The following is a 55,142-nucleotide window of genomic DNA, read 5'->3' on the forward strand; positions in this document are numbered from 1 at the left end:
CCGACTCTATCAGACCGTTTCCGGTTCCGATTTCCTCGGTGCTTTCCAGGTTTCCGCTCTCGCGGTTTCCTTTCCGGCGGTTCCGACTTTATCAGTAATTCCCCGGCTCCCTGACCACCGTCCTGCGCACATGCAGAACAGAACCCCGAGATAGGATCTGATGAGTTGGATGCTGCTGGGCGAGGGTGCGTGATCGCGCCGCTCAGCCGCAGGCAGGTCTTTGACTGTACATGGGTCCCGGGAGCGGGCGCAAATCGTTTCCGCTCTGCCCTACGGCGTGCAACCGGTCCTTCTCGCACGGAACCGGCAGGTCATATGACATACGCTGCTCAACAGTGCGCCGTCCGGGAACAGGTAGTGACGGCCCGTATGAATCTCCACCCCTGGGAGGCTTCCCATGTCCACAGTGACGTCCCCTCTCGCTGGGCGCGCCATCGCGCTCACCGCAGTGCCGGACCCCGTCTTCTCCGGAGCCATGGTCGGCCCCGGCATGGCGGTCGACCCCGCGCGTGAGTCCTCGGAGGCCGTGGCCCCCGTGGACGGCGTGGTCGTCTCGCTCCACCCGCACGCCTTCGTCGTCGTCGACGACGAGGGGCACGGCGTGCTCACGCACCTCGGGATCGACACCGTGCAGCTCAACGGCGAGGGCTTCGAGCTACTCGTGAACAAGGGCGACACCGTGACCCGCGGTCAGGCCGTGGTCCGCTGGAACCCGGCCGCCGTGGAGGCCGCCGGCAAGTCTCCGATCTGCCCCGTCGTGGCGCTGGAGGCCACGGCCGAGTCCCTCTCGTCCGTGCGTGAGGACGGCGACGTGAAGGCCGGCGACAGCCTTTTCGGCTGGCAGTGACGGCAGGTCCGTCCTGGACGGCCAGTAGGACAACCACCGCGGCGGCGGGACGCCCCGCACTACCGGAGACGGGTGAGATGGAGACAACGCTGCGAGGCGTCGGCGTGAGCCACGGTGTGGCGATCGGCGAGGTTCGGCACATGGGAACGGCGGTTCTCGAACCGCCTGCCAAGCAGATTCCCGCGGAGGAGGCGGAGCGCGAACAGGGGCGCGCCCGCAAGGCCGTGGAAGCTGTGGCGGCCGATCTGATGGCGCGCGGCAATCTGGCGGGGGGCGAGGCCCAGGCCGTGCTCGAGGCGCAGGCCATGATGGCCGAGGACCCCGAGCTGATGACGGACGTGGAGCGGCGGATCGCCGTCGGCAGCACCGCTGAGCGTGCCGTCTACGACGCGTTCGCAGCGTACCGTGCGCTCCTCGCGGGTGCCGGTGAGTATCTCGCGGGGCGGGTGGCGGACCTCGACGACGTGCGGAACCGCATTGTCGCGCGGCTGCTAGGGGTGCCCATGCCGGGTGTGCCGGACAGCGACGAGCCGTACGTGCTGATCGCCCGGGATCTGGCGCCGGCCGACACGGCGCTGCTCGACCCGGCGCTGGTGCTCGGCTTCGTCACCGAGGAGGGCGGGCCGACCAGCCACAGCGCGATCCTGGCGCGGGCGCTCGGTGTGCCCGCCGTGGTGGCGCTGCCCGGTGCGGGTGAGCTGGCCGAGGGCACGGTGATCGCCGTGGACGGCAGCACCGGCGAGATCTTCGTGGCACCCGGCGCCGAGAAGAGGGCGCAGCTCGAAGCGGCGGCTGCCGAGCGCAAGGCCGCGCTGTCCGCCTCCTCGGGTCCCGGTGCGACGTCCGACGGTCACAAGGTGCCGCTGCTGGCGAACATCGGCGGGCCCGCCGATGTGCAGGCGGCCGTCGAGGCCGGCGCGGAGGGCGTGGGTCTGTTCCGCACCGAGTTCCTCTTCCTGGACGACAGCAAGAACGCGCCGTCCGAGGAGAAGCAGGTGGAGTCCTACCGGCAGGTGCTGGAGGCCTTCCCGGAGAGCCGCGTGGTCGTGCGGGTGCTCGACGCCGGTGCGGACAAACCGCTGGACTTCCTGACTCCGGCGGACGAGCCCAACCCTGCGCTGGGTGTGCGGGGCCTGCGCTCGCTGCTCGATCACCCGGACGTGCTGCGTACGCAGCTCACGGCGCTGGCGAAGGCCGCCGAGGGGCTGCCGGTCTATCTCGAGGTCATGGCGCCGATGGTCGCCGACCGTACCGACGCGAAGGCGTTCGCCGACGCGTGCCGGGAGGCCGGGCTGCGGGCCAAGTTCGGTGCGATGGTCGAGATTCCGTCGGCCGCGCTGCGTGCGCGGTCGATCTTGCAGGAGGTCGAGTTCCTGTCGCTGGGCACCAATGACCTCGCGCAATACACCTTCGCCGCCGACCGCCAGGTGGGCGCGGTCTCGCGGCTGCAGGACCCGTGGCAGCCGGCGCTGCTGGACCTGGTGGCGCTGTCCGCGGAGGCCGCGCGGGCGGAGGGCAAGAGCTGCGGTGTGTGCGGTGAGGCGGCGTCGGACCCGCTGCTCGCCTGTGTGCTGACCGGTCTGGGCGTCACCTCTCTCTCCATGGGTGCGGCGTCGATTCCGTACGTGCGGTCGACGCTGGCTAAGTACACGCTGGCGCAGTGCGAGCGTGCCGCGGCTGCCGCGCGGGCCACGGACAGCGCCGAGGAGGCGCGGAACGCGGCTCAGGCGGTGCTGTCCGGCGAGTAGCCGACGGCCGGTGGCCGGTACGCGTGGCCGGCCATTGCTCTGCTTGCCGCCAGGGGCGCCCCATCCTCGGGTGGGGCGCCCCTGGCGCGTTCAGTGGGTGTGTCCGCTCGTCCGGTCCTCGTCCCCGAGGTCCGGGGGTGTGCAGTAGTCGACGCCGGATTCCGGGGAGACCAGGTCGCCGGATTCGATGTCGGTGCAGTAGGCGTCGAAGACCTCTCCCGCGGTGAGCGGTTCCAGGTCGCCGCCGCGCAGGCGCCAGCCGTAGACGCGGTCGGTGGTGCCGGGTGCGGTGGTGCGCATGACGAGGCCGCCGCGGGCGCTGGTGGCGATGCCGAGGGCCAGGACCGTGGTGAGTTCCAGGGCCGCGGTCTCGTCGAGGTGTGTGCTGTCCTCTGTGCTGGTCGAGTGGAGGACGGCGACCAGGCTCTCGGGGGCCGCCGAGACGCTGCACACGATGTGGCGTTCGCCGGGGTCGGCGGTCTCGAGGATGCGCGTGACGAGGTGCGCGGCGCGCTCGAATCCGGCTCGTCCGATGTCCTCGCCGCAGGAGGCGCAGTCGCCGATCCGGGCGAGGGCCGTGGTCGCGTACTCCCAGGTGGCCCGGCGGACGGCTTCGTCGACGAGGTCCGGGACCAGGGTGGTGAGGGGCTGGCCCTCGTACGTGACGGTCGGGCCCGTGGCGGCCAGGCGGGCGGTGAAGCGGGTGCGGCTGGCCGGGGTGTCCGGGTCCAGGCCGGCTTCGGCGCAGTAGTCGGCGTACTCCTCGGGGTCGAAGAGGGCCACCGCGGTGTGGCTGCCCTGGGCGGCGAGTGTCCTGAGGAGGGCTTCCACCTGTTTCAGGTAGGTGGTGTGGTCGTCGAAGGCGAAGGTGCGGTAGCGGCGCATGGCCGTGAAGTCGTGCTCGTCGGTGAGCAGGCCGATGGTGCCGGCGACTTCGCGGCGTAGTGCGCGTCGCGTGATCCGGTGCTTGGTGGCCGCCATGTTTCCCCCTGTGCTGTGCGCAGTCCGATCAATGCTCACTCAGAGTAGTCGCGGGCACTGACATCGCGGTGCGGGTGAGCCTGCTGCGGATCAGGCGGTGCTGAACGGTGCAGGTCAGCGCGATGGTCGAGCCGAAGAGGGCCCAGCCGGCGGGGCCGGTGGCGATGGCCGCGGTGACCGCCAGCGGTCCGAGACTGCGCTGGGCGGACTGCGCGAGGCCGTGGACTCCGAGGTAGGCGCCCTGTGCGGTGTCGGGGGCGAGGGCGAGGGAAAGTTCCCAGGAGACGGTGGCGTGCAGCATCTCGGCGACGGTGAACGCGATGGCCGCGGTGGTGAGGAACAGTGTCGCGGCGACGGGGCCGCCGGTCGCGGAGAGCGCCATAGCGGCGCCGCCCGCGGCGAAGACCGCGGAGAGCGGGAGCAGCAGGGCCCGGGCCGCCGCGGTGGTGGCGCCGAGCCGGGCCAGGGGGACCTGGCCCGCCACGACCATCACGTTGTTGAGCACCATGAGGAGCGGTGCGAGGCCGTGGGGTGCGGTGCTCTGGTGGGCGATCCACAGCGGCAGGCCCACTTTGAAGACGGCGTCGTCGAGGAAGAGGACCGTTTCGGTGGCGACGTAGGCGAGGTAGGTGCGGTCGCGCCAGGGGCTGGTCTGCCGGGTCTTCGGCAGGGGGTGTTCCGCGGACGCCACGGTGCGGGAGGGGGACGGTGGTTCACCGCAGCGGACGGTCACGAGGGCGGCGGCGACGAAGGAGAGGCCGTCGCCCATGAGCAGCCACCGGTAGGCGGCCGTGCTGCCGATACCGAGGGCGAGCGCCGCGACGAGGCCGCCCAGGGCCCAGCCGGCGTTGGCCACGGTTCTGTTGACGGCCTGGTAACGGACGCGTTCGGGGCCGGCGACGCGTGCCGCGTACAGCTTGGTGAGGACGTTGGCGGCCCGGTCGCCGAGGCTGCCGACGGCCGAGACGGCGAGCAGCAGGGCGTACTCGTCCGTGGTGAGCAGGGCGAGGGAGGCGGCGGCGCGCAGGAGTTGCAGGACGATCAGGACACGGGTGAGGGGCAGGCGGTCGGCGATGCGGCCGCCGAGTGGTGCGCCGGCGATGCCGATGGCCGCGGAGACGGCGACGAGCGTGCCGACCTCGGCGACGGAGAGCTCAGTGACGTAGGTGAAGTACAGGACGGAGACTGAGGCCCACAGGCCGCTGCCGGTCCGGTCGACCAGGGCGATCCAGAGCATTCTGCGGCCGTCGCGGCCTCCTGGTACGCGTGTCCACCGTGCCCGCCATGCGGTGGCGCGACGTGTGCTGCTCACGGCTCCCCCTTGCCTTCAGTTATGTACTGATACATAATTAGCAACGTGGCAACACAATATGCGATCAGTGGGACGACGGCCAAGGGGATTGCCGCGTCGGTGGAACAGGGCGTGGCCGACGGGGTGTTGGGGCCCGGCTTCACGCTGCCCCCGGTGCGCCGGCTCGCGGACGATCTGGGGGTGAGCCCGGGAACGGTCGCGACCGCCTACAAAGAGCTGCGGCGACGCGGGATCGTGGTGACGCGCGGGCGCGCCGGGACGGTGGTGGCCGCCAGGCCCGCGGTCGCCTCCCGCCGGCCGCCCAAGGTCCCCGCCGGGCTGCGGGATCTGGCGGGCGGGCACCCCGCCCCGGAACTGCTCCCCCACCTGGTGCCTCCCACCCGCCTCTCCCCGGGCGCGCGCTCGCACCGGAGCACGCCCCGGGTGGCACATCTCGAGGAGGCGGTGCGCGACTGGCTGGCGCCCGACGGTGTACCCACCGGCCATGTGACCTTCGCCCACGGTGCGCTGGACCTCATCGGGCGGCTGCTCTCCGTGGAGCTGCGTCCCGGGGACGCGGTGGCCATGGAGGACCCCGGTTACCACCATGTGCTCGATCTGGTCACGGCGCTGGGCCTGCGTACCGTGCCGGTCGCGGTGGACGACGCGGGTCTGCGCCCGGACGCGCTGCGCGTCGCACTGCGGGCAGGGGTGCGGGCCGTGGTGTGCAGCCCGCGCGCGCAGAACCCGTACGGCGGGTTCTTCACGGCGGAGCGCCGTGACGCGCTGGTGGAGGTGCTGCGCGAGGCGCCCGAGGTGCTCGTCGTGGAGAACGACCACGCGTCCGCCGTCGCGGGCGTCCCGCTGCACACCCTGACCTCGGGCGGTCCGGCGCGCTGGGTGCACGTCCGGACGGTGAGCAAGTTCCTGGGGACCGACCTGCGGTGGGCCGCGGCGGCGTGCGACGGGACGACCCTGGCCCGGCACGACGGCCGGCTGCTGCTGACCTCCGGCTGGGTCAGCCATCTGCTCCAGGAGACGGTGTACGCGCTGCTGGCGGACGGGAGCACGCGCGCGTTGACCACGCGCGCGCGGGACGTCTACGCACTGCGGCGGACGGCGCTCATGAACGAGCTCAGCGCGCGCGGGATCGAGGCCCGTGGGGTGAGCGGGATGAACCTGTGGGTGCCCGTGCGGGACGAGTCGGCCGTGGTGAACGGGTTGCGGACGCACGGCTGGTGGGTCGCGGCGGGGGCCCGCTTCCGGATCGCGTCCACACCGGGCGTACGGATCTCGGTCGCGGATCTGGAACCGGCCGACGCGGCGCGGCTGGCCTCGGACTTCGCCGCCGTCCTGGGCGAGGCCGAGGCCACCTACGGAGGCTGATCAGGCGCGCTCGCGGGCCAGCTCCTCGTAGAAGCGGAGCAGTTCCACGTTGTCCACGGAGCCGATATTGACGGCCTTCTCCAGGGAGGCGCCCTGGAGGAGGCGTTTGACGGGGACCTCGATGCGCTTGCCGGTGAGGGTGTGCGGGACTCCGGGGACCTCGATGACCTCGTCGGGTACGTGCCGCGGCGAGAGCTGCTCGCGGATGGTGCGCTTGATGCGGTCCAGGAGGGCGTCGTCGAGGACGGCTCCCGGGGCGAGGTGCACGAAGAGCGGCATCCAGTAGCCGCCGTCGGGCTGTTCGACCCCGATGACGAGCGATTCCCTGATCTCCGGCAGCCGCTCGACGGCTTCGTAGATGTCCGCGGATCCCATCCGCACGCCCTGCCGGTTGAGCGTGGAGTCGGAGCGGCCGTGGATGACGACGGAGCCGCGGGAGGTGACGGTGATCCAGTCCCCGTGGCGCCAGACGCCGGGATAGGTGTCGAAGTAGCTGTCGTGGTAGCGGCTGCCGTCCGGGTCGTTCCAGAAGCGGATCGGCATGGACGGCATGGGGTTCGTGACCACCAGTTCGCCGACCTCTTCGGTGAGGGGCTTTCCGCCGGGGTCCCAGGACTGGAGGTCGGTGCCGAGGCTCGGGGCCTGGAGCTCGCCGATGTGCACCGGGAGGGTGGGCACGGCTCCGGCGAAGCAGGAGCACACGTCCGTGCCGCCGCTGACCGAGGCGATCCACAGGTCGGCCCCGCTCGCGGCGAACTCGTCGTGCAGCCAGCGGAAGCCGTCGGGCGGCAGCGGCGAGCCGGTGGTCGCGACGCACTGGACCCGCGAGAGGTCGTGGTCCCGGGCGGGGTGGACGCCCGCCTTGCGGCACGCCATGACGTAGGCCGCCGAGGTGCCGTACAGGGTGGCTCCGGTGCGTTCGGCGACGCGCCACTGGGCGCCGGTGTCGGGGAAGCCGGGGCTGCCGTCGTACAGGACGATCGTGGTGCCCGTGAGCAGGCCGGAGACGAGGAAGTTCCACATCATCCAGCCGGTGGACGTGTACCAGAAGAAGCGGTCCCCGGGACCCAGGTCGCAGTGCAGGCCGAGCTGCTTGAGGTGTTCGACGAGGATGCCTCCCTGGGACTGCACGATCGCCTTGGGGAGGCCGGTCGTGCCCGAGGAGTAGAGCACCCACAGGGGGTGGTCGAAGGGCACCTGCTCGAAGACGGGCTCGGTGTCGGCGGACGTCAGGGCCGACCACTCCAGGGCGCCCTCCGGCGCGTCGGTGCCCAGCAGCGGGATGTGGACCACGGCGCGCAGGCTCGGCAGTTCACCGCGGAGCTGCGCCACGGTGTCGCGGCGGTCGTGCTTCTTGCCGCCGTAGCGGTAGCCGTCGACGGTGAACAGGACGACGGGTTCCACCTGCTGGAAGCGGTCCAGGACGCTGCGGGCGCCGAAGTCGGGGGCGCAGGACGTCCAGACGCCGCCGACGGCGGCCGTGGCGAGGAGGGCGACGACGGCCTGCGGCACGTTCGGGAGGTAGCCGCTGACGCGGTCCCCGGGGCGGACGCCGAGGGCGCGGAGCTCGCCGGCCAGGGAGCCGACCTGGCGGCGCAGCTCCGACCAGCTCACCGGGGCCGGCTCGTGGGTCTCGTCCACGTACAGCAGCGCGGGTTCGTCCGGGCGGAAGGCGGCGGCGCGCAAGGCGTGTTCGGCGTAGTTGAGGGTCGCCCCGGGGAACCACTCGGCGCCCGGCATGGAGCGGTCGCCGAGCACGCGCGCGTAGGGGGTGGAGAAGCGGACGTCGAAGAACTCGGTGACGGCTTTCCAGAAGGTGTCGAGTTCGTCGACGGACCAGCGGTGGAGTGCGGCGTAGCCGCCGTCCGCCGGGGCTCCGTGGTGCTCCGCCGCCCAGGCCTGGAACCTCGTGACCTGTGCCTGCGCGATGCGTTCCGGATCGGGCTGCCAGAGCGGCGACGGGTTCGCTGGGGACGAGGACATGGGGCGGCTCCCGGACTGTGCGCGTCGTGTGCGTCGGACGCGCACGGGCAGGGGTGTGCGCGTCACGCGGCTGACACGGACGATGCCATGTGATCGACTTCTGCACTAGGGCGTGCCCCACATAGTCCTCCACGTGAAGATGTGCGGGCGCCATGGGTGAACGGTAGTTGAACGGCTCGCACTTGCGGCGCCGTCAGTGGCAGGGTGAGCAGCATGGACGGTCGTGACCTGGTGCGTTCGGTGAAAGCGGTCGGTTCGGGGGGTGCCGCGCAGGGGTTGCGCACGGTGCGGGCCGCGTGGCGCAGGAGGCGCGCCGACGCCACCGGGTTGCCCGAGCGGGGCGGCGAGCGGGCACGGGTGCCCGGATCGGTGCTGGACGTGGAGCCCGGGCCCGGCGGCGGAGTCGTCCGGTTCACCCGTTCCGAGCTGCGGATCACCGTCGCGGCGAACGGGGCCGTCTTCTGGGGCTGGGACGGGGCCGCGCCCGAGCCGTCGTACGCGCTCGCGGGGCGCGGTCCCGAGGCCGATCCCCGGGCCGCCCTGGAGCCGGACAAGGACGGCGGCTGGCGGATCGTGGCCGAGCGGGTCACGGTCGCCGTCTCGCGCCACGGTGCGGTGGAGGTGCGTACGCCCGGCGGGGTGACCCTGCGCCGCGATCTGCCGCCCCGGTGGTGGGAGCCCGCCGACGGTGGCCCCGGGCGCTGGATGCAGCGCTCGGAAGTCGCCGCGGACGCCCGGTTCTTCGGGCTCGGCGGGCGTGCCTCGGGTCCGCGGCTGCGCGACGGCACGTACCGGCTGTGGAACACGGACCCCGGCCATGCGTTCGGGCCCGGTGACGACCCGCTGTACCTCACCATGCCGGTGCAGATGGTCGTGGCCGACGCCGCCACCCATCTGGCGTTCCACGACACCTCCTGGGACGGCACGGTGACGCTGCGGGAGGGCGAGGAGGGGGCCGGGTCCGGGCACGACCGGGCCGGGACCAGCGAGCTGCGCATGGACGGCGGCCCGCTGCGCTGCTGGGTGATGGTGGGCACCCCCGCGCGCGTGCTGCACACCTGGGCGGCGCTCACCGGAGCGCCCGCCCTGCCGCCGTCCTGGGCGCTCGGGCACCAGCACGCCCGGTGGGGCTTCGGCAGCGAGCAGGAGGTGCGGCGGATCGTCCGGGGCTACCGGGAGCGCGGGCTGCCGCTCGGCGCGGTCCACCTGGACATCGACCACTACGACGGGCACCGGGTGTTCACCGTCGACCGGGAGAACTTCCCGAAGCTGCCGGCGCTCGCCGAGGAGCTGCGGCGCGACGGGATCCGGCTGGTGTCGATCATCGACCCGGCGGTCGAGGCCGAGCCGGGCAACACCGTCCACGACAGCGGTGTCGCGGAGGACACCTTCGTACGGGACGCGGCGGGACGGCTCGTGGAGGGGGTCGTGTGGCCCGGGGAGTCGCTGCATCCGGACTTCACCGACGCGCGCGTGCGCAAGTGGTGGGGCGGGCTCTACGCGGAGCGGCTCGCGCAGGGCTTCGCGGGTTTCTGGCACGACATGAACGAGCCGACGTCGTTCACGGCCTTCGGGGAGAACACGCTGCCGCGGTCGGCGCGGCACGCCCTGGAGGGCCGTGGCGGGGACCATCGCGAGGCGCACAACGTGTACGCGCTGTGCATGGCCCGGGCCGCCTACGAGGGGCTGCGGGAACTGGCCCCCCATGAGCGGCCGTTCCTCTTCTCCCGCTCCGGGTGGGCCGGTCTGCAGCGCTACGGGGGCACCTGGTCCGGCGACGTGGCGACCGGCTGGCCGGGACTGCGGGCGTCGCTGTCGCTGGTCGTGGGTCTCGGCCTGTGCGGGGTGCCGTACTCGGGGCCCGACGTGGGCGGCTTCGACGGGAGCCCTTCTCCTGAGCTGTATCTGCGGTGGTTCCAGCTGGGCGCGTACCTGCCGCTGTTCCGTACGCACGCCAGTCTGCGCGCGGGGCGGCGGGAGCCCTGGGAGTTCGGGGAGGACGTACTGGGGCACGCGCGCGTGGCGCTCGTCGAACGGCGGCGTCTGCTGCCGTACTTCGTGACCCTGGCGCATCTCGCGCGGCGCACGGGCGCGCCCTATGTGCGGCCCGTCTGGTGGGGCGCGCCGGAGGACCGGGCGCTGCGCGACTGCGAGGACGCGTTCCTGCTGGGCGACTGTCTGCTGGTGGCGCCGGTGCTGGACCCGGGGAGGGAGCGCAGGACCGTGCAGCTCCCGCGCGGGCGCTGGTACGACACGGCGACCGAGGAGGTCTTCGAGGGGCCCGCCCAGATCGTGGTCGACGCCCCCTTGTCGCGCGTTCCGGTGCTCGTGCGCGCGGGGGCCGTGCTGCCCGTGCGGGGCGACGGCGGCGGCCTGGAGCTGGAGGTGTGGGCTCCGGAGCCCGGCCGTACCGGGTTCGGGGTGGTGGTGCCGGACGCGGGCGACGGCTGGAACGAGCCGGACATCGAACGCTTCACCGCCCACTGGGACGAGCAGCGGGTCGTCGTCGAACGGGAGGGCCGGGACGGCGGCGAGGGGCCGGACGAGTCCCCGTACCCGGTGCGGATACGGGGACTGTCGGCACACTGAGCGGGCCGTCAGACGTAGCGGCCCTCGAAGAACGCGCGCGCGGCCGCCGTGTGCAGCGAGAAGGCGAGTCCGGCCGGCCGGCGCAGCAAGTGCCAGCCCGCCGTCTCGTCCGTGGCGGCGGACGGCGGCAGGTCGGCGGCCGGGCGTTCGGGCAGCAGCCCGAACAGCAGCAGATGGCCGTCGGGAGAGCTCATCGCGTCGGCGAGGCGGATGTCCCGGCTCGCGGCGTCGATGCCCGTCTCCTCCTTCAGCTCGCGCGCGACGGCGTGGCGCCAGTCCTCGCGGTCGTCGATGAACCCTCCGGGCAGGGCGACGCCCCCGCGCGCGGGGGAGATCGTCCGGGTGATGACCACCAGGGCGGTGCCTTGGGTGTCATACACGGGCTGTAGAGCCACCGCGACGGGCAGCGGGTTGCGGTAGGCGACCGCGCCGCACGCGGCGCAGGTACGGGGCCAGCCGGAGACACCTGCTCCGTAGGGCGCTCCGCAGCTCGAGCAGTGCGAGCCGGGTGCGTGGCCGGCGGTCTGATCATGGGTCACGGACACGCCGCGGACTGTATCCGATCACGCGGAAGGCGTCGCCAGGGGTGGCCCTTCGAGCCGTCGGCGCGACGGAATCTCGGCTCCAAGGGCCCCTGGGCGGCGGTTATCGGCGTGCCGGGGCCAGCGACTTCCGGGACACGGGGAAGTCGAAATAGGTGTCCGGGTACGGCTCGGGCTTGTACGTGTAGTGCCACCACTCCTCGGCGAGGTTCACGAAGCCGAGGTCTTCGAGGGTGCTCTTCAGCAGCAGGCGGTGGGCGCGCTGTTCACCCTGGACGCGCGGGTCGAGCGTGTGCGCCAGGGTGTCGAAGCAGTCGAAACCGGTGCCCATGTCGACGGAGTTGTCGGGGAAACGCTCGTCCCGGGGCGCGTAACAGGGGACGAGGGGCTCCCCGGGGCGGTAGGGCCGGGTGGGCCGCGCCGGGAGCCGCACGATGGTCAGGTCGGCCGTGGACCCGCGGCTGTGCCCGGACTTCTCGGCGATGTAGCCGTCCTCGAACAGCCGGCTCTTGTCGACCTGCGGGTAGAACTCCGCCTTCATCGCCTCGTCGTCGAGGTCCTCGGCCCAGCGCACGAAGTGGTCCACGGCGCGCTGCGGGCGATAGCAGTCGTACACCTTGAGGCTGTAGCCCTGGCGCAGCAGTGTGCGCTGGGCCCGGTGCAGGGCCTCGGCGGCGGGCCGGGTGAGGATGCACATCGGCTGCCGGTAGCCGTCGATGTGCGCGCCCACGAAGTTGTGCGGTGTGAAGTACCGGATCTCCTGGAGGATGGTCGGGTCGACGGATCTCAGGGCCACGAAGTCCGCGGGGGCCTTGGGGGCGGTCTCCGCCCGGGCGGTGGCGGAGACGGAGGTCACGGCGAGGAGCGCCGCGAGCGTGGTCATCAGTCCCCGTACTGCGGTGGAGAGTCGTGTCATGTCCCCTGCGTCTATCAGGCCCGGGTTCCGCCTGGGAAGGCCGCGCAGGGCCCTGCCCGGCGAGCGCGCCCCGTGCCACACTTCTGACGTACCGTCAGACGACGTCGCACTGGAGGGACCGTGCCGCGCACACGTACACCCTTAGTGACCGGATGGTTCACCGGCGACGGGGACGGTTTCCGGCTGCTCGGCACGCGCTGTTCCGCCTGCGCGGCCGTTTTCTTCCCCCGCGAGGACCTGAGCTGCCGGAATCCGGACTGCGCGGGCGGTGATCTGGAGGAGGTGCCGCTGTCCCGGCGCGGGCGCGTCTGGTCCTACACCGACAGCCGCTACCGGCCGCCGTCACCCTACGTGTCCGATCCGGAACTTCCGTGGGAGCCGTACACGTTGATCGCAGTGGAGCTGGCCGCCGAGTGCATCGTGGTGCTGGGACAGGCGGTTCCCGGGGTCACCGTCGCCGACCTGGCGGTGGGCATGGAGGTGGAGGCCGTCCCCGGCGTGCTGAGCGAGGACGCGGAGACGGTCTGGACGACATGGCACTGGCGGCCGACGGGGGGTGGCGCGGTGAGGGACGACCGGCACAAGGGGGTGGAGGCATGAGGGGGGACGTCGCCGTGCTCGGCACGGGCATGCACCCGTGGGGCAAGTGGGGACGCGGCTTCGTGGCGTACGGGACGGCGGCCGCGCGGGCGGCGCTGGCCGACGCGGGGCTCGACTGGCGCGCTGTCGGCTCCGTCGTGGGGGCCGCCACGGTACGCGGCGGATATCCGGGTCACGTGGCGGGGGCGACGTTCGCCAGAGCGCTGGGGTGGCAGGGCGCCCGGGTGACGAGCGTGTACGCGGCCTGCGCCTCGGGGGCGCAGGCGATCGCCACCGCGCGGGCACAGATCCTCGCGGGGCTGGCGGACGTGGTGCTGGTGGTGGGCGCGGACGCGGCGCCCAAGGGGTTCTTCCGCCCGGCGGGCGGCGACCGGCCCGACGACCCGGACTGGCTGCGGTTCCGGCTCCTCGGCGCGACGAATCCGGCGTACTTCGGGCTCTACGCGCGCCGGCGGATGGCCGTGCACGGCGACACACTGGAAGACTTCGCGCAGGTCAAGGTGAAGAACGCCGCCTCGGGGGCGCTCAATCCGCTCGCCCGTTACCGCAAGCGCGTCACCGCCGAGGAGGTCGCCGCCTCCGCGGTCGTGGCGGACCCGCTGCGGCTGCTCGACATCTGCGCCACCTCGGACGGCGGCGCGGCCGTGGTGCTGTCGAGCATGGAGTTCGCGCGACGGCACGGGGCGGCGGACCCGGTGCGCATACGCGCGGTGTCCACGGTGACTCCGCGGTATCCCAGGACCCAGCTCGACCTGCCGGACATCGCGACCGACTCCGCGGTGACGGTGGCGGACCCGGGGGCCGCGTGCGCCTTCCGCGCCTCGATCGCCCGCGCGGCGTACGAGGAGGCGGCCCTGGGACCGGAGGACCTGTCGCTCGCCGAGGTCTACGACCTGTCCACGGCGCTGGAGTTGCAGTGGTACGAGGATCTGGGGCTGTGCGGCGAGGGCGAGGCGGCGAAGCTGCTGAGATCCGGGGCAACGGCGCCGGGCGGCCGCATACCCGTGAACGTCAGCGGCGGGCTCGCCTCCTTCGGGGAGGCGGTTCCGGCACAGGCCATAGCCCAGGTCTGCGAGCTGACGCGGCAGTTGCGGGGGGACGCCGGGGCGCGTCAGGTCGAGGGCGCCCGGGTGGGCATCACGGCCAATCAGGGGCTTTTCGGACACGGGTCGTCCGTGATCGCCGTCGCGTGAGCGCTGCCGGTTGAGCGCCGTCAAGTGAGTGTGGCACGGGCTGCGCGGCGGCTGCCCCCGTTCGTACACCATCCCGAGCCGCCTGCGCATCACCCTTGAGCCGCCCGCGTGCCGCCCCCGGACAGGCCCACGGCAGGCTCGGAACGCGCCCGAGGCGGGCCCCACGCAGCCCCCGAAGACGCGCCCGAGGCAGGTCCCCGCCCCCTCCCCAACCGTTGCGGTCGGCGACCTTGACGCCCCCAGGGCGCCGGTGAACACTTCCCGGTGTCAGTCGGCATCGCCGCATCCGGGCGCCTTCGAGCGCTGCGCCGCTCGGGCTCCCGCCTGCTCGAAGAGCCTTCCCCCCACGGGCGATTCCGCTGCTGCGGCAACGCTCGTCACCGACGCCGGGCGGGGCTCGGGACCTCCCTGCCCAGGCTGAAGTGGCCATGGGAAACACCCTGCACGGTGGACCGGGGGGATCACCCCGGGCGAGGGCCTAGGAGCCGCCATGAGCAACGGAGACATTTTCACAGGTGAGGTCATCGGCACCGCGATCCTCATCCTGTTCGGCGCCGGCGTCTGCGCCGCCGTCACCCTCAGGTACTCGAAGGCGCGGGCCTCGGGCTGGATCGTGATCGCGTTCGGCTGGGGTTTCGGCGTGCTGGCGGGCGCCTACACGGCGGCGCCGCTGTCCGGCGGCCACCTCAACCCGGCCGTCACCCTGGGCGTGGCCGTCGACACCGGTGACTGGGACAAGGTCTGGCTCTACTGGCTGGGCCAGATGGTCGGCGCCATGCTCGGCGCCGCGCTCGCCTACCTGGTCTACTTCGCCCAGTTCCGGGCCAACACCCGTACGACCGGCACCACGGAGGGCACCGCCGACGAGCCGACGCCGACCCTCGGCATCTTCTCCACGATCCCCGAGATCCGGCATCCGGTCGCCAACCTGGTCACCGAGGTGATCGCCACGATCTCCCTGGTCCTGCCCATCCTCGCCTTCGGCGGGAACATCGGCATCGGCATCGGCCAGGTCCCCGGCGAGCAGACGGGCATCTACGGTTCCGGCATCTCGATCCTGCTGGTGTCCCTGCTCGTCGTCGGCATCGGCCTCTCCCTGGGCGGGCCCACCGGTTACGCCATCAACCCGGCGCGCGACCTCGGCCCGCGCATCGTGCACACCTTCCTGCCCATCCCCAACAAGGGCACCTCCGACTGGGGCTACTCCTGGGTCCCGGTCGCCGGCCCGCTGATCGGAGGGGCGCTCGCGGGCCTCATCCACAACGCAGCCTTCTGACCAGCCTTCCGACCGAGCCGATCCGGCTGACCGAGCGACCATCAAGGGGTATCCATGACGGACAACGCCGAGAAGTACGTCGCCGCAATCGACCAGGGCACCACCTCCAGCCGCTGCATCATCTTCGACCGGGGCGGCGCGATCGTCGCCGTCGACCAGCGCGAGCACCGCCAGATCTTCCCGAAGCCTGGCTGGGTGGAGCACGACGCCACCGAGATCTGGTCGAAGGTGCAGGCCGTGGTCGCTGGGGCGATCGCCAAGGCGGGGCTGCACGCGGACCGGTTGAGCGCGCTCGGGATCACCAACCAGCGGGAGACGACGGTCCTGTGGGACCGGGCCACGGGCAAGCCCGTCCACAACGCGATCGTCTGGCAGGACACCCGTACCTCGGCGCTCTGCGGCCAACTGGGCGGCGCGGACGGGCAGGACCGGTTCCGCGAGCGCACCGGACTGCCGCTGGCCAGCTACTTCTCCGGGCCCAAGGCGGCCTGGCTGCTGGACAACGTACCGGGGCTGCGGGCCAGGGCGGAGCGCGGCGAGATCGCCTTCGGCACGATCGACTCCTGGCTGATCTGGAACCTGACCGGCGGCACGGACGGGGGACGGCACGTCACCGACGTGACGAACGCCGGACGCACCATGCTGATGAACCTGGAGTCCCTCCAGTGGGACCCGTCCATCCTGTCCGCGATGGACATCCCCGAAGCGGTGCTGCCGGAGATCAGGTCCTCGTCCGAGGTGTACGGCACCGCGGTGGGCCAGCTCGCGGGTGTCCCCGTCGCCTCGGCCCTGGGCGATCAGCAGGCGGCCGTGTTCGGGCAGGCCTGCTACGACGTCGGCACGGCCAAGAACACCTACGGCACCGGCAGCTTCCTGCTGCTGAACACCGGGAACCGGCCGGTCCCCTCCAAGAGCGGGCTGCTGACGACCATGGGCTACAAGATCGGCGACGAGGCCCCGGTGTACTGCCTCGAAGGGGCCATCGCGATCACCGGCGCCCTGGTGCAGTGGTTCCGCGACCAGCTCGGCATCATCCGCGCCGCGGACGAGATCGAGACGCTCGCGGCGAGCGTGGAGGACAACGGCGGCGCGTACATCGTGCCCGCCTTCTCCGGCCTGTTCGCCCCGTACTGGCGGTCCGACGCGCGCGGGGTCGTCACCGGGCTCACCCGGTACGTCACGAAGGCGCATCTCGCGCGCGCGGTCCTGGAGGCGACGAGCTGGCAGACCCGTGAGGTCGTGGACGCCATGTTCCAGGACTCCGGGGTGGCGATCACCACCCTCAAGGTGGACGGCGGCATGACCAAGAACAACCTCCTGATGCAGCACCAGGCGGACGTCCTCGGGGTGCCGGTGATCCGTCCGAAGGTGTCCGAGACGACGTGTCTGGGCGCCGCGTACGCGGCCGGGCTCGCCACGGGTGTGTGGCACGACCTCGACGAGCTGAAGTCGCACTGGCAGAAGGACGCCGAGTGGACGCCGGCCATGGCGGACGCGGAGCGCGACCGCGAGTACCACAACTGGCGCAAGGCGGTCGAGAAGAGCTTCGGCTGGCTCGAGGAGGGCGCGAACTGACGGGCGATCGCGCGGGCGTGCGTCCGGACGCCCGTGCTCGCGCCTGCGTGCGCGCTTTTCGTCGCCCACGCGCGCGTGTCTGATTTCCCATGGGCCACGCGCGTGTGCCAGGACTGCGGCCCGTACCCCAGTCGGCGGGGGTACGGGCCGTACGCCCCGCACTGCTCGAGAGCTGAAAGCCTTGTGCCGGTCGGCCGGTGTCCGCTCTCAAGTGGTGAGGCTCTCGCGGCGCCGCACCGCGTAGGTGTGCGCGTGTCCGACGACCTTCACCAGGACGTCCTTCACCGAGCCGCGGTCCCGGGCGTCGCAGAGCAGCACCGGTACCGCGTCGTCCAGGTCGAGGGCGCGGCGGACGTCCTCGATCGGGTAACGGGCTGCTCCCTCGAAGCAGTTGACGGCCATGACGAAGGGTATGGAGCGCCGCTCGAAGTAGTCGACCGCGGCGAAGCAGTCCTCCAGGCGGCGGGTGTCGGCCAGCACGATCGCGCCCAGCGCGCCGGTGGCGAGTTCGTCCCACAGGAACCAGAACCGGTCCTGTCCCGGTGTCCCGAACAGGTACAGCACCAGGTCCTCGCGGAGGGTGATGCGGCCGAAGTCCATGACGACGGTGGTCGTGCTCTTGTCCTCCACGCCGCTGAGGTCGTCGACCGGCCGGCCCGCCTCGGTCAGCATCTCCTCCGTACGCAGCGGCTTGATCTCGCTGACCGCGCCGACGAGGGTCGTCTTGCCCACGCCGAAACCGCCGGCCACAAGGATCTTGAGCGTGACGGGCTCGACCGGGGGCTTGCCGCGCTCAGAACGCCCGAAGATCATCGATCTGTTCTCCTGCTTCGCTGGTGTCGCGCTTCGCTGGTGTCGCGCGGTGGCGGACCGTACCCGCCACCGCCGTGGGTTCCGACAACGAGTACGTCCGCGGTGCCGGCTTCCACCGCATCACTTCCGCCAAGTTCGGTGACCGGCCGTCGCCGCGCCGCCGGTCCCCGGAGCCGTGTTCCCCGCCGGTCCCGGAGCCGTGCTTCACGCCGGCCCCGGCCTCGGTCGCCCCCGCGCTGTTCAGAGCGCCCGCAGGCCACTGATCACGTCGCGCAGGATACTCTCGTCCACCAGTTCGGCGGGGGGTACGGGGCGGCTCACGCGGACCAGTTGCTCGTCCACGAGGTCTCCGATGAGGACCCGTACCACGCCGATCGGCAGGTCGAGTCCGGCGGCGAGTTCGGCGACCGACTGAGGGGTGTCACTGCAGAGTCCGACGATGTCCATGTGTTCCGGGGACAGCGTCGGGTCGTCGTCCGGTCCGCCCGCGTGCGGCTCGGCGAAGACGACCGCGATCAGATCGAGCCGGTGCTGGCCCGGGCTGGTGGTGCGGCCCCGCGTCATGGCGTACGGACGCACCACCGGTCCGGCGTCGTCATCGAACCAGTGGCGTGCTCCCTGACCGTCTCCGCTCATGCCACCCCACTATCCGCCGGCGGACAGGTCGGTGCGCGGGGCGGCGCCCAGGTGGATGCCGACCCGCTTGACGAGCAGTGTCATCTCGTACGCGACCTGTCCGACGTCGGAGTCGGCGTCCGAGAGGACGGCGAGACAGCTTCCGTCGCCCGCGGCCGTGACGAAGAGGAAGGCGTCGTCGAGTTCGACGATGGTCTGCCGGACGCTGCCGGCCTCGAAATGCCGTCCCACGCCCTTGGCGAGGCTGTGGAATCCGGAGGCGACGGCGGCCAGGTGCTCGCTGTCCTCCCGGGTGAGGTCCTTGGAGACCCCGGTCGGCAGACCGTCGCTGGAGAGCACCAGTGCCTTGCGGATGCTGGCCACCCGGTCCACCAGGTCGTCGAGGAGCCAGTTGAGCTCCCCCGACGCCGTGCCGTTCGTGTTGTGGCCCTCGGCCTTCGGTGCGGTCATCGACCGTCCCCCTCTGTCGTTCCTTGTGCTGAGCCGTTCTGGGCGCTTTCGCCCTCGGCGTTCTCCTCGCGGCCGCGCCGCCAGCCCCGCTGGAGCGAGGCCATCCGGTCGCGTACCTCGTCGGCGTCCCGGTCGGCGGGGTCGGCCCCGCCGGTACCGGCCCGGTCGCGCTCGGGGCGCCACGGGCCGTCCTTGAGCTGCGGGGCCAGGTTGGCCTGCCGTACGCGGCGCGGCAGCGCGCTCGTGCCCGGCTGCGCCGCTCCGTCCGTCGTCCGCGGATCCGCGGCCGGCTCGTCCGTGCCGCCGGGTCCTGCGGCACGGCGTCTGCGCTGGGGCAGCACGGGGGCCGCCCCGGACTCGCCACGTCCGCTCGTGGGACCGGCGCCCGTGGCGTCGGCGCGTCCCGCCTCCCCACGGCGGTCGAACGTCTCGCCGCGACCGGAGCGGGACGGCAGTCCGGTGCGGTCGGTGGCGCCGGGGCGGCTCGCCGCGCGGCGGGCGAGCAGCGGGGCGGTGTCCTCGAACTCGTCCGCTCCGGACGGCTGCTGGTCCTGCGGGGGCTGTGCGCCGGACTCGCCGCGCCGCTGCCCGGCGTCCGTCACCGGCCGCCCGTGGGAGCTGACGAGCTTGGGGCTCCGGCGCCGCTGCGGCAGCGAGACGGGGGCGTCGGTGCCGTCCGCGTCACCGGGACGGGCCGGCTCGCCCTGGCCGTCGTGCGCCTGCTGGTGGTCCTCGCCCGGCGGATCGGCGATGGAGCGGCGGCGCCGGAAGATGCCGCCGCGCTCGCTGTCCTCGTCGCGCAGGACGCCCGGGAATCCGCTGAGGGTGTCGAACCCGACCGGTGCCTCCAGTTCGACCGGTCCGTCCAGGATCGAGCCGGGCAGACCGGGCAGTTGCACCGGGACCTGGGCGAGGGCCGCCTTGCGGTCCTCGGCGTCGCCCTCCGTGGCCGGCAGCACCCGGTCGAGCCGGAAACCGATGCCGTTGGTGTCCGGGACGTCGTCGGTGAGCAGCGCGTCGGGGATGAAGACGACCGCGGTGGTGCCGCCGTACGGGGACGTCTGGAGGGAGACGCGGACGTTCTGCCGCTGGGCGAGCCGGCTGACCACGAAGAGGCCGAGGCGGTCGGTGTCGGACAGTTCGAACTCGGGGGTCTCGGCGAGCCGCAGGTTGGCGTCGAGCAGGGCCTCGGCCGCCATGCCCAGGCCGCGGTCGTGGATCTCGAGGGTGAAGCCGTTGGCGACGCGCTCGCCGAGAACCTGTACGGCGGTGTGCGGGGGCGAGAACACCGTGGCGTTCTCCAGGAGTTCGGCCACGAGGTGGGTGAGGTCGGCGACGGCGGGGCCGGTGACCGCGACGCGCGGCAGCCGGCGCACCTCGATGCGCTCGTAGTCCTCCACCTCGGCGACGGCGGCGCGGACGATGTCCATGAGCTGGATGGGCTTGCGCCACTGCCGGGACGGGGCGGCGCCGGAGAGGATGACCAGGCCCTCGGCGTGTCTGCGCATCCGTGTGGTCAGGTGGTCCAGGCGGAACAGGTCGGCGAGTTCGTCGGTGTCCTCGGTCCTGCGCTCCATCGCGTCGAGCAGGGTGAGCTGCTTGTGCAGCAGGACCTGGCTGCGGCGGGCGAGGTTGACGAAGACCTCGGAGACGCCCTCGCGCAGTTCGGACTGTTTGACGGCGGCCTCGACGGCGGCGCGCTGGAGGGTGTTGAGGGCCTGGCCGACCTCGCCGATCTCGTTCTTGTCGTATTCGAGGCGCGGCGCTTCCGTCTCGACGTCGACCTTCTCGCCCGCGGACAGCCGGCGCATCACGCTGGGCAGCCGCACACCGGACGCCTCGTGGGCCTCCAGGCGCAGCCGGCGCAGGTCACGGATGAGGCCGCGGCCGATCCGCACGGACATCACCAGCGAGACCAGCACGGCGGCGAGGCCGAGGATGCCCGCGACGGCCGCCTTGATGACGACGTTGGTGGCCAGCGGTTCGACGCGGTCCTGGTAGCGGTCCGCCGCCTCGTCGTCGAGGTCGCCCAGCTCGTCCAGTACCTGCTTGGCGGCCTCGTCCCAGCTCTTGGCGGTGACGCCGCTGGGCTTGCCGGGGTCGGAGGCGATGACGGCCTGTTCGGCGACGCGCAGCGGGGCGGTGTCGGCGTTCTTCCAGTAGCGCTCGAAGCGTTCGCGGTCGGCGGAGGGCAGCAGGGGCAGGCTGATGTCGTAGAGCAGGGTGCGCTGGGCCACGAGGTCGGAGACGTCGCGGATGTCGTCGCCGGTGATGCGGCCGGCGACGAGGGCGGAGCCGAGCAGCGCGTCCTCGCGGGAGAGCAGTTCGCGGGCGCGGACCACGTTTGCGAGTGCACGGCCCTGCTTGTCCATCTCGACGTTGTCGAGGATGTGCAGATTGGCCAGCAGCGCGTAGCAGGGGTCGACGAGCCGGTTGTAGAGGTCGAGTGCCTGGGACCGGTTGACGGTGCCCTCCTCGACGCCGCGGCGCAGCGAGTCGACTCCGTCGAGGGCGTCCAGGATCGCGGTGACGCGTTCCGTGGTGCCTTCGCCCTCCATCCGGTCGCGGGTCTCGGCGTCCGCGGCGTTCTCGCGGAGTTCGGCCACCACGTCGTCCGTGGCGGTCCGGCTGCGCCGCAGGGCCGCGAGGGCGTCCGAGGCGCGCGGATCGGCGAGGTAGACGAGGGTCTGGCGGCGCTCCTCCTGGAGGACGCTGACGGTGTCCTCGGTGGGGAAGCCGATCTTCTCCACGACGTTCGCCACGTCGATCAGATGGCCGGCCTCACGTCCCGTGAGCACCGTGGCGAAGGCCCAGACGCCGGTCAGGGAGAGGAGCGGCACGAGCAGCAGCGCCACGATCTTCCGGCGGATGGACTTCCCGCGAAAGCGCATGGCCTCCCCCAGCTCGACCCCCACCTGCCACAGGGGTACACATGTGCGTCAACAAACGGCGTGAGCCTACTACTGACGCGGGGGTAACCCGAAGGGCCGTCCGGAGGGCGGCTGGTCATGGACGGCACGAGTCATCCGCAGTTGTCCGGGCATTGCGGGAGATTGTCTCCCCTTATTTCACAAGGGACAGGTCACGGAACCGGACGGCACACCCGGGCTGTTGGCCGGTTTTCTTCGCTCACCGGGAATCTTCGGGGGGCTTCGTTCGTCTTTCTGTACGGGAAGCGAGAGCGGAACCGGCCACACGCGCCGCACGCCGCTCTCAGGTCGCGTAAAACAACGCAAGCCGGGCACCCACATGGGGAGCGGGAGTCTTGAAGGGCCGGGGCACGCGGTCCTCTGGCGATGGGAAGTGACAAGTTGATGGGCACGGCGGAGCGGCCTGAGTCGCTCGAAGGCGGCGTTGCGACGCCTGTGGCGGGGTTGCGGGGGACGGGGGGACCGGATCGGGAGAACGTTCAGGGGCACGGACCGGAAGCCGAGCAGGAGACCGAGGAGGACCAGGAGCAGGGGTACCGCAGGCCGTTGTGGGTGGAGGAGCCCGCGCGCAGGCGGCGCCTGCCTGATCCGGTGCGCACGGCGGCCGTCCGGGCGGTGCTGATAGTCGCCGTGACCCTCATTCAGGCGGTGGTGGCGTTCCTGTGCACCCTGGCCGGGTCCTGGCTCGCCTTCCCGATGGTGCTGAGCAGCGTCGCCTTCACGGTCGCCGCGACCTGGGGCGTCCTGGACGTCTGGGTCACCCGCCAGGTGTGGAACCAGCGCCATGGCGTGGTCTCCGCGCCCAGCAGCACGGCCAGGGCCCTGCGGCGCGAGCGGCGCATCGCCCGGCGTCAGGCCCGGGCGGCGGAGCGGGCCCGCAGGCGAATACACCGGCGGGGCGGGGCCGGGCAGTTGTCCCACCCCTAGGGCCTGTCGTCACCCCTGCTTGAACACGGTGGGGGGAGACCCTCGCTCAGCGCACCGCTGCCGACCGCACCGGGGAGGCGTCGTCGGCGTCGGACGTCAGCGTCCGGCGGGCCCGCGTGAACGGGCGGGGACGGTCGATCGAAAGCACCGCTGTCGTCCGGCCGTCCCGCTCGTACCGGGCCAGGAGACCGTCCGCTCCGGGCGCGCCGTCCTCCACGGCGCCCTCCACGACACGCACGGCGTCGCCCTCCCGGTACCGTCCGGCGAACTGGACGCGGGACCCGTACTGGTCGGACCAGAAGCAGGGCACCGACCGGAAGCTGTCCCGTGTGCGGCCGGCGAGCAGATTGCGTACGGCGACGCGGGGTTGCTCGGTGGCCGAGGTCCAGTGCTCGGTCCTGTCGCCGCCGACCCGGGCGACGTCTCCGACGGCGACCACCTGAGGCAGCGCCGTGACGCACCCGTAGTCGCACAGGACGCCGTCGTGCAGCGCGAGGGGCGAGCCCGCGAGCCAGCCGGTTGCGGGCACGGCACCGATGCCCACGATGACGGTGTCGGCGGGCAGGATCCGGCCGTCGGAGAGCTCCACACCGGTGACGCCCCGCCCGGCCGCGTACGTGTTGTCCCTCGTCCCGTTGCCCGTCTCGTTGTCCGTCCCGTTGCAGTTCCTGTCTGCCGTCCCGTGCAGTTCGGTGACGCCCGTGCCGGTGAGCAGGCGGACGCCGCCGCGGCGGTGCAGCGCGGCGCAGACGGCCGCCATGGCGGGGCCGAGCTGCGGTACGAGCGGCAGCGCGGCGGCCTCGACCACGGTGACGTCATGGCCGAGGGCCGCGCAGGACGAGGCGGTCTCGGCGCCGATGAAGCCGCCGCCGATGACGACCACGCGACGCGTGCCCAGGGCGAGTTCGGCGCGCAGGGCACGGGCGTCGTCGAGGGTGCGCAGGGTGTGCACGCCGGTGAGGCGGGGGCCGGGAAGCCGGCGGGCGGTCGCGCCGGTAGCGATGACGACGCCGTCGGTGGGGACCGTACGGCCGCCGTCGGGCAGGACGGCGCGTCCGCGGGCGTCGAGGCCGTGGGCGCGTACGCCGAGCAGCCACTCGGCGTCCAGGTCCGCCGTCTCCCCGGGGTCGGTGAGGGTCAGCCGTTCCTCGGGGGTCCCGCCCAGGAGGAAATCCTTCGACAACGGCGGGCGGTCGTAGGGGCCGTGGGACTCCTCGCCGACGACGACCAGCCGTCCGTCGAACCCCTGGGCGCGCAGTTCGCGGGCCGCGTACAGCCCGGAGAGCGAGGCTCCGACGACCGTCACGGTTCTCATGGGGCGCACCGCCCGTGCCGTGCGGCGGTCCGGGGCCGGGCTCCCCTCATGCGGCGGTCCCTTCTTCCGCCGTCAGGTGGACGTGGACGATGCCGTCGTCGACGGTGACGCGGTGCGTGCGTACGGGGCGGCGGGCGGGCAGGCAGGCCGGCTGTCCGGTGCGCAGGTCGAACGCGGCGGCGTGCAGCGGGCATTCGACGAGGCAGCCCTCCAGCCAGCCCTCGGAGAGGGAGGCGTCCTGGTGCGTGCAGGTGTCGTCGATCGCATACAGCTCTCCGCCGGTGTGGAAGACGGCGACGGGCGGGGTGGTGTCGAGGCGGACGGACTCGCCCTCGGGCAGGTCGGCGAGGCGGCAGACGGGAATCATGGTGCCCCCCTCCCGGTCTCGGACACGCTGTCCGGGACCTTGTGGTCCAGGCGGTCGGGCCCCTTTCCGGGACCGGACGCTTCGGTAACAATGATGTTTCGTATGGCGCACGAGGGAGTGCTGTGCGCAACAGAATCCGCGCGGGGATCCCGTCACGTCAAGGGCTTCCCGCCGATGCGGTCCGGGCAGGGGCCGCCAGGTGGTGAGGATCGAGCCATGACCCGCACGCAGCAGCAGGCCGAGGACACCGAGGGTGCCGAGGAGGCCGGCCGGACGCCGGACCGGCGGAGCGGCCGGGGCGCGGGCAGCGCCGTGCAGTCGGTGGACCGGGCGGTGAGCGTGCTGGAGATCCTGGCCCGGCACGGCGAGGCGGGCGTCACCGAGATCGCCGAGGAACTGGACGTGCACAAGTCCACGGCCTTCCGGCTGCTCGGGGTGCTGGAGAACCGGGGGCTGGTCACGCAGGCGCAGGACCGCGGCAAGTACTACCTCGGCGCCGGCGTGCTGCGGCTGGCCGGGGCGGCGGCCGTGCGCCTCGACATCTCGCAGGAGGGCGTGCCGGTCTGCCGCGAACTCGCCGACGACCTGGGCGAGACGGCGAACATCGCGGTCCGCGACGACGACGCGGCGGTCAACATCATGCAGGCGCGCGGCACGGCGTCGGTGACCGCCCAGAACTGGCTGGGCAGACGCACCCCGCTGCACGCGACCTCCAGCGGCAAGGTGCTCCTCGCCCATCTGCCGCCCACGCTGCGCGAGGGCCTGCTGGCCCGCTCGCTGCCGCGGTTCACGGAGCGCACGATCACCGGCGCCTCGGCGCTCCGCCGCGAGCTGGAGGCGGTGGTCGAGCAGGGCTACGGGGTCACTCTGGAGGAACTGGAGCTGGGGCTCACGGCGGTGGCGGCGCCGGTACGGGCCCACGACGGCAAGGTGATCGGCGCGATCAGCGTCTCCGGGCCCGTGTACCGGCTGGGTCCTGAGCGGGTGCCGGAGCTGGCGGAGCGCACGATGGCCGCGGCGGCGGAGCTGTCGCGCCGGATGGGGTACGGCTTTTAGCCCCCTGGGGCCCAAGGCGCTCAGATCCCCCTTGGACCTACGGCTTCTACCCCTCTCTGGCCTACGCCCTTCGCGCCCCCGTTTTCTACGACTTCGCGCCCCCGTGGCCTACGGCTTCCAGCCCCCTGGGGGACTCAGGTCGGGGCAGCCCCGCCGTCGGCGCACCTGTGCATCGTGGCGGATGCGCCGACGGACGGAATGCGGACGGAGCCCGCGCCCCGCCACGCCCCCTGCCACTCCCCCGCCACGCCCCGCGCCACGCCTTCGGCCCTGGCCCGGCCGGATGTCGAGCCGCCCCTCTTGACGCCGCACGACCGCGTTCCCACTATGGCCCTCACGGTCTCCACCGTCTCCCATCGCGCAACTCATCGTGTCCTGCGCAACAGCGATCGCGCTCCTCCCGCCCCCGCAAGGAGGACCATGTCCCGCACGCCCGAAAGCCTCCCGCCCGCGCCCGCACCCCGCCCCAGTGGCCCCCAGGTCGTCGTCATCGGCGCGGGCATCGTCGGCTGCGCGCTCGCCGACGAGCTGACCGCACGCGGCTGGACCGACGTCACCGTCCTCGAACAGGGCCCCCTGCCCGCACCGGGCGGCTCCACCTCGCACGCGCCGGGCCTGGTGTTCCAGACCAACCCGTCCAGGACGCTCACGGCCTTCGCCCGCTACACGGTGGAGAAGTTCGACTCCCTGCGGGAGGACGGTGTCCCGTGCTTCCGGCCGGTCGGCGGTCTGGAGCTGGCGACCACGCCCGAGCGGCTGGCCGAGCTGCACCGCAGAGCCGGGTACGCCGCCGCCTGGGGTGTGCGCGGCGAGGTGGTGAGCGCGGCCCGGTGCAAGGAACTCTGGCCGCTGCTCGATACGTCGGCCGTCCTCGGCGGCTTCCACACTCCCGACGACGGTCTGGCCCGCGCCGTGCCTGCGGCCCGGGCCCAGTTGGAACGCGCCCGCGGCCGCGGCGCCCGTGTCCTGGACCGCCACACGGTCACCGGCATCGAGCGGGCGGACGGCCGGGTCACCGGCGTCGTCACCGACCGCGGTGTCTTCCCGGCCGACCACGTCGTCTCCGCGGCGGGCTTCTGGGGCCCCGTCGTCGGGCGGATGGCCGGGGTCGACGTACCGTTGCAGCCGCTGGCGCACCAGTACGCCAGGACGCGGCCGCTGCCGGAGCTCGCCGGAGCGGCCGAGGAGGCCGTCAGGCCCGTCCTGCGGTTCCAGGACCGTGACCTGTACTTCCGCGAGCACCACGACCGCATCGGCATCGGCAGTTACGCCCACCGGCCGCTGCCCGTCGACCCGTTCGCGGTCCCCGGCTACGACGAGGCGCGGGCGGGCGGCAGGGAGATGCCGTCCTCGTACCCGTTCACCGCGGCGGACTGGGCGCCGAGCTGGGAGGACTGCCGCCGGCTGCTGCCCGCGCTGCGGGCGACGGAGATCGAGGAGGGATTCAACGGCGTCTTCTCGTTCACCCCGGACGGCATGCCGGTGCTCGGTCCCTCGCGTGCGCTGCGCGGCTTCTGGCTGGCCGAGGCGGTCTGGGTGACCCACTCGGCGGGTGCCGCCAAGGCGGTGGCCGAGTGGATGGTGCACGGGCGCGCCTCCGTGGACCTGCACGAATGCGACCTCACGCGGTTCGAGGACGCCCAGCGGTCGCCGTCGTACGTGGCGGAGCGCGGCGCCCGGCAGTTCGTCGAGGTGTACGACGTACTGCACCCGCTCCAGCCGATGGAACAGCCGCGGCCCCTGCGCGTCAGCCCCTTCCACGCCCGTCAGCGGGAGCTCGGCGCGTACTTCCTGGAGGGCGGCGGCTGGGAGCGCCCGCACTGGTACGAGGCGAACGCCCCGCTCGCCGAAGGGCTCGACGTGCCCGCGCGCGACGCCTGGTCGGCCCGCTACTGGTCGCCCGTGGCGGCCGCGGAGGCGAAGGCGGCCCGGGAGCGGGTCGCGCTCTACGACATGACCCCGCTGCGCAGGCTGGAGGTCACCGGTCCCGGCGCGCTCGGCTTCCTGGACCGCATGACCACCAACAACCTGCGCAAGAGGCCGGGTGCGGTGACGTACACGCTGCTCCTGGACGAGGCGGGCGGCATCCGCTCCGATCTGACCGTGGCACGGCTCGGCCCCGACCACTTCCAGCTCGGCGCCAACTCCCCCGCCGACCTGGACTGGCTGCTGGCCCACGCCCCCGGCGGCGTGACGATCAGGGACGTCACCGCGGGCACCTGCTGCGTCGGGGTCTGGGGACCGCTGGCCCGCGACCTGGTCCAGCCGCTGACCCATGAGGACTTCTCGCACGAGGGCTTCGGCTACTTCCGGGCGAAGCGGGCGTACGTCGGACATGTACCGGTGACGGCGCTGCGGGTGTCGTACGTCGGCGAACTGGGCTGGGAGCTGTACACGACGGCCGACTTGGGGCTGCGGCTCTGGGACACGCTGTGGGAGGCGGGCCGGGCGCACGGCGTGATCGCGGCGGGGCGGTCGGCCTTCAACAGCCTGCGGCTGGAGAAGGGCTACCGCGCCTGGGGCGTGGACATGACCGACGAGCACGACCCGTACGAGGCGGGCCTGGGCTTCGCGGTGCGGATGGACCACGAGTTCGTCGGGCGGTCCGCCCTCGACCCCTCCGCCGTGCCGGAACGCAAGCTGACCCCGCTCCTCCTGGACGATCCGGCGGCCGTGGTCCTCGGCAAGGAGCCCGTGTCCGTAGGCGGCGGTGCCGCGGACGGCTACGTCACCAGCGCGTCCTACGGCTACACGCTCGGCCGCTGTGTCGCGTACGCCTGGCTGCCGCCGCTTCCGGCCGGCACCGGCGTGCACATCGCGTACTTCGGTGACCGGCTCCCCGCGACGGTCGCCGAGGAACCGCTGTTCGATCCGAAGATGACCCGCATCCGCCGCTGACGCCGTACCGGGCGACGGCTCACGCCGGACCGGGCGACGGCCGGCGCCGGAGCGGGCGACGAAGGAGGCACCGTGTCCCCCACGTACGACGTGATAGTCATCGGGCTCGGCGGCATGGGCAGCGCCGCCGCCCACCACCTGTCCGCGCGCGGCGTCCGCGTGCTCGGCCTGGAGAGGTTCGGCCCGGTGCACGACCGCGGCTCCAGCCACGGCGGTTCGCGCATCACCCGCCAGTCCTACTTCGAGGACCCCGCGTACGTACCGCTGCTGCTGCGCTCCTACGAGCTGTACGAGGAGCTGGAGCGGGCGACGGGCCGGGAGATCGCCGTGCTGTGCGGCGGGGTGATGGTCGGGCGGCCCGGCTCGCGGACGGTGTCCGGGTCGCTGCTGTCGGCCCGCCAGTGGGACCTGCCGCACGAGATGCTGGACGCGCGGGAGATCCGCCGCCGCTTCCCGACCCTCGCCCCGGAGGCCGACGAGGTCGCGCTGTACGAGGCCAGGGCGGGTCTGGTCCGCCCGGAGAACACCGTCGCCGCCCATCTCCAGCTCGCCGGCCGGCAGGGCGCCGAGCTGCGCTTCCAGGAGCCCGTGACCCGCTGGGAGCCGTACCGGGGCGGGGTGCGGGTGCACACCGCCGGGCACACCTGCACGGCGGGCCAGTTGGTGATCTGCCCCGGCGCGTGGGCGCCGCGGCTGCTCGCCGACCTCGGTGTGCCGTTCACCATAGAGCGGCAGGTCATGTACTGGTTCCGGCCCAGGGGCGGGACCGCGCCCTTCGTGCCCGACCGCCATCCCGTCTACATCTGGGAGGACCCGGCCGGGGTCCAGGTGTACGGCTTCCCGGCGATCGACGGGCCGGACCTCGGCGCGAAGGTCGCCTTCTTCCGCAAGGGCGCCGAGTGCACCCCCGAGACCATCGACCGCACGGTGCACGAGAACGAGGTACGGGACGTGGCCGCGCACATGTCCCGCCACATCCCCGACCTGCCCGGCACCTTCCTCAAGGCCGCCACCTGCATGTACTCCAACACCCCCGACGAGCACTTCGTGATCGCCCGGCACCCCGCGCACCCCGGGAACGTGACCGTGGCCTGCGGGTTCTCCGGGCACGGCTTCAAGTTCGTGCCGGTCGTCGGCGAGATCCTCGCCGATCTGGCGACCACCGGCACCACCGCGCACCCGATCGGCCTGTTCGCCCCCCACCGCCGCACCGCCGCGCCCGCCTGAGGAGTACGCCGTGCCGACGATCCCCGCCCCCGCGAACCCGGTCTCCCCCAGCCTGATCGCCACCCTCCCCGGCCGTTACTACACCGACCCGGAGATCTTCCGGCGGGAGCAGGAACGGCTCTTCGAGGCGATGTGGATGTGCGCCGTCCGCTCGGCGGACCTGGCCTCGCCGGGCGCGTTCCGCACCGTCCGGATCGGCCGCGAGAGCGTGCTCGTCGTCCGGAACCGCACGGGTGAGCTGCGCGCCTTCCTCAACGTCTGCCGCCACCGCGGCGCCCGGCTGTGCACCGAGGAGGCGGGCGAGGTGCGGCGCAGCCTCCAGTGCCCGTACCACGCCTGGACCTACGGTCTCGACGGCCGGCTCGTCGCCGCGCCGAACCTGGTCCGGATGCCCGACGTGGACCGGACCGCGTACGGCCTGGTCAAGGTGGCACTGCGGGAATGGCTGGGCTACGCCTGGGTCTGTCTGGCCGACGAGCCGCCGTCCTTCGAGGAGACGGTGGTCGGCGCGGCCGTGGAACGGCTCGGCGACGCGGCGGCCATCGAGCACTACGGCGCCGAACGGCTCGCCCTGGGCAAGCGCGTCACCTACGACGTACGGGCGAACTGGAAGCTGATCGTCGAGAACTTCATGGAGTGCTACCACTGCGCGACGATCCACCCCGAACTCACCGAGGTGCTGCCGGAGTTCGCGGACGGGTACGCCGCCCAGTACTACGTGGGCCACGGCGCCGCGTTCGGGGCGGACGTCAAGGGGTTCACGGTCGACGGCGGCGAGGGCTTCGGACGGCTGCCGGACGTCGCGGACGAGCAGGACCGCCGGTACTACGCGGTCACGGTGAAGCCGACGGTCTTCGTCAACCTCGTCCCCGACCATGTGATCCTGCACCGCATGTTCCCGCTGGCCGAGGACCGTACGACCGTGGAGTGCGACTGGCTGTACGCGCCGGAGGTCGTCGAGTCCGGCGCGGACGTGTCCAGGTCGGCCGAACTGTTCCACCGCGTGAACGTCCAGGACTTCGCCGCCTGCGAGCGCACCCAGCCGGCGATGGCGTCACGGGCGTACCGCGAGGGCGGTGTCCTGGTCCCCACCGAGCACCACATCGGGATCTTCCACGCGTGGGTCGTACGGCAGCTCGGCGGGGCACAGGGATGACGCCTAGCCCGCGGCGGGCGCCGGTCTCCTGAACATCCGCGTCGCCGTGATCTCGCTGTGCCCGGACTCCCCGTCGGAACTTTCGCGTGGCAGCCCCGGCCGCAGATGCTCCTCCACGCTGATGTACTTCAGCCCGGCGCGGAGGTCGGCGTCGTTGCGCAGCCGGATGACGAGCGGGAACTCGGCGAGCGCGGTCGTGTCGAACAGCCCTGTGGTGTAGAGCAGCTGCACGCCCAGCGCGTCGGACACGGCGCGCTGGAGCTCCAGCAGGTACGTCGCGTTGGCGCGTCCGATGGGGTTGTCGAGGAACAGCGTGCCGGCGTGGCGGTGCTTGTCGCGTCCCCGGTCGTTGCTGCGCAGGGCGGCCATCGTGCAGTACAGCGCGATGGCGGCGGTGAGGAGCTGGCCGCCGGAGAAGACGTCGCCCATCTGCCCGACGGGGACGCGCTCGGCGCGCAGCACGGCGTCCGGCTTGAGGATCTCCACGGCGACGCCCTTGGGCTGGAGCGCCGCGCTGACACCGCGCAGCAGCAGGGACATGCCGTCGCGCCGGAGGTCGGAGTTCTTCTTCACCGCGGCGCGGGTGGCCTCGTCGACGACCTCGCCCAGGCGCTCGGTGAGCGTGGCCTGGTCGGGCTCCTCGAACCGGATCCGCAGGAATTCCTGCCCCGACCACTCGCCCAGGCCCTCGGGCAGGCGGGAGAGCCGCTGCGCGGAACGCAGGGTGGCGAGGGAGGACTCCACCAGGCCGCGCAGCCGGTCCACGATCGAGTCCCGGTTGCGCTCCAGCTGCGCCAGCTCGTCGGTGAGAACACGCAGCCGGGGCGCGAACGCGTCCGCCCACTTGCGCGCGTGCTCCGGCAGCGCGGACGCGGGCAGCTCGCGGATCTGCTGCCGCGCGGGGGTGCGCACCTGCTCGTAGCGGGTGGAGTTGGCGTGCCGGACCAGGATGTCGCTCGCCTCGCGGACGGCGGCCTCCGCGGCGGTCAGGTCGGCGGCGCAGCCGCGCAGTGAGCGCCGGGCCTCGGCGGCGGCGTGCCGTGCCTCCTCCAGCGTCCCGGGGTACGGCTCGGGCTCCTCCGCCTCGTCGTCGGAGTGCTCGCGCAGCAGGTCCCGCAGCAGCGCGGCCGTCTCGTCGAAGCCGCCGGCCGCGTCCTCCGCCGCCCGGTGGGTGTCGAGCAGCTCGGCGTGCGCCTCCCGGGCGGCGCTCAGCGCCTCGGTGTGCGCGGTGAGTTCGGCGGTGGCGGCGCGCAGCAGCGTCTGGGCGTGCTCGGCGTCGCGCGGGATCAGCTCCTCCGGCAGCGCGGTGTGCTCCTCGCCGTCCTCGGGGGCGTGCCGCTCGGCCTCGCCGCGCAGCCGTCCGAGCTGCTCGCTCGCGGTGGACATCCGGGTCTCCAGGAGCTGGACCAGCTCCTCGGCGCGGGCCGCGGCGGCCTGCCGGGAGGGGCCGTCGGAACCGTCGGGCGACTGAAGCAACTGGGCCGCGCGGGTGCGGACCTTGTTGCTGAGCCGGTTCAGCTCGGCCAGCGTGGCGCTCTCGTCGCTCTCGGCCCGCGCCTGTTCGGCCCGCAGGTCGGCGCCGACGCCGACCTTCTCGTAGACCTGGGAGGCGGCGCGGTAGGCCTCGCGGAGCGCGGGGAGGGAGGACCTGGGCGCGGAGTCGTCCGGCGTCCCGTCGTCCTCGGTCAGGTCGTCGGGCACGCCCGCGATCTCCGCCCGCTCGGCGCGCAGGGTGCGGGCGGTGCGGCGGGCGTCGTCGGCGGCGCGCTGGGCGGCGCGGCGGTCCTCGTCGGCGGCCCTCGCCCTCTCCAGGCAAGACTGGGCGCGGGCCTCCGACTCCGTGGCGTCGTCGGCCAGCTCACGCAGTTTCACCTGCCAGCCGGCGCGCTCGCGCAGCCGGAAGGCGAGTCCGGCCAGCGCGTCGGCCGCGCGCCTGGCCCGCTGCGCGGTCTCCTGCCGCTCGTCCCGTACGAGCGCCGCCTCGGCCGCGGTCTCGTCGGCCTCGGCGCGGACGGTCCGCGCCTGAGCGAGCTCGGCCTCGGCCTCCTCGGCGAACGTCCGCGCGTCCCGGGCGGCGGCAGCCAGTTCGGTGAGCCGCCCGGCCGGGCAGCCGGTACGCCAGGACCCGAGCCGTGCGGCCAGCTCGCGGTCCTTGCCGAGGCGGGCCGCGAGCACCCGGATCTCCTCGTCCCGCCGCGCGGCACGGGTCCGCAGCGCCTGCCGCTCCTCGTCCGCGGCGTGCTCGTCGTGCATGGCCGGGTTCGGCGGTACGAGGAACACCTCCCCCGGACCGTCGCCGTCCGCGGGCGTCGGGGCGAGCAGCGCCGCCGCCGTGCCGACGGCGACGGCGGACCGGGGCAGCAGCGCGGCCTCGCCGAGCGCTTCGCGGGCCCGCGCGTGGGTGTCGGGGTCGGTGATGACGACGCCGTCGACCAGCTCGGGACGGGCTGCGAGCACGCGCGCGTGGTCGGCGGGGTCCACGGCCTGGGCGAGATAGCGCCAGCCGGGCAGGGCGGGGATGCCGTGCTCGCCGAGGAACTCGACGGTGGCCAGCACGTCGGGTCCGGGCGGCAGCAGGCCCCCGTCGCCGAGCGCGCCGAGGATCCGCGCGTCGTCGGCGGCGGCCGTGCGCAGTTCGAAGAGCTGGCGCTCGGCGGCGCCGACCCCGTCGTCCAGCAGCTCGCGCAGCTCGTCGGCGAAGTGGTCGAGCTCCTCGGGGCCGAGCGGGGTCCCGTCGGTGAGCGGCCGCTCGCCCGGACTCTCCCGGCCGTCCGTGTCGTCGCGCCGGGGGCGCGGGACGGCACCCCGCGCGGGACCGCCCGGCAGGCTGAGCAGCTCCGCGAGCCGTTCCTCGGCGGCGAGCGCCTGTGCCGTGCGCCGCTCTCCGTCGTAGGCGCGCTCGGCGGCCGTCGCCGCGTCCGCCGCGCGGGCCGCGGTCAGCTCCGCGCGGGACTCGGCGGAGGCCGCCTCGCGCGCGTGCTCCGAGGCGCGCCGGGATGCCTCGCGCGCGATGTCCCACGCCGCGACGGCCGTCTTCTCCGCGTCGCTCGCGGCGAGCGCGGCGCGCGCCGGGTCGGCGTCCGGGGCGGAGTCGTCGAGCCAGCCGGCCCGGACCGCCTCGGCGGTCTCCTGCTCGACCTCGGCGAGCCGCTGGCGCAGGTGCCCGGCCTCGCTGCGGGCGCGCTGCGCCTCGGTGGCCGCGGCCGTCGCGTCGCGGTGCGCGGCCTCGCCGGTCTCCTGGAGCGCCCCGGACCGCTCCTCCTCCTCGTTGGCGAGCGCTTCGGCCCCCTCCGCGGCGGAGTGCAGGGCCCGTACGAGGTCCACGGCGGCGCGGGCGCGGGCGGCGAGCGCGGGGGCGGCGTCCCGTTCGGCCTCGCGGATCGCGGTGGCCACGCGCGCGGAGCGGTCGGCGGCGGCCCGGTGGCGCAGCACCAGCTCGGCGGCCTGCCAGGCGGCGTGCAGGGTGCGGGCGTCGGCCAGCTCGCGCTTCTGGGCGGCGGCGGACTTCTCCGCTCCGGCGAGCGCGAGGGAGGCGTGCCGGTAGGCCAGTTCGGCCGCGATCAGGGCGCTGCGGGAGCGGGTGCCCTCGGCCTCGGTGACGGTGTGCGCGGCGGCCGTGACGCGCCGCGCGAGGTCGGCGACCCGGCCGCGCTCGGTGGCCGACCGCGCGGACAGCCGCCGGGCCAGGGTGCGGGTGCGGCGCTCGGCGCCCGCGTGGACGTCCCGCGCGCGCGAGCGTGCCTCGGCGGCCTCGACGATCCGGCCGAGCAGATCCACGGAACCGGCCGTGAAGTCGCGCTCGGCGATCAGCTCGGCCCGCCGCCCCAGCTTGTTGCCGAAGCCGCCGACCAGGTCGGCGAGCCCGTCGGTGTCCCGGGTGTCGGTGACGGCGCGCAGCAGCAGGTCGGTGAAGTCGGAGTCCTTCTTGACCGCGAAGAGACCGGCCGCCTCGCCCTCGTCGGCGTTCATCTCGCGCTGGTAGCGGAAGAGTTCGGGGTCCAGGCCGAGGTCGCCCAGGTGCTCGTTCCAGCGGTCGTGGATCTCCTCCCAGTGCACCTCCAGGTGCGGGTACGCCTTGCCCGCGTCGGTCAGCGCGTCCCGGAAGCCCTTCATGGTGCGGCGCCGGCCCTGGGCGCCGGACACGCCCTCGACGGACGGCCGCACGGCGGTGGCCTCGGCGACGGGCAGGTTGTCCAGGCTCAGTCCGGGGCCCGGCCGGAACGAGTACCACGCCTCGGCGAACTTCCGCGGGTCGTTGGAGACCTGACGGCCGCGCCACTCGCTCACCTTGCCGACCACGACGCACTCGCCGGTCAGGGTGTGCTGCCACTCCAGGGCGACGTGCCCGCAGTCGTCGGCGAGCAGGAACTTGCGCAGCACGCCGGAGCTGGCGCCGCCGAGGGTGTTGCGGTGGCCCGGGAGCATCACCGAGAAGATCAGCTTGAGCAGGACCGACTTGCCGCCGCCGTTCTCCAGGAAGAGGACGCCGGCGGGCGCGGGGCGGCGCGGCGGCCCGATGGGCTCCTCCTCGAAGAACTCCGCCTGGGTGGGCGCGGGGTCGGGCACGGGCTCGCCGACTCCCCGCAGGTCCAGCACGGTGTCGGCGTAGCGCGCACCGGCAGGCCCGATGGAGTAGAGGCGGACCCGGGACAGCTCGTACATGGCGGCGGACTCTCGTCGTGATTCTCAGGAGGGAGGGCGGGGTCGGTCGTGCTTCAGGAGTGGAACGGCAGGCCCGCGTCGGCGACCAGCTCCAGGTCGTCGGTGTCCTCGGCGGGCAGCAGGCTCGCGGTGCCGTCGGTGACCGGGACGACGCCAAGCTCCAGCAGCTCGGCCATGGCCGCGGTGCCCGCCAGGTCTCTGACCTGGAGCTGGTAGCGAGCGGTCGTACGGTACGTGCCTCCGCCGTCGTCACCGGTGCGCTGGAGGAAACCGGAGTCGGTGAGGAAGGCGACGGCCTTGCCGACGATGCCCGTGGTCGAACCGGCGAGTCTGCGGGCGTCCTTGGTGGCGCCGGTGGAGCTGCGCCGCGCCCAGATCCGCCAGGCGGCCTCCAGGCCCGGGGCGTCCGTCGCCGGGTCGGTGAGCTCGCCCTGTTCGTCGGCGCGCTCCTCAAGGCGGCGGCAGGCCTGCCGGACGAACGCGTCGACGCCGTTGACCGAGACGCGGCCGATGTAGCCGTCGTCGGCGAGGTCCTCGGGGCGCGGGAACGCCAGGGCGGCGACGGCGAGATGGGCGAGGCCGTGCAGGAAGCGGTCGCCGGAGTCGGCGGAGGTGCGCCGCGCGTAGTCGCCCATGCGGACGGCGAACACGGAGTCCTCGGCGGCGGTGACGGCCATCCCCGCGCGCGGGGACACCTCCAGGACGACCAGGCCGAGACCGGCCGCGACGGCGTCCGCGAGCCGGGCGAAGGGCGGGTCCTCGCGGTAGCGGCGCAGCAGCTCCGTGTACTCCTGGTCGCGGGCCGGCTGGAGCTTGGGCTGGAGCCCGAAGGCGACGAGCCGGGCCGCGTCGGCGGCGTCGGCGGGGGTGACGGGAGCGCTCGCCGGAGCCGGGCCGGCCTCCGGTTCACTCCGTTCGACGTGCTGCTCGGTCACGGCTGCGGCTCCTCGTCGGCCTGGGGGTTCACTGCGTGGTCGGTGGTCCGACGGCCGCGGTACGGGCCGTCGGCGCGCCCTGTGCGGCGCTGCGCGGCGTCGGGTTTCATGCGGCCTCCGTCCGGTGTCATGCGGCCTCCGTCCGGTCCGCCGCCATGCCCGCCGCGTCCAGGAGCGCGGTCCCCACGATGAGGTCCGCCCCGCCGAACTCCTGGTCGTCCAGCTCCGTGCCGTCGTCCACCGCGAACAGCAGCTTCTGCTCGCCCTGCCGGTAGGCCGTACCGACCGGCGGGCTGGCCGCGTGCACGGCCAGCAGGGCGACCAGGTACGGCAGTTCGGTGTCACGGCGGCGGGCGTCGGCGAGCAGCCCGGACAGCCGGCGCGGCGCGTCGGCGGGCAGGTCGAGCAGCTTCATGGCGGCGGCGAGCTGCTCCTCGCTGAAGCGGCTGTCGTCCGGCGTGGCGATCAGGTCGGGCTCGGGCATCTCCGCGCCCAGGTGCTCCCGCTCCACCGGCGGGGTCAGCAGGAGGTCCACGAGGTCGCCGACCCGCACCGACACGGGCGTGCGCAGGCCCGTCCCGCGCGCGAAGAAGGCGTCCGTCACACGCAGCGCCTGCTCCAGGGGGAGCGGCAGGACCGGGGCGACGAGATGCCCGTACAGGTCGATGCCGGAGGTGGTCATCGGGGTGGCGAAGGCCTGCCGGTCCTGCTCGGCGCGGAAGAGCGGGCCGGCTTCGAGGAGCCGGGACTGGAGCTGGGTGTGACGGCGGATGCAGTCCTTGACGATGTCGACCAGCTCGGCGGCGCGGCGCTTGTGCTCAGGATCCTCGGACTCGTCGCGCGCCTTGCGGATGTTGGTGAGGATGGCGTTCTCGTGGCGGTAGCGGTCGGCGACGTGGTCGAGCGCCTCCGCGATCATGTCGGGGACGGCCTGGAGCCAGTCCACCGCGCGTACGTTGCGCCGGGTCGCGTCGAGCGCCTTGCGCAGCGTCTCCGAGTACTGCACGGTCCGGTAGCGGGCCTGCTCCGCGGCGAGCTGGGCGTCGGCGAGCCGGCCGCGGCTGATCAGCACCTCGAGCTTGACCTCGGCGGCGATCTGCGCGCTGGTGACATCGGTGTCGAGGGCGCCGACGAGGACGTTGACCGCCTCGTCGGTGGTACGGAGGTAGACGCTGCCGCCGTAGCCGGGGACCTCCTCGATCAGCTTGAAGTCGTAGTCCCGGCGCACGTACGAACCGTCCGGGGCGAAGGTGCCGTACACGGCGCGGAAGCCGCGGTCGACGCTGCCGACGTTGATCAGGTTCTCCAGGACCCAGCGGGCCACGCGCTCGTGCTCCTCGACCGGCCGGCGCGGAGCCTGGGCGGCGATGCGCGGGAGGAGGCGGGCCACTATCTGGTCGTGGTCGGCGCCCGTGTCGAAGTCCATGTTCAGCGTGACGAGGTCGATGGCGGCGAGGGCCACTTCGGCCATGCCGTACACCGAGTACTCACCGGCCAGATTGGCCTTGCGGGCGTCCAGGTCGTGCAGCGGCGCCGTGCAGGCGAGCGCGCGCAGCCGCCGCGCCAGGCCCTCGTCGGCGGCCGGGCCCGGTGCGGGGCGCGGCCCCGCGCTGAGCTGGGGCGGAACGCTGTCCGTCGATGCAGGCGAAGTCACGGTGCACAGACTAGGTCCTAGGTCTGACACCGGTCGAAACGACGCCGAAACGCCCGCCGGGCGAGGGGACCCGAACACCCGCCGACCGCTACGGGGGCTCGGGGGGGCGGGGGCCCGGACGGTGCGGGACGGGACGGCGGTCGGCGGGCGGCGGGCGGCGGGGCAAGGAGCCCGGGTCGCGACCGGTGGGACGGCGGGCGGCGGTCGGCGGGCACCCGAACCGCGCCGGGCGGGACGGCGCCCGGTGGGCGAGGCGCTTCGGACCGCGACGGGCGCCACGGCGAAGACCGGGCGAGGGGCTTGGGCTGCGACGGCCGCGACGGCAACCGCCCCGTCAGGGCGCCCGGATCGCGACCGGCGGAACGGCAACCGCCGGACGGGCGGCCCGGACCGCGACAGCCGCCACGGCAACCGCCGGGCGAGGACACCCGAGCCGGGACCAGCGGGCAAGGAGGCCCGAGCTGCGACGGCCGCGACGGCAACCGCCCCGTCAGGGCACCCGGATCACGACCGGCGGGACGGTGACCGCCGGACGGGCGGCCCGGACCGCGACAGCCGTCACGGCAACCGCCCCGTCAGGGCGCCCGGATCGCGACCGGCGGGACGGTGACCGCCGGGCGAGGGCTCCGGATCGCGGCGGCCGCTGCGGCGGGCCGTGGGTGAGGGGACCCGGACCCCGGCGGGCGGCGCAGTGGGCGTCAGCCGGTTCGTTGGGCCGCGTCTGCCACACGGCGGCCGTAGACCTCGACCAGGCCCTCCAGGGAGTCGGCGAGGTAGGTCGCGAGGAGGCGTTCGGCCTCGTCGCGTTCGCCGGCTTCCAGGGTCTTGTGGATCTGCCGGTTGCGGGCGAGGTACGGCTCGTGGAGCCGGCGCGGGGACGCCACCACGTGGAAGGCCAGCCGCAGTTCGGCGAAGACGCTGCGCATCAGCTCGTCGGTGCGCGCGCTCCCGGCGAGCGCCACCAGCTCCCGGTGGAAGTGGATGTTGGCCGTGGAGACGCCCTTCCAGTCGCCGCCGTCCGCCGCCCGCTGCCCCTCCGCGACCGCGCCGGCGAGACCGTCCACGGCGAACGGCGGCTCGCCGAGCCCTCGCACGACGGCGCACTCGACGAGGCTCCGGGTCCGGTAGATGTCCTCGACGTCGTCGATGGTCAGCACCCGTACGAAGACGCCCCGGTTGAGCTCGTGCACGAGCAGCCGCTCGTGGGTGAGCAGCCGGAACGCCTCGCGCAGCGTGTTGCGGGAAACCCCGAGGGCACCGCCGATGCTGTCCTCGGACAGCCGGGTGCCGGGCGGGAAGTACCCCTCGGCGATCCGGCTCCTGAGGATGTCCGAGACGCGCTCGGCGGTGCTGGTGCGGCCCAGCAGGGCGCGGTCGTCGGCCAGTCCGGTCAGCTCTGCCATGCGCGGAATTCAACCGCAGATACAAGAACGAAACAACACGGGTATTGAAGGATCGTTCAACGATCCCCTACCTTGACGGAAGGCGGCCACCACGGCCCGGCCCCATCTGCACCGCACCGCACCGCTCTGCACCGCACCGCTCTGCACCGCACCGCTGTCGCACCGCACCGCACCGCACCGCAAGGCTCAGTCCTCAAGCACCCTCCGTCCCTCACTGCGAGGTGCCCATGAGTACGACCCCTCCTTCCCAGGCCCTGCCCGACGGCACCGAGACCGGTATCGGGGACCGGAGCGCGTCGCCGGCCGACGGCCCGTTCGGCTGGCTGCGGGCGCTCGGCCCGCAGGGCCGCCGCGCGTTCGCCGGCGCCTTCGGCGGCTACGCGCTGGACTCCTACGACTACTTCACACTGCCGCTGAGCATGGTCGCGCTGGCGGCCTACTTCGGCCTGGACAGCGGCCAGACCGGCCTGTTCACCACGGTGACGCTGGTCGTCTCGGCGGTCGGCGGCGCGGCCGCGGGCGTGATCGCGGACCGCATCGGACGCGTCAGGGCGCTGCTGATCACCGTGACCACGTACGCCGTCTTCACCGTCGCCTGCGGCTTCGCGCCCAACTACGAGACGCTGCTGGTCTTCCGCGCCCTCCAGGGGCTCGGCTTCGGCGGCGAGTGGGCGGTCGGCGCGATCCTGGTCGCCGAGTACGCGCGCCCCAGGGACCGCGGCCGCACGCTCGGCGCGATCCAGAGCTCCTGGGCCGTCGGCTGGGGCCTGGCCGTGGTCGTCTACACCCTGGTCTTCGAGTTCCTCGACGACGATCTCGCGTGGCGGGTGATGTTCTGGACCGGCGCCCTGCCCGCGCTGCTCGTGGTGTGGGTGCGCCGCCGGGTGCAGGACGCCCCGGAGGCGGCCGCCCGGCGCCGCGAGAACCCGCAGAAGGGCAACTTCGCGGCGATCTTCCGGCCCGGCACCGCCGACTCCCCCGGCCTGCTGCGCACCACGCTCTTCGCGGGACTGCTCTCCACCGGCGTGCAGGGCGGCTACTACACCCTGGCCACCTGGGTCCCGACGTACCTGAAGTCGGAGCGCGGTCTGTCGGTGGTCGGGACCGGCGGCTATCTCACGTTCCTGATCTCGGGCGCCTTCGCCGGTTACCTGACCGGCGGCTACCTCACCGACCGGCTGGGCCGCAAGCGCAACATCCTGCTCTTCGCCGTCCTGTCCGCCGCCGGCATCCTCACGTACGCGAACATCCCGAGCGGCGCCGACACCCTGCTCCTGATACTCGGTTTCCCGCTCGGCTTCTGCATGTCGGCGATCTTCTCGGGGTTCGGCTCGTTCCTCAGCGAGCTGTACCCGACGGCCGTCCGGGGTACGGGGCAGGGCTTCACGTACAACACGGGGCGGGCCGTGGGCGCCGTCTTCCCGACCCTGGTCGGCTTCCTGGCCGACAGCTGGGGCGTCGGCGGCGCGCTGGTCTTCGGCGCGGTCGGCTACGCCCTGGCGGCACTGTCACTTCTCGGGCTGCCCGAGACCCGTGGGAAGGAGCTCAAGTGAACGCCGCGCACCAGGCCGTGCAGGACCGCACGCAGAACCGCACCACGCCCCCGGACGACGGCCACGCGCGCGCGTGGACCCCCGCCGAGGCCCGCGCCCGCTTCCGCTCGGGCCTGTCGGGACCCACCGCGGGGATCGCCGCGGGGCACACGCAGGCGAACCTCATCTCCGTACCCGCCGACTGGGCGTACGAGATGCTGCTGTTCTGCCAGCGCAACCCCAAGCCCTGTCCGGTCCTCGACGTGACCGAGGCGGGCTCCTGGACCACGCCGCTCGCCCCGGGCGCCGACCTGCGCACCGACCTGCCCCGTTACCGGGTGTGGGAGCACGGCGAGCTGGTGGCCGAGCCGACCGACGTGACCGGACGCTGGCGCGGGGACCTGGTGTCGTTCCTGATCGGGTGCAGCTTCACCTTCGAATGGGCGCTGGCCGGGGCGGGCGTGCCCATCCGCCACATCGAGCAGGGCCGCAACGTCCCGATGTACGTGACCAACCGGCAGTGCCGTCCGGCGGGGCGGCTGCACGGCCCGGTGGTGGTGTCGATGCGGCCGGTGCCGCCGCGCCACCTGCCCGTCGCGATCCGGGAGACCAGCCTGCTGCCCGCGGTGCACGGCGGGCCGCTGCACTGCGGGACCCCGGCCTCGCTGGGCATCGAGGACCTGTCCCGCCCGGACTTCGGCGACGCGGTGTACGCCGAACCCGGCGACATCCCGGTGTTCTGGGCCTGCGGGGTCACGCCCCAGGCCGCGGTGATGGCCTCGCGCCCGCCGTTCGCCATCACCCACGCGCCGGGCCAGATGTTCCTCACCGACGCCCGCGACGAGCAGTACCGGGTGACCTGACCGGGCGGGCCCACGGCGCCCGGTCGCGGATACCGCGGCCCGGACCGTTCCGGGACCGCCGGCGCACGGCACGGGGGTGGTGCGCCGTCGGTCCCCAACCGGTCCGGGCCGCCCCGGCGTCGGCACCGGACGGGCTCCTCACGCCACGTCCGGCCGCTCCGCCACCGACAGGGCGGCCAGTGCCGCCGCCACGGCGTGGGAGGCGTGCAGGTCGAGCCGCGCGCTGGTGCCGCGGGCCCGGTGGCGCACCTCGCCGGCGGCCAGCGTGAGCAGTTGCGGCAGCAGGTCGGTGCACCGCCGGGCGACCCAGCCGGTGCCCGCGGTGGCCAGCCACCACAGGCCCGCCGAGCGGGACGGCGCGGGGAACTCGGGTTCGGCCGCCGGTACGGGCCCGGTCGCCAGGCCCGTACCGGCGAGCAGGGCGTGGAAGCGGACCGCCAGCTGCCGGTGCCCCCGCTCCCCCGGGTGCAGCCGGTCCGCGCTCCACAGGGCGCGGTCGGTGAGCCAGGCCCCTTCCGCCGCGTGCAGATGCACCGCCCCGTACCGCTCGGACAGCGCGTGCACCACGGTGTTCACCGCCCGCTGCCGCCGGGCCAGCGGGCGGGCGAGCGCGCCCGGCAGGCCCAGCATCGCGCCGGGGTCGGGCAGGCAGGCGGTGAGCAGGACGGCGCCCCGGGCCCGGAACGCCGCGTACACCGTGTCGAGCCGGGCGGCCACGGCGTGGATGTCGAAGGTGCAGCGCAGCGTGTCGTTGACCCCGACGACGACGGAGACGAGGTCGGGAGCGGCCGCGAGCCCGGCGGGCGTCTGGCGTTCCAGCACGTCCCGCGTCTGCGCCCCGCTGACCGCGAGGTTGGTGAACTCGACGGGCGCGTCCGCGGGCGCGAGGCCCCGGGCGAGCAGCGCCGCCCAGCCCCGCAGCCGCCCGTCCGCGGGGTCGCCCACGCCCTCGGTCAGCGAGTCCCCGAGGGCGACGAAGCGCAGCGGTCTCATGCGACGCCCTCCGGCACCGCGGGCCGGGGCGTCGCCGCCCCCGCGTCGTGCGCGGCGAGGAACGCGTCCACGGCCGTCTTCCAGCCGAAGCACTCGGCACGCGCGCGTGCCGAGTGCCTGCGCTCGCCCGGCGGGCGGGCCAGCAGCATCCGTACGGCGTCGGCGAACGCCTCGCCGTCGTCCGCCGCGACGGCGCCCGCGGACCCGATGACCTCCGAGAGGGCCGACGACGCGCTGGCCACCACGGGCGTGCCGCAGGCCATCGCCTCCAGGGCGGCGAGTCCGAAGGTCTCCACGGGCCCGGGCGCCAGGCAGAGGTCCGCCGACGCCTGGAGGGCGCCCAGCTCGACCCGGTCGGCGACGTGCCCGAGGAACGTCACCGGCAGCTTCCGCTCGCGGGCCCGTGCTTCGAGCCGGCCGCGCAGCGGGCCGTCACCGGCCACCACGAGCCGCGCGCGCTCGCCGCGCCGCAGCAGCGCCGCCAGCGCGTCGAGCGCCGTGCCGGGCCGTTTCTCCACGGACAGCCGGGAGCACATCACGAGCAGCGACTCGTCCACGCGCGCGTGGCGCGCCCGCGTCCCCGGGTCCCGCAGCGCGGGATGCCGGCCGACGAGATCCACCCCGAGCGGCGCCCGTACGACGTTGCGGGCGCCGATCCGCACGAACTCCCGCTCGGCGAACTCCGTGGTGCACACCACGCGCGCGTAGGTGTGCGCCGTACGGACGTTGAGGGCGTCTGCGGCGCGCCGGGCCATCCCCTCGGACAGTCCCCAGGTGCGCAGCACACCGTCGGCGGTCTCGTGGGAGACCATCACGGCCGGAACCCTCGCGCGCCGCGCCCAGACGCCGGTCCAGCGCAGCGTGGTGCGATCGGAGACCTCCAGGCGGTCGGGCCGCAGCGACTCCAGAAGCCGGGCCACCCGCCGTTTGTCGGTGAGCACGCGGTAGCCGCCCGTGCCGGGGAGCAGCGGTCCGGGCAGGGTGATCACCCGTCCCTGCTCCGTGTCCCGGTCGTCCGCGCGCTCGCCGGGGACGATCAGCACGGGCTCGTGCCCGGCCGCCCGGTATCCGGCGCCCAGTTCGCGCAGCGCGGTGCGCAGACCGCCCGAGGCGGGTGCGACGAAGTTGGCGAGCCGTACGATCCGCAGGCTCATGCGGCCACCGCCGTCCGGGTGTTGAGAACGTCGGAGTAGTGGTCGATGAGCTGGTCACCGACGGCGGCCCAGGTGCGGCCCTCGACGGTGGCGCGGCCCGCCGCTCCGTAGGCCGCCCGCAGCGCGGGGTCACCGGCCAGGGACCCCACCGCGTCGCGCACGGCGTCGGCGTCGCGCGGCGGGACGAGCAGTCCGGTGCGGCCGTGCGCCACCAGGTCGAGCGGTCCGCCGACGGCGGGCGCGACCACCGGGACGCCGCTGGCCATGGCCTCCTGCACGGTCTGGCAGAAGGTCTCGAAGGGCCCGGTGTGCGCGAAGACGTCGAGGGAGGCGAAGATCCGGGCGAGGTCGCCGCCGGTGCGGCGGCCGAGGAGGACGGCGCCGGGCAGCGCCTCGGTGAGCGTGTGCCTGCTCGGCCCGTCGCCCACGACCACGACCCGTACGCCGCTCAGTCCGGCGACCCCGGCGAGGAGTTCGACCTGCTTCTCCGGGGCGAGCCGGCCGACGTAGCCGACGATCAGCTCGCCGTCGGGAGCGAGCGAGCGGCGCAGCGCCTCGTCCCGGTGGGCGGGGTGGAACCGGACGGTGTCGACACCGCGCGGCCACAGCCGCACCCGGGGTACGCCGTGCTCCTCCAGGTCGCGCAGGGCGGCGCCCGAGGGGGCGAGCGTGCGGTCGGCGGCGGCGTGCACGGAGCGGATCCGCCGCCAGGCGGTGGCCTCGCCCGCGCCCATGTACGTACGGGCGTATCCGGCGAGGTCGGTCTGGTAGACGGCGACGGCGGGGATGCCGAGCCGGGCGGCGGCGGCCATGCCGCGTACGCCGAGGACGAAGGGGCTGGCCAGGTGGACGATGTCGGCGCGGTGCTCGGTGATGGCCGCGGCGACGCGCCGGCTGGGGAGGGCGACGCGCACCTGTGGGTAGCCGGGGAGCGGGAGGGAGGGGACGCGGACGACGGGACAGGGCGCGTCGGGCGCGCCCGCCTCGAACGGGGCGGCGGCCGGGGTTTTCGGGGAGGCGGGGGCGACGACGAGGGGAGCGTGACCGCGCTCGACGAGGTGCCGGGCGGTCTGGAGCGCGCAGTGGGCCACGCCGTTCACATCGGGGGGAAAGGACTCGGTCACGATGACGACACGCATACCCCGTGTTGTCCTCGCGTTGGACGTGGCCGCGTCAACGTGGATCTTTCCGGCCGAGGAACGTCCCATGAGCGTTGCGCGGCACACCCGCCCACGCCGCCCCACGTCCACACCGGACTGCCCGGAGGGTCATCCCCTGTTCAACAGAGCCGGTACGGCGGGCCCTCGCCGCCCGCACGACCGACGCGGCGGGCCGGCGTCCACCGGCTCCGGGACCGGCGAGGCGGGCCGGTGTCCACCGGGCCCAAGGCCGGTACGGCGGGCCGGTGTCCACCGGGTCCGGGGCCGGCGAGGCGGGCATCCGACCCCTCGTGCCCGGCGGGCCGGCCCCGGGCTTCGCTCGGCCGGTGCGGCGGGCCCGGTCCGTACGCCGGACGCGCGTCGGCCCCCGTTCACCTCGCGGACGCGTGGCCCTGATTCACTTCGCGGGCGCGTGGCCCAGTTTCACTTCGCGGGCGCGTCGGGGCCGATGCGGCTGCGTACGGCCGTCTGGACCTCCGCCTCCTCGGCCGGGTCGGCGGCGAGCCTGCGGAGCTGGTCGACGACGCGGGCGTCACCGGTCTCGGCGTGCCGTGCGGCGACCTCGCGGGTGGTCTCCTCGCAGTCCCAGAGGCATTCGACGGCGAAACCCGCGGCGAACGAGGGGTCGGTGGCGGCCAGGGCCCGGGCGGCCCGGCCGCGCAGATGGGAGGAGGCCGTCTCGCGGTACACGTGCCGCAGCACGGGTGCGGCGCAATGGATGCCGAGACGTCCCGTGCCGTCGACGAGGGTCCACAGGGTCGGCGCGTCGGGCCCCTCGCCGCGGACCGCTTCGCGCAGGGCGCCGAGGACCAGTTCGCTGTCCTGGGCGCCGCCCCGGCAGGCGAGCATCCGCCCGGCGGCGGCCCCCAGGGCGTCGGGCCGGTGCGCCCAGCGCCGGGCCCGCTGCACGGCGGCGATGCTGCGCATCCGCTCGAAGGCGTCCACGGCGGCCTCCACGACGGCGCTCGTGCCGGTGACCGCGGCGCCCTCGATCAGATCGAGGGCCTCGGGATCGTTGCTGTCGGCCAGGTAGCGCAGGGCGGTGCAGCGGGCGCCGTCGGCTCCGCCACGGGCGGCCTGGAGGATCTCGGGCCGGTCCTCGGGTCCCGCGACGGCGCTGAGACAGCGGGCGGCCGGCACATGGAGCGCGGCGCCGCGCTCGACGCCCTCCTGGGCCCAGTCGAAGACGGCCCGCACGCTCCAGCCGGGGCGCGGTCCGGAGGGCCGCATCTGGCGCTGCCAGCGGTCGAAGGAGCCCTGTTCCTGCGCGGCACGCACGCGTGGGCCGATCGCGGGGCTCGGGTCCTCGGACCACAGGCGCCAGGGCCTGGGTTCGAAGGCGTCGCGGACCTGGGCGGCGAGTTCCGCGTCGCCCTCGGGTCCGGCCGGGAAGCGGGCCAGGACGGGGGCGGCGAGGGAGCGCAGGCCCGCGTCGTCGTCACGCAGGGCCAGCTCGTCGAGGGCCCAGGCCCAGTTGGTCCCGGAAGCCGCGTACCGGCGCAGCAGTTCGAGCGCGTCCCGCCTGCCGTACGAGGCGAGGTGGCCGAGGACCGCGAGGGCGAGGCCGGTGCGCGACTCGCAGGTGTCGAGCACGTCCTCGGCCTCAAAGAGGTGCCGCTCGATCTCGTCGAGGCCGCCGCTCAGATCCAGGTAGAGACGGGCGTAGTACAGGGAGCGGTTCTCGACCTGCCAGTCGTGGCGGGGGTCGTGCAGCACGCAGTGATTGAGTGCCGCGAGCGCTTCGGGGCGGGGGGCGGTGAGCGCGTGCAGTGTGCCGTCGCCGCGGCCCCGCTGGAGCAGGCCGAGCAGCGTACCGCTGGGCGCTATGACCGGATCGAACATGGGAAACAGCCTCACATCAAGCGTCGACGCAACCGGGGATCGTGCTTTACCTGGCCGCGTGACAACACGTCGGGGCGCCCGCCGTTTCCTGCTTGCTGTAGACCATCTTCCTCTGCCTCTCGTCGGTGGCCCATGCGGGCCGCGTCACGGCCCGCGCGGTGCGGCAACACCTGCCCAGCCATCGCGTCCGTGAATCACGACGTCATGATGACCCAGCGGTTCTTCCTGCCGCGACCGCATTTCCGGCGGCCCCGTACCGCCTCCCCCGTTTCTTGCGTTTCGCCTGGTCAGGGCGGTCGTATCAGTGTGCGCCGAACAATTCGAGCAGTTCTGTCCGGCCGAACATGCGGGCCGTGTCGACCGCCGAGGGGGTGCCCCCGGCCGGGTCGGCGCCGCCCTCCAGGAGCACCCGGATGACGGCCTCCTCGCCCTTGAAGACGGCTCCGGCGAGCGGGGTCTGACCCCGGTCGTTGACCCGGTCCGCCTCGGCGCCGCGGTCGAGGAGCGCGCGCACCGCGTCCGCGTGGCCGTGGTAGGCGGCCAGCATCACGAGCGAGTCGCCGCGGTCGTTGGTGAGGTTGGCCGGAACGCCCGCGTCGACGTAGGCCACGAGGGCTTCCGTCTCGCCGCGGCGCGCCAGATCGAAGATCTTGGTCGCCAGTTCCACGACTTCGGGGTCGGGGACTTCACTCATCGGCCGGACCGCCTCTCGCTCGACTCAGGGGTGCTTCGGGGACTGCGGGAGCGTACGACAGCCGGCGGAGCCGTCGTGCGCGGGGAGCGTACGACGGCGAGTGGCGCGGCCGTACGGGTGAATCGCCAGCGTACTGGCTTCCGCGCACCTGTTCCGACCCCGCCGGGGCAAAGATCACCCCGGTTTCCGCCCGACCCGGCGGCCCCTCCGACACCCCGGCAAGGCTCGGCCATCCGGGTGAAATGAGCCGGTTTTCACCCAGTTGCACCTTTTATCGTATGGATACATGCTGTGAGCCTGGAAGAACTCATGGTGACTGTCCCCACGAAACCAGGAGCCAAAAATGATCCTGTCCGTCTCCGGCGTCGTCCTGCTCGGCGTCATCGTCTTCCTCTACTTCCGCAAGGACGGCCTGAAGGGCTCGCACGCCATGGTCTCCGCCCTCTTCGGCTTCTACCTCGCCAGCACGGCCATCGCGCCGAGCATCAAGGCGGGCGGCGAGAGCCTGGCGAGCCTGCTCGGCGGGATCAAGTTCTGACGCCCACCCCCTGCACACGCACCACCAGACACACACCCAACAGGAGACAGCAGTGGCCCGGCGCCCCCTTCCCCGCATTCTGAGCAGCGGCAGCGCACAGCTCGCCCGGAGCCGGGAGCTGGCCCGGACGGCGGCCGACAGCGCGACCGACGTCCTGCACCCGCTGATCACGGTCACCCGTGGGCTGCGCCGGCTGGCCGGGGCCGGGCGGCGCAAGTGGGCCGACACCCCCAAGGACCGGCGGGGGCCGCTGCTGTTCCTGATCGCGTCCGTCCTCCTGGTCGTGGCCCTGGTGCCCTACGGGCCGCTGATGGCCGCCGTCGCGCTGATGGCGGCCGCCGCCTGGAAGGGCCGCGAACCCCGGCAGGCGGAAGCCACCGGCCTGGACGAGCCCCAGGCCAGACGGCTCCAGTCCCTGTACGACGCGCTGGTCCCGTACTTCACCGTCCCCGAGGACCCCGATCCGCTGTTCACCCACGGCGGCGCCTGGGAGAAGGCCCTCACCTCGTACGAGTTCGACGACACCGGCCGGGTGACCCGCCTGCTCGTCCGCTACCCGGCGTACTTCACGGACGGCGACGCGGAGTCCCGCAGCCGCATCGAGCAGGTGCTGCACGCCAAGTCGGGCCGCGACCGCGAGTACCACTTCGCCTGGGACCAGGAGGCCAACGAGCTCGCGGTGTCGGTGCTGCCCCCGCTGCCGACCGACATCGCCGCCCAGCGCTTCGTCACGGCACCCGGTGAGACGGTCCTCGGCTTCACGGACCCGACCGGCGTCCGGCGCACCCTGCCTCTGACCCAGGGCGAGGAACAGCGCGACGTACCCCCCGTCGTCTGGCGCACCGGCGTCCGCTCGACCGAGCCTCACCTGCTGGTCACCGGCGAACCGGGCAGCGGCACGACGACGCTGCTGCGCTCGATCGCCCTCCAGGCCCTCCAGCACGGGGACGTCCTGATCATCGAGGGCGGCGGCACCGGCGAGTACGCCTGTCTGTCCGACTGCGACGGGGTGCTGACCGTCGAGTCGGGACCGGCCGGCGCGCTCGCCGGTCTCGAGTGGGCGGCGCACGAGACGGAACGCCGGCTGGTGGCCGCCAACCGGGCCCGGCAGGCGGGCCGGCCCGCCCCCGACGACATCACGCGTCCGCTGTGGATCCTGCTGGACCGCCCGAGCACGCTGGGCCTGGTGGCCGCCGCCGACGGCCGCAAGGATCCCCAGTCGCTGCTCCAGGTCCCGCTGCGGCACGGCCGTCCGGCCAATGTCACGGTCGTCGTGGCCGACCAGCTCGACAGCCTGGAGGCGCTGCCCGAGCCGGTGCGGCGGCACACCCGCGCGCGCGTGGTGCTCGGTCCGGCGACCCCCGCGCAGCTCGCGGCGGTCCTGGGCGTTCCCCCGCACACCACTCCGGCGCCCGACATGCCGGCCGGGCGCGGTTACGCCCGCCTCGGCTCGGGGCCGGTCCACCGGCTCCAGGTCCCGGCCACGCCTGACCCGTACGACGACGCTACGAGCGAGAGCCACCGCCGTGCGGTGCTGGGGCTCGTTCCGGGGCGGGCGGACTCCCTGGAGCCGGAGGCCCTGCACCCGAGGGAACCGGAGAAGCCCCCGCCCCCGCCACCGGCGCCGGTCCCGGTACTGACGAAGAACACGGCACCGGTTCAGGCCGAGGCCGCGGCGGAGAGCTGAGGAAGCGCCCCCGAGGGGCTCGGGGAACCGCGCGACCAGTCACCACGCACCCGCCAAGGACGAGCGACGGAGAGCACACCGCACGACTGCCGACGTCCGTGGCCCGAGCGGTCCGCTCAGGCCACGGACGTACGCGGACCGTCCGCCCCGCCGCCCATCCGCCCCGTCTCCACCAGCCGGGCCGCCGCCGCCAGGCGGGCCGCCGCCTCCTCGGCGACCGCGCCGCCCACGGTGAACGGCAGCCGTACGTAGCCCTCGAAGGCCCCGTCGACCCCGAAGCGCGGTCCCGAGGGGACGCGGACACCGACCCGCTCCCCCGCCTCGGCGAGCCGTGAGCCCGACAGGCCCCCGGTGCGCACCCACAGGGTGAGCCCGCCGCGGGGCACCGCGAACTCCCAGTCGGGCAGGGTCCGCCGGACGGCGGCGACCAGCGCGTCCCGGTTCTCCGCGGCCTGTCCCCGGCGCAGCCGCAGGGCCTCCTCCCAGCCGCCGGTGGTGAGCAGCCAGTTCACCGCGAGCTGTTCCAGGACCGGGGTGCCGAGGTCGGCGTACGCGCGCGCGGAGACCAGGCTGCGGATCACGTCGGGCGCGGCCCGCACCCAGCCGATGCGCATGCCCGCCCAGAACGCCTTGCTGGCCGAGCCCACGGTGATCACGGTCGAGCCCGCCGGGTCGAAGCCGCAGACGGGGCGCGGCATCTCGAAGTCGTCGTCCAGGTGCAGTTCGTTCATGGTCTCGTCGACGACGAGCACGGTGCCCGCGGAGCGCGCCGCGTCGACCAGGCGGCGCCGCTGGTCCTCGTCGGCGAGCGCGCCGGTCGGGTTGTGGAAGTCGGCCACCACGTACGCGAGGCGGGGCGCCGCCTCGCGCAGGACCTGCCGCCAGCGGTCCATGTCCCACCCGGCGAGCCCCTCGGCCATGGCGACCGGCACGAGGCGGGCTCCGGCCTCCCGCATCAGTTGCAGGATGTTGGCGTACGAGGGCGACTCGACGGCGATCCGCTCGCCGCGCCCGGCGAACAGGTGGCAGATGGCGTCGATCGCGCCCATCGCCCCGGTGGTGACCATGATCTGCTCGGGCATCGTCGGGATCCCGCGCGCGGTGTACCGCTCGGCGAGCATCGAGCGCAGCGCGGGCAGCCCGGCCGGGTAGTCGCCGTGGGTGTGGGCGTACGGCGGCAGTTCCTCCAGGGCGCCCTGGACGGCGCGGGTGAGCCACGGCTCGGGCGCGGGGAGCGCGGCGGTGCCGAGGTCGATCACGGAGCCGAGAGCCTCGGGGGGCAGTGGTTCGAGGCCGCGCGCGGGCAGCGGGTTGCCGGCCGGCACGGCGGTCCAGCTGCCCGCGCCGCGGCGGGACTCCAGGAACCCTTCGGTGCGCAGCGCCTCGTAGGCAGCGGCGACCGTGGTGCGGCTGACGGAGAGGGACAGGGCCAGCTCGCGCTCGGCGGGCAGCCGGGCCGCGACCGGCACCCGGCCCTCCAGGACCAGCAGCCGGACGCCGTCGGCGAGCGCGCGGTAGGCCGGCGGGCGGCGGGTGCCGGGCCCCGCGGGCCGGTCCTGCTGGGAGTTGAGGAGCCGGGCGAGCTGCGCCGCGCCCACGGCCGAGGTCCACTGCGCCATGGTGATCAGTCCACCTTCCGCGAATTGGCCATGGATGACGTCACTTCCCGGGCCACAGAGTGTCATGCGTCAGGCCACTGCCACCACCTGGGGGGATCCCGTTGCCCGCACAGCCCGCACCCGCCGCACCACGCACCGCCGCCGGACGGCTGCCGCTGCGCCTCCTCCGGCTCTACACCGGCCTGGCACTGTACGGCGCGAGTTCCGCGCTGCTCGTGGAGTCGGGGCTCGGCCTGGAGCCCTGGAACGTGCTGCACCAGGGTCTGGCCGAGCTGACCGGGCTGACCATCGGCGTGGTGTCGATCGTCGTCGGAGCCCTGGTGCTGCTCGCCTGGATCCCGCTGCGCCAGCGGCCGGGGCTCGGCACGGTGTCCAACGTCTTCGTGGTCGGTCTCGCCATGGACGCCACCCTCGCCCTGGTGCCCGGCGTGCACGGCCTGGGCGTACGGATCCCGCTCCTCGTGACGGGGGTACTCCTGAACGGCGTGGCGACGGGGCTGTACATCACGGCCGGTTTCGGTCCGGGGCCGCGCGACGGCCTGATGACGGGGCTGCATCTGCGCACCGGGCGGTCCGTCCGGCTGGCCCGTACCGCCGTGGAGGTCGCCGTGGTCGTGACGGGGTTCGCCCTCGGCGGGACGGTAGGCGTCGGCACCGTGCTGTACGCGCTGTCCATCGGGCCCCTGGCGCAGCTCTTCCTGCGTGTGTTCGCCGCCCCGCCGGCACCGGTCGGCAGCGCCGTCGTCGCCGCCGGTCAACCGGAGGGCGCGATACTGCCCCGGTGAGCACGGACATACGCCACCCGTACCTCGACCACCCCGGGCCCCTCGCCTTCGCGCACCGGGGCGGCGCCGCGGACGGTCTGGAGAACACCCTGACGCAGTTCCGCCGGGCGGTGGAGGCGGGGTACCGCTATCTGGAGACGGACGTGCACGCGACGGCCGACGGCCGGCTCGTCGCCTTCCACGACACCACCCTGGACCGGGTCACCGACGGGACGGGCCGGATAGCGGACCTCCCCTGGAGCGACGTGCGCCACGCGCGCGTGGCGGGCACCGAGCCGGTCTCCCTCTTCGAGGAGCTTCTCGAAGCCTTTCCCGGGGCCCGCTGGAACGTCGACGTGAAGGCGGAGCCGGCCCTGCTGCCGCTGCTCGACCTCATCGGCCGCACCGGGACCTGGGACCGCGTCTGCGTCGGCTCGTTCTCAGAGGCGCGCGTGAGCCGCGCCCAGCGCCTGGCCGGACCCCGCCTGGCCACCTCGTACGGCACCCGGGGCGTCGCTGCGCTGCGACTGCGCGCGTGGGGTGTGCCGGCCGCGGTGCGCCGCTCGGCGGTGGCGGCGCAGGTGCCGGAGAGCCAGTCGGGCCTCCCGGTGGTCGGCCGGCGCTTCGTGCGCACCGCGCACGCGCTCGGCCTCCAGGTGCACGTCTGGACGGTCAACGAGCCCGGACGCATGCACCGGCTCCTGGACCTCGGCGTGGATGGCATCATGACCGATCACATCGACACGCTGCGCAAGGTCCTTGAAGAGCGGGGCACTTGGGTCTGAGCCCGCGCGCCCGCGTCGACGGGGCGGCACGGCGGAGCACGGAGCGCAGAGGAGCGGGGAACACGGTGGGCACCGACACCGAGCAGGCGATGGGCGTCCCCCCTGGGGACGCGCCGGACTCCTCAGGGGAGAGCGGCGGGATCGCCGAGCGGCGGCGCGAGCAGCGCGGCTGGTACTTCTACGACTGGGCGTGCTCCGTCTACTCGACGAGCGTGCTGACCGTGTTCCTCGGCCCCTATCTGACGTCGGTCGCCGAGTCGGCGGCGGACGCGGACGGTTTCGTGCACCCCTTGGGGATCCCGGTCCGGGCCGGTTCCTTCTTCGCGTACTGCGTGTCCGCGTCGGTGATCCTGGCGATCGTGCTGATGCCGGCGGCGGGTGCCGCGGCGGACCGGACCGGCCGCAAGAAGCCCCTTCTCGCGACCGCCGCCTATGCGGGCGCCGCGGCCACCACGGGGATGTTCTTCCTGGACGGCGACCGCTATCTGCTGGGCGGCCTGCTGCTGATCGTCGCCAACGCCGCGATCGCCGTCTCGATGGTCCTGTACAACTCCTACCTGCCGCAGATCGCCCCGCCCGGGGAACGCGACGCGGTGTCCTCCCGGGGCTGGGCCTTCGGCTACGCGGCGGGCTCCCTGGTCCTCGTCGGCAACCTGATCCTCTACACCGCCCACGACACCTTCGGTGTCTCCGAGACGGCCGCCGTCCGCATCTGCCTGGCCTCGGCGGGCGTGTGGTGGGGCGCCTTCACGCTGGTGCCGCTGAAGGCGCTGCGCGACCGCCGCACGGCCTCCGCGTCCGCCGCGCCGACGGCGCCCGGCCGGCGGCAGCTCGCCGCCACGGTCCGCGACATGCGCGGCAAACCGCTCACCCTCGCCTTCCTGCTGGCGTACCTCGTCTACAACGACGGCATCCAGACCGTGATCTCCCAGGCCTCGGTGTACGGCTCCGAGGAGCTGGGCCTGGACCAGTCCACGCTGATCGTCGCCGTGCTGCTCGTCCAGGTGCTCGCGGTGGCGGGAGCGCTCGGCATGGGCCGGCTGGCCCGCACCCACGGCGCCAAGCGCGTGATCCTCGGCTCGCTGGCCGCCTGGACGGCGACGCTCGCCGCGGGCTACTTCCTGCCGGCCGGCGCGCCGGTGTGGTTCTTCGTCCTGGCCGCCGGCATCGGCCTGGTCCTCGGCGGCAGCCAGGCCCTCTCCCGCTCCCTCTTCTCGCACCTGGTGCCGCCGGGCAAGGAGGCGGAGTACTTTTCGGCGTACGAGATGAGCGACCGCGGCATGAGCTGGCTGGGCCCGCTCCTGTTCGGTCTCACCTATCAGCTGACCGGAAGTTATCGGGACGCGATCATCTCGTTGGTGGTCTTCTTCGTCATCGGGTTCGTGCTGCTCGCGCGCGTCCCGGTACGGCAGGCGGTGCGCGACGCGGGCAATCCCGTTCCGGACAGGATTTAGCGCGCGAGCCCAAAGGGCGGTAGTGTACGCGTTTGGCCTGCCAGGCGTACCGTTACTGCGCGCCAAAGAAGACGAAACGCTGGGTGACATCTGCTGTCAGATGTGACAAACCGGGCGTTGGTGGGTACAACAAGGGGCGGCTACGACGGCGACGCATGACCCGGAACGGGAATCTTTACGGCCGACCGGACGTTGACCGGATGACGACGACAGCGACACCTGTCCTGTGGGCGACAAGCCCGGGAGGCACGATTCATGAGTGAGCGAGCTCTTCGCGGCACGCGCCTCGTGGTGACCAGCTACGAGACGGACCGCGGCATCGACCTGGCCCCGCGCCAGGCCGTGGAGTACGCATGCGAGAAGGGGCACCGCTTCGAGATGCCCTTCTCGGTCGAGGCGGAGATTCCGCCGGAGTGGGAGTGCAAGGTCTGCGGGGCCCCAGCACTCCTCGTGGACGGCGACGGCCCTGAGGAAAAGAAGGCCAAGCCCGCGCGTACGCATTGGGACATGCTGATGGAGCGGCGCACCCGCGAGGAACTCGAAGAGGTCCTCGAGGAGCGTCTGGCCGTTCTGCGCTCCGGCGCGATGAACATCGCCGTTCATCCGCGGGACAGCCGCAAGTCCGCCTGACCCCTTACCGGGGCGGGTCGGCATACACCGCACGTGTGAAGACCGCGGGCGCCGTACGAGCAGTACGGCGC

42 protein-coding genes are annotated in these 55,142 nt (G+C 73.5%); 21 read left to right on the forward strand and 21 right to left on the reverse strand.

The window, feature by feature from the left end:
- Positions 1 to 397 precede the first annotated feature (397 nt).
- Both ACFV6E_RS35875 and ptsP read left to right on the forward strand, forming a co-directional pair.
- On the forward strand, positions 398 to 847 hold the full coding sequence (locus tag ACFV6E_RS35875; RefSeq protein WP_385170866.1) for a PTS glucose transporter subunit IIA: 450 nt from the start codon (positions 398 to 400) through the stop codon (positions 845 to 847).
- Between the two features lie 77 nt (positions 848 to 924).
- Positions 925 to 2,595 (forward strand): phosphoenolpyruvate--protein phosphotransferase, encoded by a 1,671-nt coding sequence (ptsP, locus tag ACFV6E_RS35880; RefSeq protein ID WP_385170863.1) that lies wholly within the window; start codon positions 925 to 927, stop codon positions 2,593 to 2,595.
- A gap of 90 nt (positions 2,596 to 2,685) precedes the next feature.
- Here the strand turns inward: ptsP and ACFV6E_RS35885 are convergent, their stop codons facing one another.
- Both ACFV6E_RS35885 and ACFV6E_RS35890 read right to left on the reverse strand, forming a co-directional pair.
- A complete protein-coding gene (locus ACFV6E_RS35885; RefSeq protein WP_385170860.1) occupies positions 2,686 to 3,576 on the reverse strand; it encodes a hypothetical protein in 891 nt (296 codons plus the stop codon).
- A 28-nt stretch (positions 3,577 to 3,604) separates the two neighbouring features.
- Entirely contained in the window at positions 3,605 to 4,888 is a 1,284-nt protein-coding gene (locus ACFV6E_RS35890) for an MFS transporter (RefSeq protein WP_385467410.1), read from the reverse strand.
- A gap of 45 nt (positions 4,889 to 4,933) precedes the next feature.
- Between ACFV6E_RS35890 and ACFV6E_RS35895 the strand changes: the two genes are divergently transcribed.
- Positions 4,934 to 6,253 carry an aminotransferase class I/II-fold pyridoxal phosphate-dependent enzyme gene (locus tag ACFV6E_RS35895; RefSeq protein ID WP_385467413.1) on the forward strand — a complete coding sequence of 440 codons (1,320 nt, stop codon included), beginning with the start codon at positions 4,934 to 4,936 and terminating at the stop codon, positions 6,251 to 6,253.
- Here the strand turns inward: ACFV6E_RS35895 and ACFV6E_RS35900 are convergent, their stop codons facing one another.
- Positions 6,254 to 8,236, reverse strand: a complete 1,983-nt coding sequence (locus ACFV6E_RS35900) for an acetoacetate--CoA ligase (RefSeq protein ID WP_385467415.1) — start codon at positions 8,234 to 8,236, stop codon at positions 6,254 to 6,256.
- Positions 8,237 to 8,449: 213 nt separating this feature from the next.
- On the opposite strand from ACFV6E_RS35900, the gene ACFV6E_RS35905 reads away from it, so the two are divergent.
- A complete protein-coding gene (locus ACFV6E_RS35905; protein ID WP_385467418.1) occupies positions 8,450 to 10,825 on the forward strand; it encodes a TIM-barrel domain-containing protein in 2,376 nt (791 codons plus the stop codon).
- An 8-nt stretch (positions 10,826 to 10,833) separates the two neighbouring features.
- Here the strand turns inward: ACFV6E_RS35905 and ACFV6E_RS35910 are convergent, their stop codons facing one another.
- Positions 10,834 to 11,370 (reverse strand): NUDIX domain-containing protein, encoded by a 537-nt coding sequence (locus tag ACFV6E_RS35910; RefSeq protein WP_385467421.1) that lies wholly within the window; start codon positions 11,368 to 11,370, stop codon positions 10,834 to 10,836.
- 100 nt (positions 11,371 to 11,470) lie between these two features.
- Positions 11,471 to 12,283, reverse strand: coding sequence for a M15 family metallopeptidase (locus ACFV6E_RS35915; protein ID WP_385467424.1), 813 nt, complete (start codon positions 12,281 to 12,283; stop codon positions 11,471 to 11,473).
- Between the two features lie 120 nt (positions 12,284 to 12,403).
- On the opposite strand from ACFV6E_RS35915, the gene ACFV6E_RS35920 reads away from it, so the two are divergent.
- The 4 genes from ACFV6E_RS35920 (at position 12,404) to glpK (ending at position 16,927) form a co-directional block, all read left to right on the forward strand.
- Entirely contained in the window at positions 12,404 to 12,883 is a 480-nt protein-coding gene (locus ACFV6E_RS35920) for a Zn-ribbon domain-containing OB-fold protein (protein WP_385170840.1), read from the forward strand.
- Positions 12,880 to 14,076 carry a lipid-transfer protein gene (locus ACFV6E_RS35925; RefSeq protein WP_385467428.1) on the forward strand — a complete coding sequence of 399 codons (1,197 nt, stop codon included), beginning with the start codon at positions 12,880 to 12,882 and terminating at the stop codon, positions 14,074 to 14,076. Before ACFV6E_RS35920 ends, ACFV6E_RS35925 begins: the two co-directional genes overlap by 4 nt.
- Before the next feature lie 490 nt (positions 14,077 to 14,566).
- Positions 14,567 to 15,352, forward strand: a complete 786-nt coding sequence (locus tag ACFV6E_RS35930) for an MIP/aquaporin family protein (RefSeq protein WP_385467431.1) — start codon at positions 14,567 to 14,569, stop codon at positions 15,350 to 15,352.
- A gap of 54 nt (positions 15,353 to 15,406) precedes the next feature.
- Positions 15,407 to 16,927, forward strand: coding sequence for a glycerol kinase GlpK (gene glpK / locus ACFV6E_RS35935; RefSeq protein WP_385467434.1), 1,521 nt, complete (start codon positions 15,407 to 15,409; stop codon positions 16,925 to 16,927).
- Between the two features lie 207 nt (positions 16,928 to 17,134).
- Here glpK and ACFV6E_RS35940 read toward each other — a convergent pair whose 3' ends face one another.
- The 4 genes from ACFV6E_RS35940 to ACFV6E_RS35955 form a co-directional block, all read right to left on the reverse strand.
- Positions 17,135 to 17,740 carry an ATP/GTP-binding protein gene (locus ACFV6E_RS35940; RefSeq protein WP_385170829.1) on the reverse strand — a complete coding sequence of 202 codons (606 nt, stop codon included), beginning with the start codon at positions 17,738 to 17,740 and terminating at the stop codon, positions 17,135 to 17,137.
- A gap of 240 nt (positions 17,741 to 17,980) precedes the next feature.
- The gene (locus ACFV6E_RS35945; RefSeq protein ID WP_385170827.1) at positions 17,981 to 18,376 is read right to left on the reverse strand and encodes a DUF742 domain-containing protein; all 396 of its coding nucleotides are present in this window, start codon (positions 18,374 to 18,376) and stop codon (positions 17,981 to 17,983) included.
- Positions 18,377 to 18,385: 9 nt separating this feature from the next.
- On the reverse strand, positions 18,386 to 18,826 hold the full coding sequence (locus tag ACFV6E_RS35950) for a roadblock/LC7 domain-containing protein (protein WP_385170824.1): 441 nt from the start codon (positions 18,824 to 18,826) through the stop codon (positions 18,386 to 18,388).
- Complete coding sequence (locus tag ACFV6E_RS35955) at positions 18,823 to 21,717, reverse strand: nitrate- and nitrite sensing domain-containing protein (protein WP_385467437.1); 2,895 nt, start codon at positions 21,715 to 21,717, stop codon at positions 18,823 to 18,825. Before ACFV6E_RS35955 ends, ACFV6E_RS35950 begins: the two co-directional genes overlap by 4 nt.
- A gap of 423 nt (positions 21,718 to 22,140) precedes the next feature.
- Between ACFV6E_RS35955 and ACFV6E_RS35960 the strand changes: the two genes are divergently transcribed.
- A complete protein-coding gene (locus tag ACFV6E_RS35960; protein WP_385467472.1) occupies positions 22,141 to 22,683 on the forward strand; it encodes a hypothetical protein in 543 nt (180 codons plus the stop codon).
- Positions 22,684 to 22,729: 46 nt separating this feature from the next.
- On the opposite strand, the gene ACFV6E_RS35965 is transcribed toward ACFV6E_RS35960, so the two are convergent.
- Both ACFV6E_RS35965 and ACFV6E_RS35970 read right to left on the reverse strand, forming a co-directional pair.
- Positions 22,730 to 23,998 (reverse strand): NAD(P)/FAD-dependent oxidoreductase, encoded by a 1,269-nt coding sequence (locus ACFV6E_RS35965; protein ID WP_385467440.1) that lies wholly within the window; start codon positions 23,996 to 23,998, stop codon positions 22,730 to 22,732.
- Between the two features lie 46 nt (positions 23,999 to 24,044).
- Positions 24,045 to 24,365 carry a bifunctional 3-phenylpropionate/cinnamic acid dioxygenase ferredoxin subunit gene (locus ACFV6E_RS35970; RefSeq protein ID WP_385170812.1) on the reverse strand — a complete coding sequence of 107 codons (321 nt, stop codon included), beginning with the start codon at positions 24,363 to 24,365 and terminating at the stop codon, positions 24,045 to 24,047.
- A gap of 216 nt (positions 24,366 to 24,581) precedes the next feature.
- Between ACFV6E_RS35970 and ACFV6E_RS35975 the strand changes: the two genes are divergently transcribed.
- The 4 genes from ACFV6E_RS35975 to ACFV6E_RS35990 all read left to right on the forward strand — a co-directional run bounded on the left by ACFV6E_RS35975 (position 24,582) and on the right by ACFV6E_RS35990 (position 30,702).
- Positions 24,582 to 25,421, forward strand: a complete 840-nt coding sequence (locus ACFV6E_RS35975; protein ID WP_385170809.1) for an IclR family transcriptional regulator — start codon at positions 24,582 to 24,584, stop codon at positions 25,419 to 25,421.
- Positions 25,422 to 25,841: 420 nt separating this feature from the next.
- Complete coding sequence (locus ACFV6E_RS35980; RefSeq protein WP_385467443.1) at positions 25,842 to 28,319, forward strand: FAD-dependent oxidoreductase; 2,478 nt, start codon at positions 25,842 to 25,844, stop codon at positions 28,317 to 28,319.
- Between the two features lie 72 nt (positions 28,320 to 28,391).
- A complete protein-coding gene (solA, locus tag ACFV6E_RS35985) occupies positions 28,392 to 29,546 on the forward strand; it encodes an N-methyl-L-tryptophan oxidase (protein WP_385467445.1) in 1,155 nt (384 codons plus the stop codon).
- A 10-nt stretch (positions 29,547 to 29,556) separates the two neighbouring features.
- On the forward strand, positions 29,557 to 30,702 hold the full coding sequence (locus tag ACFV6E_RS35990; protein ID WP_385467448.1) for an aromatic ring-hydroxylating dioxygenase subunit alpha: 1,146 nt from the start codon (positions 29,557 to 29,559) through the stop codon (positions 30,700 to 30,702).
- A gap of 3 nt (positions 30,703 to 30,705) precedes the next feature.
- On the opposite strand, the gene ACFV6E_RS35995 is transcribed toward ACFV6E_RS35990, so the two are convergent.
- The 4 genes from ACFV6E_RS35995 to ACFV6E_RS36010 all read right to left on the reverse strand — a co-directional run bounded on the left by ACFV6E_RS35995 (position 30,706) and on the right by ACFV6E_RS36010 (position 39,356).
- Positions 30,706 to 35,364, reverse strand: a complete 4,659-nt coding sequence (locus ACFV6E_RS35995; RefSeq protein WP_385467450.1) for a hypothetical protein — start codon at positions 35,362 to 35,364, stop codon at positions 30,706 to 30,708.
- A 53-nt stretch (positions 35,365 to 35,417) separates the two neighbouring features.
- Complete coding sequence (locus ACFV6E_RS36000; RefSeq protein ID WP_385467453.1) at positions 35,418 to 36,299, reverse strand: hypothetical protein; 882 nt, start codon at positions 36,297 to 36,299, stop codon at positions 35,418 to 35,420.
- A gap of 127 nt (positions 36,300 to 36,426) precedes the next feature.
- Complete coding sequence (locus tag ACFV6E_RS36005; protein ID WP_385171686.1) at positions 36,427 to 37,953, reverse strand: hypothetical protein; 1,527 nt, start codon at positions 37,951 to 37,953, stop codon at positions 36,427 to 36,429.
- A 698-nt stretch (positions 37,954 to 38,651) separates the two neighbouring features.
- Positions 38,652 to 39,356: a GntR family transcriptional regulator gene (locus ACFV6E_RS36010; RefSeq protein WP_385467456.1), complete on the reverse strand. Its 705-nt coding sequence runs from the start codon at positions 39,354 to 39,356 to the stop codon at positions 38,652 to 38,654.
- A 227-nt stretch (positions 39,357 to 39,583) separates the two neighbouring features.
- Here ACFV6E_RS36010 and ACFV6E_RS36015 point away from each other — a divergent pair, with 227 nt between their 5' ends.
- Positions 39,584 to 40,909, forward strand: coding sequence for an MFS transporter (locus ACFV6E_RS36015; protein ID WP_385467458.1), 1,326 nt, complete (start codon positions 39,584 to 39,586; stop codon positions 40,907 to 40,909).
- A gap of 17 nt (positions 40,910 to 40,926) precedes the next feature.
- Positions 40,927 to 41,751: a putative hydro-lyase gene (locus ACFV6E_RS36020; RefSeq protein ID WP_385171723.1), complete on the forward strand. Its 825-nt coding sequence runs from the start codon at positions 40,927 to 40,929 to the stop codon at positions 41,749 to 41,751.
- A gap of 138 nt (positions 41,752 to 41,889) precedes the next feature.
- Here ACFV6E_RS36020 and ACFV6E_RS36025 read toward each other — a convergent pair whose 3' ends face one another.
- The 5 genes from ACFV6E_RS36025 to ACFV6E_RS36045 form a co-directional block, all read right to left on the reverse strand.
- Complete coding sequence (locus tag ACFV6E_RS36025) at positions 41,890 to 42,744, reverse strand: SGNH/GDSL hydrolase family protein (protein ID WP_385171695.1); 855 nt, start codon at positions 42,742 to 42,744, stop codon at positions 41,890 to 41,892.
- On the reverse strand, positions 42,741 to 43,898 hold the full coding sequence (locus tag ACFV6E_RS36030; protein WP_385467461.1) for a glycosyltransferase: 1,158 nt from the start codon (positions 43,896 to 43,898) through the stop codon (positions 42,741 to 42,743). The genes ACFV6E_RS36025 and ACFV6E_RS36030 overlap by 4 nt, the downstream gene beginning before the upstream one ends.
- A complete protein-coding gene (locus ACFV6E_RS36035; RefSeq protein WP_385171699.1) occupies positions 43,895 to 45,037 on the reverse strand; it encodes a glycosyltransferase family 4 protein in 1,143 nt (380 codons plus the stop codon). The genes ACFV6E_RS36030 and ACFV6E_RS36035 overlap by 4 nt, the downstream gene beginning before the upstream one ends.
- Before the next feature lie 444 nt (positions 45,038 to 45,481).
- Positions 45,482 to 46,900, reverse strand: coding sequence for a HEAT repeat domain-containing protein (locus ACFV6E_RS36040; RefSeq protein ID WP_385171701.1), 1,419 nt, complete (start codon positions 46,898 to 46,900; stop codon positions 45,482 to 45,484).
- A 301-nt stretch (positions 46,901 to 47,201) separates the two neighbouring features.
- The gene (locus ACFV6E_RS36045; protein WP_385171704.1) at positions 47,202 to 47,594 is read right to left on the reverse strand and encodes an ankyrin repeat domain-containing protein; all 393 of its coding nucleotides are present in this window, start codon (positions 47,592 to 47,594) and stop codon (positions 47,202 to 47,204) included.
- A gap of 343 nt (positions 47,595 to 47,937) precedes the next feature.
- Here ACFV6E_RS36045 and ACFV6E_RS36050 point away from each other — a divergent pair, with 343 nt between their 5' ends.
- Positions 47,938 to 48,132, forward strand: a complete 195-nt coding sequence (locus ACFV6E_RS36050) for a hypothetical protein (RefSeq protein ID WP_385171707.1) — start codon at positions 47,938 to 47,940, stop codon at positions 48,130 to 48,132.
- A gap of 52 nt (positions 48,133 to 48,184) precedes the next feature.
- The gene (locus tag ACFV6E_RS36055; RefSeq protein WP_385467464.1) at positions 48,185 to 49,819 is read left to right on the forward strand and encodes an ATP-binding protein; all 1,635 of its coding nucleotides are present in this window, start codon (positions 48,185 to 48,187) and stop codon (positions 49,817 to 49,819) included.
- Positions 49,820 to 49,935: 116 nt separating this feature from the next.
- On the opposite strand, the gene ACFV6E_RS36060 is transcribed toward ACFV6E_RS36055, so the two are convergent.
- Positions 49,936 to 51,438: a PLP-dependent aminotransferase family protein gene (locus ACFV6E_RS36060; RefSeq protein ID WP_385171712.1), complete on the reverse strand. Its 1,503-nt coding sequence runs from the start codon at positions 51,436 to 51,438 to the stop codon at positions 49,936 to 49,938.
- A 101-nt stretch (positions 51,439 to 51,539) separates the two neighbouring features.
- Here ACFV6E_RS36060 and ACFV6E_RS36065 point away from each other — a divergent pair, with 101 nt between their 5' ends.
- The 4 genes from ACFV6E_RS36065 to ACFV6E_RS36080 all read left to right on the forward strand — a co-directional run bounded on the left by ACFV6E_RS36065 (position 51,540) and on the right by ACFV6E_RS36080 (position 55,071).
- Complete coding sequence (locus ACFV6E_RS36065) at positions 51,540 to 52,223, forward strand: YitT family protein (RefSeq protein ID WP_385467467.1); 684 nt, start codon at positions 51,540 to 51,542, stop codon at positions 52,221 to 52,223.
- Positions 52,220 to 52,987, forward strand: coding sequence for a glycerophosphodiester phosphodiesterase (locus tag ACFV6E_RS36070; protein WP_385467469.1), 768 nt, complete (start codon positions 52,220 to 52,222; stop codon positions 52,985 to 52,987). Before ACFV6E_RS36065 ends, ACFV6E_RS36070 begins: the two co-directional genes overlap by 4 nt.
- Before the next feature lie 65 nt (positions 52,988 to 53,052).
- Complete coding sequence (locus ACFV6E_RS36075) at positions 53,053 to 54,441, forward strand: MFS transporter (protein ID WP_385171720.1); 1,389 nt, start codon at positions 53,053 to 53,055, stop codon at positions 54,439 to 54,441.
- Positions 54,442 to 54,696: 255 nt separating this feature from the next.
- Entirely contained in the window at positions 54,697 to 55,071 is a 375-nt protein-coding gene (locus ACFV6E_RS36080; RefSeq protein WP_009187548.1) for an RNA polymerase-binding protein RbpA, read from the forward strand.
- The last annotated feature ends 71 nt before the right edge of the window (positions 55,072 to 55,142 follow it).

This window comes from Streptomyces sp. NPDC059785, from assembly GCF_042732375.1.
Lineage (GTDB): Bacteria > Actinomycetota > Actinomycetes > Streptomycetales > Streptomycetaceae > Streptomyces.

What these genes read in the sequence shown, in the direction of transcription:
- ACFV6E_RS35965 (WP_385467440.1), bottom strand. Translation starts at nt 23,998, where the DNA reads ATGAGAACCGTGACGGTCGTCGGAGCCTCGCTCTCCGGGCTGTACGCG.
- ACFV6E_RS35875 (WP_385170866.1), top strand. Translation starts at nt 398, where the DNA reads ATGTCCACAGTGACGTCCCCTCTCGCTGGGCGCGCCATCGCGCTCACC.
- ACFV6E_RS35995 (WP_385467450.1), bottom strand. Translation starts at nt 35,364, where the DNA reads ATGTACGAGCTGTCCCGGGTCCGCCTCTACTCCATCGGGCCTGCCGGT.
- ACFV6E_RS35915 (WP_385467424.1), bottom strand. Translation starts at nt 12,283, where the DNA reads ATGACACGACTCTCCACCGCAGTACGGGGACTGATGACCACGCTCGCG.
- ACFV6E_RS35905 (WP_385467418.1), top strand. Translation starts at nt 8,450, where the DNA reads ATGGACGGTCGTGACCTGGTGCGTTCGGTGAAAGCGGTCGGTTCGGGG.
- ACFV6E_RS35925 (WP_385467428.1), top strand. Translation starts at nt 12,880, where the DNA reads ATGAGGGGGGACGTCGCCGTGCTCGGCACGGGCATGCACCCGTGGGGC.
- ACFV6E_RS36030 (WP_385467461.1), bottom strand. Translation starts at nt 43,898, where the DNA reads ATGAGCCTGCGGATCGTACGGCTCGCCAACTTCGTCGCACCCGCCTCG.
- ACFV6E_RS35885 (WP_385170860.1), bottom strand. Translation starts at nt 3,576, where the DNA reads ATGGCGGCCACCAAGCACCGGATCACGCGACGCGCACTACGCCGCGAA.
- ptsP (WP_385170863.1), top strand. Translation starts at nt 925, where the DNA reads ATGGAGACAACGCTGCGAGGCGTCGGCGTGAGCCACGGTGTGGCGATC.
- ACFV6E_RS36025 (WP_385171695.1), bottom strand. Translation starts at nt 42,744, where the DNA reads ATGAGACCGCTGCGCTTCGTCGCCCTCGGGGACTCGCTGACCGAGGGC.
- ACFV6E_RS35900 (WP_385467415.1), bottom strand. Translation starts at nt 8,236, where the DNA reads ATGTCCTCGTCCCCAGCGAACCCGTCGCCGCTCTGGCAGCCCGATCCG.
- ACFV6E_RS35980 (WP_385467443.1), top strand. Translation starts at nt 25,842, where the DNA reads ATGTCCCGCACGCCCGAAAGCCTCCCGCCCGCGCCCGCACCCCGCCCC.
- ACFV6E_RS35950 (WP_385170824.1), bottom strand. Translation starts at nt 18,826, where the DNA reads ATGACCGCACCGAAGGCCGAGGGCCACAACACGAACGGCACGGCGTCG.
- ACFV6E_RS36045 (WP_385171704.1), bottom strand. Translation starts at nt 47,594, where the DNA reads ATGAGTGAAGTCCCCGACCCCGAAGTCGTGGAACTGGCGACCAAGATC.
- ACFV6E_RS36040 (WP_385171701.1), bottom strand. Translation starts at nt 46,900, where the DNA reads ATGTTCGATCCGGTCATAGCGCCCAGCGGTACGCTGCTCGGCCTGCTC.
- ACFV6E_RS36035 (WP_385171699.1), bottom strand. Translation starts at nt 45,037, where the DNA reads ATGCGTGTCGTCATCGTGACCGAGTCCTTTCCCCCCGATGTGAACGGC.
- glpK (WP_385467434.1), top strand. Translation starts at nt 15,407, where the DNA reads ATGACGGACAACGCCGAGAAGTACGTCGCCGCAATCGACCAGGGCACC.
- ACFV6E_RS35930 (WP_385467431.1), top strand. Translation starts at nt 14,567, where the DNA reads ATGAGCAACGGAGACATTTTCACAGGTGAGGTCATCGGCACCGCGATC.
- ACFV6E_RS35970 (WP_385170812.1), bottom strand. Translation starts at nt 24,365, where the DNA reads ATGATTCCCGTCTGCCGCCTCGCCGACCTGCCCGAGGGCGAGTCCGTC.
- ACFV6E_RS36015 (WP_385467458.1), top strand. Translation starts at nt 39,584, where the DNA reads ATGAGTACGACCCCTCCTTCCCAGGCCCTGCCCGACGGCACCGAGACC.
- ACFV6E_RS36050 (WP_385171707.1), top strand. Translation starts at nt 47,938, where the DNA reads ATGATCCTGTCCGTCTCCGGCGTCGTCCTGCTCGGCGTCATCGTCTTC.
- ACFV6E_RS36060 (WP_385171712.1), bottom strand. Translation starts at nt 51,438, where the DNA reads ATGGCGCAGTGGACCTCGGCCGTGGGCGCGGCGCAGCTCGCCCGGCTC.
- ACFV6E_RS35960 (WP_385467472.1), top strand. Translation starts at nt 22,141, where the DNA reads ATGGGCACGGCGGAGCGGCCTGAGTCGCTCGAAGGCGGCGTTGCGACG.
- ACFV6E_RS36080 (WP_009187548.1), top strand. Translation starts at nt 54,697, where the DNA reads ATGAGTGAGCGAGCTCTTCGCGGCACGCGCCTCGTGGTGACCAGCTAC.
- ACFV6E_RS36010 (WP_385467456.1), bottom strand. Translation starts at nt 39,356, where the DNA reads ATGGCAGAGCTGACCGGACTGGCCGACGACCGCGCCCTGCTGGGCCGC.
- ACFV6E_RS35945 (WP_385170827.1), bottom strand. Translation starts at nt 18,376, where the DNA reads ATGAGCGGAGACGGTCAGGGAGCACGCCACTGGTTCGATGACGACGCC.
- ACFV6E_RS35940 (WP_385170829.1), bottom strand. Translation starts at nt 17,740, where the DNA reads ATGATCTTCGGGCGTTCTGAGCGCGGCAAGCCCCCGGTCGAGCCCGTC.
- ACFV6E_RS35975 (WP_385170809.1), top strand. Translation starts at nt 24,582, where the DNA reads ATGACCCGCACGCAGCAGCAGGCCGAGGACACCGAGGGTGCCGAGGAG.
- ACFV6E_RS35955 (WP_385467437.1), bottom strand. Translation starts at nt 21,717, where the DNA reads ATGCGCTTTCGCGGGAAGTCCATCCGCCGGAAGATCGTGGCGCTGCTG.